Raw genomic sequence first — 57,671 nt, forward strand, 5'->3', positions numbered from 1 at the left:
AATTTATCGGTATGGATCACTTTGCTAAACCCACTGATGAACTGGCAATCGCGCAGCAGCAAAATAAATTGCACCGCAATTTTCAAGGTTATACCACGCAAGGTGATGCTGATTTATTGGGACTTGGTGTATCGGCAATTAGCATGCTGGGTGATAGTTATGCGCAAAATCAAAAAGATCTAAAAATTTATCAAAACCAAGTTGAACAAACTGGCAATGGTTTATGGAAAGGCTTTAATTTAAATAATGATGATATTATTCGGCGTGATGTGATTAAACAGCTTATTTGTCATTTTTATTTAGACAAAAAACAAATAGAGCAAAAATTTACTATTCAGTTCGATGATTATTTTGCGCAAGACTTATCGTTACTCAAACCATTACAACAAGATGGTCTGGTCATGATTAGTGATGATACCATTGTTGTACAACCCAAAGGACATTTATTAATTCGTAATATATGTATGTGTTTTGATAGTTATATGCGCCGTATGGCAAGACAGCAACAATTCTCACGCGTGATCTAGTTCACTTTACTCACGCATGAATATTCGATTATCATTACTTATTAATGACTGGCTAAATAGACTTTAAATTTTGTCGTTTGTGCTATCACTTCTACACTTTTAAACGTGTCATTTAAAATCGTTTGATAGGGTAAAAATGAGTTTGCTACTATACACAAATAACCATTCAATTTTAGATGTTTTTTGGCTTGGCTAATTAAAGCATTAACCGCAGTATAATCGGTCTGCTTGCCGTCATGAAAAGGCGGATTTGATATAATCAAATGGTATTTATCATTCAAATTAGAAAAAACATCACTGGCAACAACACTGGCTGATAAATGATTACTCGCTAACGTTGCTTTGCTTGATTCTAATGCCGCACTATTAACGTCAGACAGTGTTAACGTAATATCAGGATATAATTTAGCAAGCACTGTTGCCAAAATACCCGAGCCACATCCGACATCTAAAACATGTCCTTTAACAATGTCTGCATGTTCCATCAATGCATTTAATAGCAATTCACTACCCGCATCTAACCCTTTTTGGCTAAATACGCCTGGTAAACTTTTCACTTCAATGTCGTGATTATCGATTGTTAAATGATAGCTCAACCACCATTTTTCAAACTCAAAGGCCAAACGATGATCGGCTTGAAAATGATATAAACTGCAACGTCTGGCACTATCTATTTTTTGGATGGAACCAAACTCATTTAACAAAGCTTCAACACTTTTAATCCCTGAGCGGTTTTCACCAACAATAAAAATATCACTCCCTTTAGCCATGTTATGTAATAAGTAAGACAACTGAAACTGCGCTTCACTTTTTGTTTTTGGCCAATAGTAGATGACCGTATCCATGTTTGTGTAAAAGGTAGAATCAGGTAGCAAAGCAAAAAGCGTTTCGACCTTATGGGTGTAATTTTTTAGTCGTAAATAGGTATGAAACTGAGAACAATGAATTTTGATGTTATGCGCCGAAAAACTTGCCGGATAACTGTCTTGAATATCGCCAGCAAAGATAACATTTTTATTGTTAAAGATACTCTCGTGTCGTTCTATTACTTGACTTGCTGGTGTAAAAGCAGATGTTGCCATATTACCTCAATGAAAAAACCTTTATAAATTTAGCCGTTGATTATACAATTAACGTCCCTTAATCTCTAACAAAAAAACACTTTCTTAATCATGACTGAACAAGATTGGTATTTAAAGCAATGTAATATCACACAATATGTTTTGCGTGATGCAGCCGCGTTCAAAGGTGAATTTGCAACACATATTAGTGATGAAATCCGCTTAATTGTTGTTGCAGAACAAAAGCCAACACAAAAAATATATCAGGATATTTTAAATGCCATTAGTCTTAGCACTGAACACGTATTGGTGCTTACGCCATCGCAACTCATTATTCCTGCTAATGAAATAAATAAAGTGGTATGGTTTATTGATATTCAACCAGATGAATCGTGGCAAAATCAGTTAGTGATTCAAACAACGAATTTAGATGCCTTAGCCAATGCACCACAACAAAAACGCCAGCTTTGGCAACAATTATGTCAATATGAAAACTATTTCCATCCTAAACAAGCATGATTTATCAGAAGCTTATGCATTAGAACAACTTTGCCATCCTATTGCATGGTCTAAACAGACGTTCTTCTCTAACCAAGGCGATCATTATTTAAATTTGAAGCTCACGATTAATAACAAAATAATTGGATTTTGCATATGCCAATTAGTGGCCGATGAAGCAAACTTATTTAATATCGCGATACATCCTAAGTTTAGAAAACAAGGATTAGCAAAAGCGTTGCTCAACTGCCTTATTGACAAGTTAACGACAATCAACCCATCTAACCCTATCACCACGCTTTGGTTAGAAGTTCGACAATCAAATAAGGCCGCTATTTTGTTGTATCATTCACTTGGTTTTAATCAAATTACGATTAGAAAAAATTATTATCCAACTACAGATGGTAAACAAGAAGATGCAATCATTATGGCTTTGACATTAGCCTTATAAAACAGAGGAATATAAGAATGCAAAACCATACCGCATTACTATTTGTTAATGGGGAGCCGCCAAAGCACTACCCTAACACTAGCGATAATTATTGCTGTATAGCGGCAACTGACGGAGCATATCATAATTATTTATCATCAACCTCAATCATTCCCAATTATATTATTGGTGATTTAGATAGTTTTCACCGTGATCGCAACACACCAAACACGACTCAAGTGATTCACACGCCTGATCAAAATAAAACTGACTTTGAAAAAGCGATGTTATTTTTAGCCGATAAAGGAATAAAACGCTTTATTGTGTATGGTGCCTGCGGTCATGCTAGTGATCATTTTTTAGGTAACTTATCAGTTGCAAAACAATATCATCAACAATTTGATATCACTTTTTATGATAATTATTGCCATTTCTTTTTTGCTAAACACCAGCAAGTTCTCACCGGTATAAAAAATCGAATTATCTCATTGATGCCTTTTCCAAAAGTAATCAAATTATCTATTGATGGTGTTCAATATCCGCTGACTAATGCAACGTTGAAGTTAGGCGAATTAACGAGTTTACGAAATAAGGCAATCTGTGATTTAGTAAAAATATCATTTAAAAATGGTAGTTTACTTATCTTCATTGAAGATTTACATACAGATGATTGACAACATTATTTACATTACTTTACAATACTTTACACACATTGGCAGAAGAATTATTATAAAAGGATCCTCTCCATGCTTATAAAGAAACTTTCGGTTTTTATTTGCTCTTCATTACTTTCTTGCATGGTTATTGCACAAAATGCAGCAAAAGAGAATAACACAGATGAGATAATTGATTCATTTCTTCAATGCGATAGTCAATTTTTTGAACAGTTAGCTAAAAATAAGAAATATTTTAGCCAATATGCCGACTTAGATTCGTTTGAAAATATTGCCTATATTCCCGTTCAATCAATGGAATATGATAATAGCAATACAACAATGTTGAAAAAACCAATTAAATATAAAGGATTAACAATAGTTGGTTATCAAAACATCTATATTCCCACTACATTATCTGGCAAATTTTATTATTGGGGATTTATCTTTAATAATAATTTAGATGAAGTTAAAAATAATTTAAAAAACCTCAACTGGTTACCTTACAATAATCAAGTCTATATCGCTAATCCTAAAATTTATGATCAAAAAAATAAAGCCCTTCTTTGGCAGGATAACCCATACTCAATTGATATGGTTATTCCACGACTTTGGACGGTTGAAAAATCACTCTATTTAGAAAATATTGCCGATAATCAGAGCCGAATAGCTTGTTCAATTCAAGGCGATATAGAAAAAGATATTCTTTATTTAACTCGCCCAGACATGAAACCCTTAGATGCTAAAATTGAAGCTAAACGTCAAGAAAAAATTAAAGCTTATAAGCTAAAAAAACAAAAAGAGAATGAAGAAAATCTAAAATCTCAACAAAAGAAAGACATGAGTAAAACATCAACAGAAAATAAATCAAAAGGCGGGGATAAGATTTAAATGAAAAAATTATATTTATTATTGATTCTGTCTTCTTTTTCTGCGTTTGGTAATAGTGTCGATACTAAAATAGCACCAATCAATGATACTGTTGACGAAAAAACAACATCAGACGTAAATGAAATTTTACATAATGAACGCGTTGGTCAGCAATTTATTTCGATAAGTAAATCTAAAGACGACAAATCCACTGGTTATTCATTCATTGATAGAACATCTATTGCCCTCCACCCTTACAACAAACGAATTCGAGTATTTTCGCAAATTGTCAACTATACGCCAGCAATCGAACAAGATAATAGTGATGGTAATAAAATTTCATATCGCTCATTAGTCATTGAACAATTTGCAAATTGTGACAAAATGGAGATGGCTAAAGGAAATATACAGTTATTTGCAAATTACTTCGGCGAAGGTGATTTAATCGGTACTAATGATACTCCAAACCGCTGGGTCGCAATGACAAATAATGACGATGAACTACGCCGATTACTCATTGTTGCCTGCTCTTTACCTATTACTGAATAAATACAGATAACTATTTAACTGCCACTTGATTGTGGCAGGTTAATAGGGTTTATGTTAAACTCTTTTCATTGTCTATTTAGATTATTTTTCTATGAATATAACCGAATTTCATACTATTACCGATCAACTTTATAATCAGATCGAGCTTTTTTTAGATAAATTTGCTGACGAACAAGACATAGATATTGACTACGAAACTAATGGCAATGTTATTACGATCAGTTTTCCTAATCACAGTAAAATTATTGTCAATACTCAAGAGCCGCTTTTCCAAATTTGGTTAGCTACAGCTAAACAAGGATACCATTTTGATTATGTCAATAAGCAATGGATTTGTAATCGTACAGATCAATCTTTTGATAAAATTTTTACCGAATCAGTACAAGAACAAGCAAGGTTGTAAAGTGTAATTCAACAAGGCTAAATATTGCACTTTGTCCTTGTTGAATCAGAATTTTTAAACTTTTTATAGTAATGTAAGATTTGCCAGTTTAACCACTAACCATTTTATTCCTTCATTAATAAAAGCAATCTGCACTCGTCTATGATCGCCTTCACCATCTAAATTAATGATTGTACCTTCACCAAATCGTTGATGTTTAACCTTGCGACCTAATACATAACCATCACTTTCACGTTGCTTTTCAAGGTAAGACTTTTTACGTTCTTGATAAAATTGTGCATCATGACTTAAATCATCAGATTTAAATTCTGATGAAGTTATCATACCTCGATAACTGACCTCATTAAGATTTTCAACCGGTAATTCACTCAAAAAACGTGATGGTAAGTTACGTTCTTCACGCCCATAAAGTCGTCTTAATTCACATAACGTTAACGTTAAATGTTTTCTAGCTCGAGTAATACCAACGTATGCCAAACGGCGCTCTTCTTCCATTTTATCATTATCTTTAATAGAGCGTTGTGCTGGGAATATGCCTTCTTCTAAGCCAACGATAAACACATTATCAAACTCCAGTCCTTTAGCTGCGTGGAGTGTCATTAGTTGAACAGAATCTTGCTCTTTAATCACATCACGGCTTTCAAGTGAGGTAAAAGCTAAAAATGACTCTAATACTGTTAATGTTTTACCGGTTTGGCTATCTTCAATTACAGTATTTTCATTGATTTTAAAAAACTGTTCTGCTGCCGAAACCAGTTCTTCAAGGTTTTCTAATCTTGATTGACCTTTTATTCCTGGCTCTTGCTCATACATTTGCTGTAAACCAGATAAACGAATCATGACATCAAGCTGTTTATAAAAAGGTAACAAACCGACTTCATCATAGATTGAATCCATCAATTGTAAAAAGCGACTGAGTCCTGAACGCTGACGTTCAGTTAGCGAATTACTTTGGATTAACATTAAGCAAGCATCCCATAATGAAAGACTATGTTGCTTAGCTGTTAGCCTGACTTTATCAAGCGTGACATTGCCAATACCTCTTGTAGGGGTATTTATCGTAGTTTCAAAAGCCATGTCATTATTATGATCATGTAATAATCGTAAATAAGCTAAAGCCAATTTGACTTCTTGCCGCTCATAAAAGCGAATAGAACCATAAATTTGGTAAGGCACGCCTGATTGCAATAACGTATCTTCAAAAATTCGTGATTGCACGTTGTTTCGATATAATATGGCACAACTCGCGTAGTTTTCACCATTTTCATGGTGTTTTTTTATTTGACCAACTACAAATCGGGCTTCATCAATGTCATTAAAACCAACATAAAGTGAGATTTTTTCGCCATCACCACTATCTGTCCATAAATTTTTACCGAGTCTATTTTGGTTTTTAGCGATTAATATATTGGCTGCATCTAATATATTACTTGTTGAACGGTAATTTTGCTCTAAACGGATAATGTCAGAATCTGGATAATCATGAATAAATAATTGTAAATTGTCAGCATTCGCGCCTCGCCAGCTATAGATAGATTGATCGTCATCACCAACAATCATAACATTGGCAGTATGACCAGCCAGTTTTTGCACTAATCGGTATTGAATCAAATTAGTATCTTGAAATTCATCAATCAAAATATTGGAAAAACGGTGATGACAATAATTTAACACATCATCATTTTGGCAAAGTAATTCGTAAACTCTTAAAATTAATTCTGAAAAATCAACATATCCTACTCTATCACAAATAGCTTGATAATCGCGATAGATGGTTTGCCACATGATTTGTTTAGGATCTTCAGGCGTGATATCATTAGCACGAAAACCTTTTTCTTTTTGGTTTGATATAAACGCAGCGCACTCTTTTGCCGACCACTGTTTTTCATCAATTTTCAATTCTCGAAAAATGCGTTTGATAAGCCGAATTTGATCTTCAGAGTCAATCAATTGAAAATTCGATGGCAACTTAGCTTGCTGGGCAAACATACGTAATAATCGGTGTGTTAATCCATGAAAGGTACCAATCCACATACCACTAAAGTACCCTTCTCCAACTAATGCTTCGATACGCTCTTGCATTTCTGCGGCAGCTTTATTGGTAAAGGTAACGGCAAAAATTGAATTAGAGGGGTATTGTTTTTCCATGCAGAGCCAAGCAATACGATGAACCAAAACGCGAGTTTTCCCACTTCCCGCACCTGCTAACACAACGGTATATTGGTTATCAGTAGTCACTGCATTTTTTTGTTCGGTATTTAGGTCGTCTAATAATGATTGTCTAATTTCCATTATAAATTAACCCATTTTGATAATACAAACCGGTAACCGGTATCAATTTTATATACATTATTCATTCTTTCATTATTTTTTAGATGTCGTATGTAGACGATAAGCAAATAGGATAAAAGATAGGTTTTAAATCACAGTAATTTATAATTACTGTCAGCTTTACTGTCTATTTATACAGACTTTGCAAGAATTATATCAGATTCTCTAATTCAGGCAATTGTGTTATCTCAATATGAGGTAAACATCTTGCATCGGTAAGCTGCAAAATATCTTGATCAAAAATATTTAGCCAGCACCCTAAAAATCCATTATTAACCGCGCCATTAACATCAGTTATTAAATTATCACCAACATGTAAAATATTACCAGCCGGTAGCGCTAGCCTATCGGCGGCTAAATTGAAAATTTCAGGAAAAGGCTTAGAACGACCATTAGCACCACCACGAAGGGAAAATTGAAAATAGTCACCTAAACCGATTTTGTTAATATCAACGTTTCCATTAGTAATCACAGCTAAAGGAAATTTTGTTGCTAACAAAGCTAATAAAGTGTGTGTAGATTGAGGAACATTCATTGTATGGCGCCAAAAATTAAACGTTGTCATTGCATCATCAACTATCTGTGCAATCTTAGCGGTTGAAATTTTAGCTTTAATACAAAGCGATTTAATTGTCTCAATTCGCCAAATAATCACATCGTGATAAATTTCTGGATTGGCTGATAACACACCATTTTTTTCGACATGAAAATCAGTTAAAGTCACATTCTGTAATTGAGGACAAATATGCAGCGTTTTTATCATTTCTTGTTCAGATTTTTCAACAATTGTACTATTGTCATACAGTGTATCGTCAAGATCGAAAGTAATGGCTTTAATAGAATTAATTGAACGGTAAAAATGCATTATTTACTTCCTCTTTTCGCTCTGGGGTGTGCAGAATCATAAACTTCTGCCAAATGTGAAAAATCCAAATGCGTATAAACTTGTGTTGTTGACAAATCAGCGTGACCAAGCAATTCTTGTACAGCTCTTAAATCACCACTTGATTCTAACATATGAGTGGCAAATGAGTGACGTAATTTATGCGGGTGCACATGAACGCTTAAACCTTGTTTAACTCCCCATTGTGCAAATCGTTTTTCTACGTTGCGTGGGGATATGCGTTTACCTAATTTAGAAATGAACAGAGCATCATCTTGCGGTTCTAAAAAATCACGCATCGATAACCAATGCTTGATCCATTTTATCGACTCTCGACCTAATGGCAATTTACGCTCTTTGCTGCCCTTTCCCATCACTTTTATTTCAGCATCATTTAAATTTAACTGCCGGCAATTAAGATTAACGAGTTCAGAAAGTCGTAAACCCGAACCATACATAAGCTCAAGCATGGCTCGGTCTCGTACTGACAACGGATCGTTATATTCTATATCCAAGAGTTGATTAATCTCATCAATATCAATATTTTTAGGCAAATGTTGCCCTACTTTAGGATTTAACACACCGCGTGCAGGATTGGCGACAATAAGTTCATTTTTTACCATCCAATCACAAAAACTTCGTAAGGCAGATAATCTTAAAGATAAGCTTCTAGCCTGTAAACCAGTGCGTTTACTCCGGCTAATTAATAATCTTACTGCCGATGAATCTAAATCTTGCCATTTATTCAGTTCGATTTCTTGCGCTAATGAAATCAGTGCATAGAGTTGACGTTTATAATTAATTTGAGTATTTAAACTAAGTTGCTTTTCTGATTTGATATAATTTAAAAACTGTTCGACTGGCTGAGTTAATAAATCGACATTTTTTTGAGATGAAAGATTCATAATCTGCCTTATTTTTTTCGCATGACCCATTTTTCAATTAATATTGGTAATATTAGACTAATTCTTTCTAATAACAATGTTCCTTGCTCAGCTTGATAATGATGAGGATCGGCACTGGTAAACATGAGCAACCCTAAATCGCCAAATTGACCTAATAACGATAAAGCAACTGAACCGACATAACCATGTTCTGGCAATAGAAAATCTAGCTCAGTAGTATTTAAAGTGCCCAAATACTGATGACTATATTGTAAATGCCTAACTCTTATAAAATCAAAACGTAGGCAATTTAATGCATAGTGATGATGAATAGAAGGTGCATTGAGTAACCATTTATCATCAAAAAGATATAAATAAGCGCCGCTAAGACCTAAAGATTTGGCCCAACTTTTTAATATATTATCTAAATCATTAAGATCGTTTGCTTTAATTAATTGTCCCTGCAAATCCATAAATTGATTGAAAAGCAATTCATTATTACTGGCATATTCCATCAATAAGGTAATTTCGGACTCTAACTGACCAATTTTATTACGTTGCCTTGCCATTTGCCATTCAGGTAATGAAACACCACCACGAATGGGATGAGGGATCTGCATGCTTTGGAGATGATTAGCATTACGAATAAAAAAATCGGGATTATCCATCAAATATTGACTGACTATTTCATCATTCAAAGTAGGCTTGTCGGCAACTCGCCTTGTATATTTTGCTTTATGAGCGCGTGTTATTTTAGCAACCATGCTTAATCTCTGTTATCACTTATTTATAATATTTGTGTAAATAAAACTCAAAGAGAATCACTGCATCCATTTAAACTATTAACTTATTTAATGACGAATTTATGATTACAAAACGAATAATTTTATAGTTATATCGCAATAAATCCATCATAGACATGGGTTGCTGGCCCTGTCATATAAAGTGGTTGATTCATTCCCTGCCATTCAATTAAAAGCTTACCACCAGGCAAGTTTACATTGACTTTATTATTCAATAATCCTTGATTAATGCCGACTGCAACAGCAGCGCAAGCACCAGTTCCACAAGCTTGTGTTTCGCCAACACCACGCTCAAACACCCGTAAATCAATGTTGTTGCGATTAATGATATGCATAAATCCGACATTTGCTCGTTCAGGAAAACGTTCATGTTGTTCTAATAGCGGTCCAAGTGTGGCCACTTCAGCGGTGAGAATATTATCGACTTGTAGCACACAATGGGGATTTCCCATTGAAGCCACGCCACATAATACGGTGTTCTCTTGTGCTCGAATAATATAAGTTTTTTCTTCTTTTATTGCTTTAAACGGTACTTTACTTGGTTCAAAAATAGGTTGCCCCATATTAACTCTGACTGTTTCATCATCATTAACTGTTAGTACAATATTCCCTTTTACCGTGCTCACTTTTAAAACACGTTTTTTGGTTAAACCTTTTAAACGAACAAATCTAGCAAAACAGCGAGCGCCATTTCCACACTGCTGAACTTCACTTCCATCTGCATTGAAAATTCGGTAATGAAAATCAGTATCTGGCGCATAAGGAGGCTCTACAAGTAAAAGCTGATCGAAACCAACACCTGTGTATCTATCAGCAAGGCGTTTTATCATTTCTGTTGAAAGATGAACATTTTGCGTTACCGCATCAATGACCATAAAATCATTTCCAAGTCCATGCATTTTTGAAAAGTTCATCGTCACTTACCTTCTATTAAAAACATTGTTATCTATTTACTTATTTTCACTATCCATTAAAAAGTAGTCTAGGATAATTAACAAGGCGCTGGTTAAGATGTTGATTAACCATAAATAAGATTATAGGGTCTCTCCTCGCCATAAATCATCAAACGATTCACGTTGACGAATAAGTTTGTGATGTTGTTCATCGGTCAGCATAACTTCAGCTGGCCTTGGATGGCTATTATAATTTGAAGCCATACTAAATCCATAAGCACCAGCACTACAAATAATTAACAGATCGTCTTGTTGCACTGAAAGCTCTCGCTGATATGCCAATACATCACTCGATTCGCAAATCGGTCCAACAACATTATAGATAAAACGTTGATCGGATGGTTTCGGTTCTTTTTCAGGTAAAACTCGCATCCAAGCTTGATAAAGCGCGGGGCGAATCAAATCATTCATCCCTGCATCAACAATAGCAAAATGATTATCATCTTGATGTTTGGTATATTCAACTTTCGTAATCAATAATCCACTATTAGCAACAATTGATCGCCCAGGCTCTAATAAAAGCTCAAGATCACGATAATTAGCTAATTTTTTCTTCAATTCGCTAACAATCAACGATGCTGAAGGCGGTTGTTCTTGATCATAACGCACCCCTAATCCACCACCTAAATCAATATGTTTAATATGAATATTTTCAGATTTAAGTTTATCAACTATCGCTAATATGCGATCGGCAGCATCAAGAAATGGTGAGGTTTCAGTCAATTGTGAACCAATGTGGCAATCAATGCCAACAATATGAATATGATCTAACGATGTTGCTTTACGATAAATATCTAATGCGGATTGATGGCTGATACCAAATTTATTTTCACGCAAACCTGTTGAGATATAGGGGTGGGTTTTAGCATCAACATCGGGATTAATTCTAAAAGAGATGTTTGCAATTTTATTTAATTTTTTAGCCACATCATTAATGCGATAAAGCTCGGCTTCGGATTCAACATTAAAACATTTGATGCCAACTTCAAGCGCACGTTCGATTTCACTAATAGATTTTGCTACCCCAGAAAAAACAATTTTTTTAGGATCCGCTCCCGCTATCAGTGTGCGTTCTAACTCACCTTGCGACACAATATCAAATCCTGCGCCTAATTTAACAAGCAAGTTCAAAACAGCAAGAGAACTATTGGCTTTTACCGCATAACAGATTAAATGTTTCCTATCTGTCAACTCCTTTTGGTAATCCAAAAACTGCTGTGTAATATATTCGGCAGAATAGACATAAAGTGGCGTACCGTATTGCTTTGCGAGTTCTGAAATTGCGACCTTACCGGCTAGTAATTGACCCTTTTCGTAATGTAAAAAATCCATTATTAATTCCATTAAACTGTTTGATTAAGCAGATGAGTGTTAATTGAAGCATTTGATTTTTGTGCGGGCATATAAAGTGGCCCTTTCAACCCACAACCCAATAACGTTAATATGACGAGCACTAAGGAGAGTAATTTTATCGATGATTTCATACCAAGTTCACAATTTTTTCATTTTTGTAATGAGCACTATATTACACGATAGCCAAATTCGTGCAAAGCATAAATAAACATTACCTTATTTAAGGGATTAATCTCACTTAACAAGGCACAAACGACAAAGTGTAGTCAAAAATTATAATTAAGAAGGAAAAGAATAAATCAATATAACCAAGCGATTTATGAGATGACTCTTTTGAAATAAAAATGTGCAACTTGATCTTGTTGATAAAAGTTTTATCTCAATTTTATTAACTTAGTAAAAAACATGACAAGATTAATGCTTTTTAACCAATTAATTTTACAAGTTACAAGAGTAATAATATTAAGCATTGATATATTTTTGACGATCAGGTAGCCAACACGCTATAAGTTGCTCAGCCATCTGTGGAGAGTTTTGTAGTAAAGGCAAGGAAACCCTCTGTATTTCACTAATTAAATGTTGATCACGAATTAAATCAACCACTTTAAAATTTGCCATACCCATTTGGCGAGTCCCTAAAATCTCGCCACTTCCTCGAATTTCTAGATCTTTTTGGGCAATCACAAAACCATCATTGCTTTCACGCATCACCTTCATACGAGCTTGTGCAACCTTGCTCAACGGCGCTTGATACATTAATACGCAATGAGACACTGCACTCCCACGTCCAACTCGGCCACGTAATTGATGCAATTGTGCAAGCCCAAGCCGTTCAGCATTTTCAATAATCATTAAACTGGCATTGGGTACATCTACACCAACTTCAATAACGGTTGTCGCAACTAAAAGCTGAGTTTTACCGGCTTTAAAGTTTTGCATAACCGATTGCTTTTCATCAGATTTCATTTTGCCATGAACCAGTGCTATTGATAAATGTGGTAGTTTTTCACGTAATTCTTCAACTAACATTTCGGCAGCTTGTGCATCAAGCGTTTCAGATTCTTCCACTAACGTACACACCCAATAAACTTGACGATTATCCAAACAGGCTTGATTCACTTTTTCAATAATTTCTTCTCGTCGAGAATTAGGAATAACAACGGTTGTAATCGGCGTACGCCCAGGCGGTAATTCATCAATCACTGATACATCCAAGTCGGCATAAACAGTCATGGCTAACGTTCTTGGAATTGGCGTAGCGGTCATGATCAGTTGATGTGGGTAAATTTGATCTTTAATACCTTTTTGCCAAAGTGTTAGCCGTTGGTTTACGCCAAAACGATGTTGTTCATCAATAATCACGAGACCTAACTTAGCAAACTCCACTTTATCAACAAATACGGCATGTGTACCTATTAGCATAGTGATATCGCCGGCTTTGATACGTTCATACCGATCTTTTTTATTTTTTGCCGTTAAACGACCAGATAACCAATCAACGCTAATACCAAGCGGCTCAAACCATTGCTTAAAATTGTTATAATGTTGTTCAGCTAATATTTCGGTTGGCGCCATTAAAACGACTTGTTGATTATTTTCTATCGCATTTAATGCCGCTAAAGCTGCAACTAAAGTCTTTCCTGAACCGACATCACCTTGAATTAAACGCATCATTGGAATAGATTTTGCCATGTCTTGATATATATCTTGTACAACACGTTGCTGAGCATTGGTTGGTTTGAAAGGTAATGAGGCCAAAAACGGCTCAATATAGTGCTGATTTACCTGCATAGCATAAGCTTGTTGCTTTTGATTATCCGTTTTTAAGGTGAGCATACTTAAATGATAAGCAAGTAACTCTTCAAAAATAAATCGTTTAATAGCAGGGTGATTACCATTAGATAATTGAGCAATATCAGTATCAATAGGCGGATTATGAATAATATTCAATGAATCAAAAGCTGACAAAAATTGATTTGCTAGTGGCGCAGGTAAAATTTCTTCAGGTGGGTTGCGCTTTAGTAATAACAGTGCCGCTTGAATCAACTTACGAATCACATTTTGCGTTAAGCCATAAGTTGTGGGATAAATCGGCGTATATCTTTCTTGGGTTGGATCGGTAATTAATGCATTATCTTCTCGATTCGCTCTGACTTTATATTGTGGGTGGATAATTTCACGATAAGTTTTTCCATTTTTGATTTCGCCATAAGCACTCACCCATTTGCCGATAGCTAAACTGGCTTTCATACCTGCATTAAAATGCATAAATCGCAATATAGCGATTCCTGACTCATCTTGAATATGACAAACTAGCATTTGTTTACGCCGAAAAATCACTTCCGTTTTAATGATACAACCTTCGATAGTGGTATATTCACCAATGCTACTGCTACCAATTGCACAACAAGAGGTGCGATCTTCGTATCGCATCGGAAAATGTAATAATAAATCCTGAATGGTTTGAATGCCGAGTGTATGAAATTTTTTTTCTAAACTTTCGCCAATACCGGCTAATTTAATTAACGGAATATGGTTTAAAAAACGGTTAGCCATAATAACTAATTGACATTGCGAGTCACACTTACCACATCTTGCTGTAGCGATAACTTACGCATCAGTTCATTAAGTTGTTGAACATTTTTTACTTCAATTTGTAGAATAATCGTATAAATTTGTCGATCTTTTTCTTCAGTATTCAACCATTGAAGATGAGCTTGTTCATCATTAATGATAGACAAGACATGACCTAATGAGCCTTGATTATTGAGAATATCAACCCAAATTTCAGCAACAAAGAGCTGTTCAATATTTGGCGCCCACCTTAAGGGAATATATTTTTCAGGATTATTTTGATAGCCAGTAATATTACGACAAGATTCATGATGTACAGTTAATCCTTTTTCGGCACTAACATGCCCAATAATAGGATCATTTGGAATGGGATGGCAACATTTCGAAAATGTTACAAGTACACCTTCACTACCTGTGATGACTAATGTCTTATTCGCCTCTGAGTGATTATTCAGTAATGCCTTATGTTCTAAGCCTTTAACAATAAAGTGACTCATCACATTACCTAAACCAATTTCAGCCAGTACATCATCAAAAGTCGGTAATTTTGTTAATTCAACAATTCTTGCAATCTGTTTTTGCGAAAGCTCATCAATGCCACCGGTTTTAATCAAAGAGAGATTAAGCAAACGCCGACCTAATTCGATAGCATCTTCACGCTTTAATGTTTTTAAAGCTTGGCGAATACGAGATCGTGCTTTCGCACTGACAACAAAATTTAACCAATTCGCATTAGGACGACCTTCAGGAGAAGTAATAATTTCAACTGTTTGCCCATTACTTAATGGCTGAGAAAGCGGGAATGGCTTACGGTCAACAATCGCACCAATGCATTGATAACCTATATCGGAATGAACAGCATAGGCTAAATCAACTGCTGTTGAACCCTCTGGTAATTGAACAATACGACCTTTAGGCGTAAAGACATAGATTTCTTTAGGAAAAAGATCGGATTTAACGTTTTCTATGAATTCAAAAGAGTTACCCACGCTTTGTTGTAATTCTAATAAACTTTGCATCCAACGTTGAGCTTTAATTTGAGTAGTGGTGTGATTGAGCTCATCATTTTCGTTATATACCCAGTGCGCAGCGACCCCCATTTCGGCCATTTGATCCATATCCTCTGTGCGTATTTGCACTTCAACGGGAGTACCATGTGGACCAATTAATGATGAGTGTAAAGATTGATAGCCATTTGCTTTTGGAATAGCGATATAGTCTTTGAAGCGGTTAAGTCTTGGTTTATATAAATTGTGTACCAAACCGAGTGCACGGTAGCAAGCATCGACATCTTTAACCACAATCCGAAAGATATAAATATCCATGATAGAGTGAAAGTGTTGTTCACGCATTTGCATTTTTTGATAAATGACATAGATATTTTTTTCAAGTCCTTCAACTTCAGCTTCAATATTGGCTTCAGCCAAACGGCCTCTAATCTCTGATAAGATTTGTTGGATTAATTCTTTTCGAGTACCTCGCGCTGCTTTCACAACTTTTTCTAACACTTTCGCTCTATTGGGGTGCATAGCAGTAAAGCCTAGGATTTCCAACTCGGTCTTAATATGATGGATTCCCAATCGATGCGCTAAGGGTGCATAAATTTCTAATGTTTCTTTCGCAATTCGTCTGCGTTTGTCAGGTCTTAATGCACCTAATGTGCGCATGTTATGAGTACGATCGGCAAGTTTAATCAATATAACTCGCACATCTTCGGTCATGGCTAACACCATTTTGCGAAAATTTTCGGCTTGCGCTTCTTGCCTGTTACGAAATTTTAGCTTATCAAGTTTGGAAACACCTTCAACTAAAATAGCGACATGCTTGCCAAATTCTTTTGTTATATCTTGAAAAGTGACGGGGGTATCTTCGATGGTATCATGTAAAAGTGCGGCAATGATAGTTTCATAATCAAGCCGCATATCCGCTAAAATCGTTGCGACAGCAACTGGGTGAGTAATGTACGGTTCACCACTACATCGGAATTGCCCTTCATGCGCTTTTTGAGCAAAAAAATAAGCTTTTTGAATCACTTCAACTTGTTTAGCTGGAAGATAGGATGCAACAATCTCTTTTAAGCTATCAAAATATTGCATAGGCAATTCTCAAAAAAACTTATTCGTACGAGGGAGTATTTTCGAGCAGAATCGATTCATGAAGTGCAGAACGAACTTCCGCTTCTTCATCTTGTAAAGCTTGGAAATCAGCACTATCAAGAATTTGTTTATTGACAAGACCATCTTCTATTTCACGTAATGCTACAACGGTTTCCTTGTCGTTTTCTTCCGGAACTAATGGCGACTTATTTTCAACTTGTAATTGGCGAGCACGTCTTGCTGCAACTAAAACTAGATCAAAGCGATTACCAATTTTTTCTACTGCATCTTGAACAGTTACACGAGCCATTTTTACCTCTAATTTGTTTTACTAAATTACCTAATGTGAAAGATCGCTTATTGTACTTAATTTTAAGGGGAATTGTCCATATTTATATTATTTCACAATGTAAAATAAACACTCTTATAGTCAATGCCTAATAATATTAGGCGATAACTTCTAACCAGACATTTGGCCCAATTATTGGCATGTTTAGTAAGTAACGCCGTAAAGCATCTAAAGCAATCGCACAAAAAATTTTGCGCTCAGTTTGTCGATTTTGCAAACGACCAGTATATTTTAAATTACATTGCCAAACCTGTTTTGACGTTGCGATTAATAACGTAAATTCGCTATTTTTTTCACGAAAATTAACCAGTCCAAGCACAATATCTGCATGATTATGTTTTAAGATCTGTAAACAATACGATTTTGGATCTTCAAGTAACAAGGGTAGAATTTCTGATTTGACTAAAGGTGCAGCTGATTCAAACAATTGTGAGCCAACAATCCCAGCCGATTGCTGTTCAATAACAGCGATAGTCAAATTTTTATCAAGCAATAATCTAGAAACCAGTTGAGCTAAACCAAACGTATCTTGTTGGCTTAACACACCTTCAAATAAAAAATTGCTAGAAACAATAACTTTGATTTTAGACCATAATTCATCCATTTTATCTTTTTGAGACTCTGGTCCTGTTAGTTTTAATTCAATCATTGGCATTGCGGCACGATAGCCAATTATAATATCGTCTGGAATATCAATTTTAGCTTCAATTTCTGTGGCGAGATCACTTTCAGTTCGTCCCATTGTTGTTAATCGATAACACAATTTTTTATCAAAGGGTGGCAAGCGCTGCGTAATCTCGAGTAATATTGAGTTTTGTACCATTTCTTTAAATTCTGATGGTACACCGGGTGTAAAAAATAGCAAACAGTTGTTGATTTCCATTTTAAATCCACAAGCCGTGCCGATTGGGTTATCAATTAAAGAGGCACTTTCAGGCAACATTGCTTGCTTAATATTACTTGAAGGCATGGTTTTGCCACGACTAGTAAAATAATGTTCAATTTTAAGTAGCCAATCATGGTTTAATGTCAGTGATTCATTGTTAGCTTTAGCAGCAGCTTCGGCGGTTAAATCATCGCTTGTTGGTCCTAAACCACCATTAATAATAATAATGTCATTAACTAAGCTACGCTGCTTGAATGTATGAATCAATTGTTCTAAATTATCACCAACGGTATACCTTGATGTGATCGTAATACCTTCTTCAAATAGCAACTGCGACAACCATGTAGCATTAGTATCAATTATTTGACCATATAACACTTCGTCACCGGTGCTAATCATCTCAATTTTAGGCATTTTGCTAATTTGATTCATAATATTCCTTAACATGCTAATTAATGATTATAAGATGGTTTTATTATTACTGATTTAAAGCATCTTCATTATTTTCCATGTGCTCTTTACTTTGTACTAATCGAACTGAAAAATAGAGATCATAAGCAAATTCAATATACTGTTCATCTAACTTAATATTCATCTGTTTAAACCAGTTTTTTAATGTTTTTCGTCGACCTGATAGTATTAAAATCACATTTCTGACTTTCAACGATTTCACCAGCTCTTCAATACCCGACAAAACACTAACATCTTTATACGTAAAACAAGGAATAGCATCGACAATGACATAACTTATCGGTTGCGGTGCTTCGTCAATATAACTGATAATTCTGCGCTTAAAATAAGCGATGTTAAAGTAAGTAAGTGGAGAGTTAAATCGATAAATAATGGTATTATCTAGAGGTTTAACGTCTTTTCCTAAAGAATGAATACGACCACTTTCATCAACCCCAAGTAATTGATCTTTAGGCCTAAATACTCGCCTTAAAAATAAGAATAAACCTAATAACACCGCTAGCGCCATACCGGGAATAATACCAATGACTAACACCGAAACTAGCGTGGTTAAACTTAAATAAAACGCATCACGATCAAATTTAAAAAAGCGAATAATAGTCTGAAAGTTAATTAGCGAAATAGAAGAATAAATTAAAATTACCCCTAACACACAGGTTGGAATATATTTTAATGGGGATAATAAAAACAAGACAACAAAACCAATAATGATAGCTGCAATAATCGAAACTAACTGAGTTTTGCCACCATTAGCATCATTAACCGCCGTACGCGATGACGTACCACTAACCACAAATCCTTGCGATAATCCTGCCACAATATTTGCCATACCTAAGGCTTTAAATTCAACATCAGCGTTAGTTTCATAGTTATTTTTTGAGGCAAAACTCCGTACTGTTATCATCATACTGACAAAACAAATAATCGCGATATTCAGTGATGGCACAACTAAATCACGCATCAAGCCTTTATCAAAATCAAGCCATGATTCAACGGGGATAAAATCACCAGTCACTGCGCCAATAATTCGAATATTGTGAGATTCAAAATTAAATAACCAAGAGAAAAAAGTCATCACAACCACGGCAAAAAGCGGTGCGGGATAACGCGGTTTTATTTTTTTTAAACCGATCAATATCACCAAAGTAAACAGTGAGATTAATGCTGTGAAGAGATGAATTTGTGGAATTTTAAACGGTAAATAGACAACACGTTCAATTAAGTAAGAGTAATCATAAGAAAACCCTAATGTCTTGGCGAGTTGATCTACCATTATGGTGATTGAAATGCCATTAAGTAAACCAATCAATATCGGTTGACTCAGTAAATCAGCCAGTGCACCTAAGTGCAATTTGCCGGCAATGATACACCATATTCCAATCATAATTGTTAATATAACAACCAACTGCCAACGCAAAATAGGATCATTTGATGCTAGTGGTAAAACTACTGCTGCAACTACTGCACATGTTGCAGTATCAGGACCAACAATAAGTTGTCTGGAAGAACCAAAAAGTGCATAAACAATCAACGGTAATATTGTTGAATATAATCCAGCAATTGCACCAACACCAGTGAGTTCAGCATAAGCAATAGAGACGGGTAAAGAAACAGCTGCAACTGACAAACCCGCTTTAAGATCAAAACTAAAGTAATCACGCCTATAGTGTAATAAATTTTTTAAACCTGGCATCCATAAAGCAATTTTTTGCATTAGTGCGCTGTTTGTGACTCTTCCCATATATGTCTTTTATTTCCCTGCTATACTCATATTATCAATCAATATCGATCCACATTGGATATTGGTTCTTGTTTCAATATCATCACCAATGGCTACAATATTTTGATACATATCTTTAAGATTTCCGGCAATGGTAAATTCATTAATTGGATACTGTATTTGACCATTTTCAACCCAAAATCCAGTTGCGCCTCGAGAATAATCGCCGGTAATATTGTTGACACCTTGCCCCATCAATGATGTTACAACAACACCTTTATCTAATTTAGCCAACATAGCATTGAAATCACTGCGAGGCTGGCTAGAAGAGATTAACCAGTTATGAATTCCCCCTGCGTGCCCCGTTGATTTTAAACCTAATTTTCGGGCTGAATAATTCCCGAGTAAATACGTTTGCAATACGCCTTGCTCAATAATATTACGTTTGACCGTTTGGGTTCCCTCACTGTCAAAAGGAGAAGATCCGACACCTTTTAGAATGTGAGGATCTTCAAAAATAGTTAACCATGAAGGAAACACAGATTTGCCAATACTATCTAACAAAAATGAGGACTTACGATAAATTGCTCCCCCACTAATTGCACCAACTAAATGACCAATTAAGCCAACCGCCACCTCTGGACAAAATAGGACAGGTGCTTGCATTGTGGCTATCTGCTGGGCGCCTAAATGTGAAATAGTTCGTTGTGCTGATTGTTCGCCTACCCATGAAGGGGATCTCAGCTCACTAATATCACGTGACGAAGTATAAGCGTAATTACGCTCCATTTGACCATTTTGTTCTGCAATAACCGAACAAGATAGAGAATGCGAACTCGCACAATAGCCTTGTAACATTCCTAAACTATTGCCATACATGTAAATGCCATAACGACTACTAAAATAGCCACCATCACTACTTTTTATTTTTGGATTAGCAAGTGCCACTTGTTCCGCTTGCTTTGCTTGCTCAATAGCTCGATCCACATTCAAATCACTTGGGTAAAAAAGATCCAAATCAGGCGCATTAAATGCCATTAAAGAACGATCACCTAATCCTGAGTAGGGATCGGGTGAAGTGTATTGCATAATATTAACCGCCATATCAATAGTTTGAGCAATAGCCTTAGGGGATAAATCATTAGTAGAAGCGCTCCCCTTTTGCTGATTTTGATAGACAGTAATAGCTAACGCACCATCACTATTAAATTCGACCGTTTCAGGTTCACCTAAACGGGTACTAACATTAATACCGGTTGACTGATTAATTGACACTGCAACTGAATCAACACGCGATTTTGCTTTAGCAATAGTATCAGCCACTATAGCCGACAAGTTTGCTTGTTGATCTTTTGCCTCTTTTTTAATTTGTTCAATACTCATTTTATTATTTTCTACAATTCTGCTAGTGATACGTTATAATAAGCCAGAAATGCATTTTAGTTAACAAAAGAAATTATATGAATCAAAATCAAAAGACAACCGAAGAAGCAAACTTTAATGTCGATGATATCGAAGATGAAATTATCTACGTTAGTAAAAGTGAAATAAAAAGAGATGCTGAAGAACTTAAAAAACTCGGTATTGAACTCGTTAATTTAAGTAAAAATGAACTTGCTAAAATCCCCCTTGATGAAGATTTACTCTATGCCATCGAATTAGCTCAAAAAATCAAAAAAGAGGGTTACAGAAGGCAAATTCAATATATTGGTAAATTACTCAGAAATCGGGATATCGAACCAATTACACTTGCCTTGGATAAACTCAAAAACCGCCATAATCAACAAGTCGCGATGTTTCATAAACTTGAAATGTTACGCGATGAACTGATTGAAACCGGTGATGCTGAAATGATTATGGATTTATATCCAAATGCTGACAGGCAGCAGCTACGTACTTTCGCTCGTATAGCTAAAAAAGAGTTAGCGTCGAACAAGCCTCCGAAAACAGCCAGACAGATTTTTCAATATCTAAAAGAATTGAGCGACACGGAATAACTTTTATAATGTGTGCTTATGACTTATCACTAAACAATATTATTAACAAATAAATAATAGAGGATACAAAAATGGGACTTTTGAATGTACCAGCAGGTAAAGAATTACCAGATGATATTTATGTAGTAATTGAAATTCCAGCGAATGCTTCACCAATAAAATACGAAGTTGATAAAGATACGGGTGCTGTATTTGTCGATCGCTTTATGGCGACAGCAATGTTTTACCCATGTAATTATGGTTATATCAACCATACACTATCTTTAGATGGTGATCCTGTTGATGTGTTAGTCCCAACGCCTTACCCTTTACAACCCGGTGCCGTTATTCGTTGTCGCCCAGTTGGCGTTCTAAAAATGACAGATGAGTCAGGTGTTGATGCAAAATTAGTTGCGGTGCCTCATACCAAACTGACAAAAGAGTATGATCATATAAAAGATGTTGACGATTTACCGGAACTACTCAAGTCACAAATTAAACACTTTTTTGAACAATACAAAGCGTTAGAAAAAGGTAAATGGGTTAAAGTTGACGGTTGGGAAAATGTCGATTCTGCGCGTAAAGAGATTTTAGAATCTTTTGAAAGAGCAAAAAAGAAATAAAATTACTGTTAATTTCACAATTTGATGTAAAAAAGTAACCGTTAAACCAGAGTGATGAAATCTTTTTCTGATACTCTGGTTTTTTTTGTAAATTTCACTTTCGAAATAATTATAAAATTTTTAAGATTTAATAATTTGTTTTAGATCAAATTACATTTATTTAACTAAAAATTTATAAAAAACTGCACTCTAACATGAAAAAATTGTCATTAATATCTTGCTTTCGATTATAATTTGTGCGGTAATAGTAACAGACTTATAACAAAGCTATTCATTATGAAAACGATTAACTTTTTAATGTAAATTTATTTATATTTTTTAGTTATGAATTACATAATCTATACTAAGTTTAAGTCTATGCGAGCCGTAAAGGCAAATTATTAATTATTGTTAGGATGTCTAGTAAATGAATAAGAAAACAGGCCAAGTCAAATGGTTTAACGAGAGTAAAGGTTTTGGTTTTATTACCCCTACCGATGGAAGCAAAGACGTCTTTGTCCATTTCTCAGCTATTTCCGGTGACGGATTCAAAACTTTAGCTGAAGGACAACAAGTTGAATTTGCAATCCAAGATAGCCCTCGCGGACCAGCTGCAGCTGATGTTGTCGTTATTTAATAGCTAATTAATTCGTTAATTAGTCTAAGTAAAAAGCCCATTTGCGAAAATGGGCTTTTTTATTTATCGCGTAATCATCATTGACTATTTTAATTACAAAAAAAGGCAACCATATGGTTGCCTTTCTAATATGACACAAAAATGACTTATTTTTTAGAAACAACAGCAATTAAGTCTAATACTTTGTTTGAATAACCAACTTCATTATCATACCAAGAAACAAGTTTAACAAAAGTATCACTTAATTGAATACCTGCTTTAGCATCGAATACTGAAGTACAAACTTCACCTAAGAAGTCAGTTGAAACTACATCATCTTCTGTATAGCCAAGCACACCCTTCATTGGGCCTTCAGCAGCAGCTTTGATTGCTTTACAGATATCTTCGTATTTAGCAGGTTTTGCTAAACGCGCAGTTAAATCAACAACAGAAACATCTGGAGTTGGAACACGGAAAGCCATACCTGTTAATTTACCATTTAATTCAGGAATAACTTTACCTACAGCTTTAGCAGCACCAGTTGAAGATGGGATGATGTTTTGTGCAGCACCACGACCACCACGCCAATCTTTGTGAGATGGACCATCAACAGTTTTTTGAGTTGCTGTTGTTGCGTGAACAGTTGTCATTAATGCTTCAACAATACCGAAGTTATCATTAACAACTTTCGCTAAAGGTGCTAAACAGTTAGTTGTACATGAAGCATTAGATACGATATCTTGACCTGCATAATCTTTATCGTTAACACCCATTACAAACATAGGCGTACTATCTTTAGATGGACCAGTTAATACGACTTTTTTTGCTCCTGCTTGGATATGTTTACGCGCAGTTTCGTCAGTTAAGAATAAACCAGTTGCTTCAGCAACAACATCAACACCCACTTCATTCCATTTTAAGTTTGCTGGATCTTTTTCAGCAGTAACACGGATTGTTTTACCATTAACGATTAGTTTTCCGTCTTTAACTTCAACTTTACCATCAAAACGTCCATGAGTTGAATCATATTTAAGCATATAAGCCATATATTCAACATCTAATAAATCATTGATTGCAACGATTTCGATGTCAGAACGTTTTTGAGCAGCACGGAAAACAATACGACCAATACGGCCAAAACCATTAATACCTACTTTGATTGTCATAACAATTACCTTCTTTTGTGTTAAACGATAAAAATAACTGCAAGTAAACTATCAAATTTTAATAGGTTATTCAAGATCATTAAACACAATAAGGCACGATTTAATTAAATTGTTTATTAATCAATTTTTGGATATCACTAATCATAAATAAAATCAAAAGTGTGTAACAAACAGTCATACCCAACTTGATTATCAAAGTAGATAGATAAAAAATAAAACTTACATTTATTTCAACCTCTTAAAATAAATACTCCGACAAATCCTAATATTTCGCTATAATAAATTAATGTTGAATAAATAATGAGCTAATTTAGTAAGAATTAATACAATGACCGAACAAGAAAACTTTACTGAACACACACCAATGATGCGGCAGTACCTCAGACTAAAAGCGGAAAATCCGGATATTTTGCTATTTTATCGTATGGGTGATTTTTATGAGATGTTTTATAATGATGCTAAACGAGCTTCGCAATTACTTGATATATCGTTAACTAAACGTGGTTCGTCTAATGGCGAGCCGATTCCGATGGCCGGTGTACCTTATCATGCAGTTGAGAGTTATTTAGCAAAGTTAATTTCGCTTGGTGAATCGGTTGCGATTTGTGAACAAATCGGGGATCCTGCAACGAGTAAAGGTCCTGTCGAGCGCAAAATTGTTCGTATTGTAACACCGGGTACGGTCAGTGATGAATTATTATTAGAAGATCGTAAAGATAATTTATTAGCATCAATATGGCAATCAAAAAACCACTATGGTTATGCCACGCTCGATATAAGTTCTGGGCGGTTTTTTATCTTTGAAACTGATAGTTACGAATCAATACAAGCTGAATTACAACGCACCAATCCAGTTGAACTTCTTTATCCGGAAGAGTTTCAATCCATGTCATTAATTGAACATCGTCATGGGTTAAGACGTCGCCCATTGTGGGATTTTGATCTTGAAACCGCCAAACAGCAGCTTAACTTGCAATTTGGTACCAATGATTTAGTTGGATTTGGCGTGGAAGATTGCCTTTATGCACTTAGCGCAGCTGGCTGTTTACTGCAATATGTGAAAGATACGCAGCGCACCGCGCTACCACATATTCGTTCAATCATCAAACAATCAGCTTTCGACTTTGTGGTACTCGACGCGGCAACGCGGCGCAACCTAGAAATCACTGAAAATTTATCGGGTGGCACACAAAATACAGTGGCTGAAATTTTAGATAAAACCCAAACCCCAATGGGTAGCCGCATGTTAAAACGCTGGTTGCATGCCCCAATTCGTGACGTAAACGTATTACAACACCGTCAACAAGCAATCAGTGAATTACAAAATCATATTGATGATATTCAGCCATTATTAAAACTCATTGGCGACCTTGAGCGTATTTTAGCGCGGCTTGCACTACGAACAGCTCGCCCACGTGATTTTGCCCGTTTGCGTGATGCTTATAACTTACTGCCGCAAATGCAACAGTTATTAAGCCAAATGAATACGCCAGCTTTAATTGCTTTGCGAGCTAAAATCAATCAATTTGATCACATTGCATCTATTTTAACGCGAGCAATTGTCCAAACTCCACCTGTCATTATTCGTGATGGAGGCGTCATTGCCAGCGGTTACAATACCGAACTTGACGAACTACGCAATCTTGCAGATGGTGCAACAAATTATCTGGAACAACTGGAAATTCGCGAGCGTGAAACTTTAGGTATCGACACACTGAAAGTCGGATTTAATGCTGTACATGGCTACTATATTCAAATTAGTCGAGGACAAAGCCATTTAGCACCAATTCACTATACCCGACGCCAAACGCTCAAAAATGTTGAACGGTACATTATTCCTGAGCTTAAAGAGTATGAGGATAAAGTCCTCACCTCAAAAGGTCGTGCACTAGCCCTTGAAAAACAGTTATATGATCAATTGTTTGATTTACTTATGCCACAGCTTGCCGAAATGCAACTTAGTGCCGATGCTATCGCTGAACTTGATGTCTTAACGAATTTAGCTGAACGCGCTTTAACGCTTAATTATCAATGCCCTACATTTTCTGAAAAAGCAGGTATTGAAATTATCAATGGTCGCCATATCGTTATAGAACAAGTATTGCAAACGCCATTTATTGCTAATTCATTACGGCTTTCCCCTGATAGAAGATTGCTCATTATCACCGGTCCGAATATGGGTGGTAAAAGCACGTATATGCGCCAAGCTGCATTAATTGTTTTACTGAGCTACATAGGTAGTTTTGTGCCAGCATCAAAAACCATTATTGGACCGGTTGATCGCATCTTTACCCGAATTGGTGCATCGGATGATCTAGCGTCGGGGCGTTCAACATTTATGGTCGAAATGACTGAAACCGCTAACATAATGCATAACGCCACTGAACAAAGCCTTGTTCTAATGGACGAGATTGGACGTGGCACCTCAACTTATGACGGATTGTCCTTAGCTTGGGCATGTGCTGAAAACTTAGCAAACCAAATCAAAGCGATGACACTCTTTGCTACCCATTACTTTGAGTTAACGCAGTTGCCTGAGCATATGCAAGGCGTTTATAACATTCATTTTGATGCCATTGAACATGACAACACGGTTGCCTTTATCCACGAAGTATCTGAAGGTGCGGCCAGTAAAAGTTTTGGTATTGCGGTGGCCGGATTAGCTGGCGTACCGAAACAAGTATTAAAACGCGCCAAACAAAAGCTAAAAGAGCTCGAAGTCATTTCGAAGCAAGCGGCAAAGAGCCATGTTGACCAATCGCAGCTTAGCTTTGTGACGGAAAGTGAACCTTCTGAAATTGAACAAGCGCTGAAACACATCGATCCTGATGCCTTATCACCAAAACAAGCATTAGAGATGTTGTATCAATTAAAGAAAATGCTTTAACACTGGCGCTCTTAAATTAAAAAGGGCTAACTTGCCCTTTTTATTATCTATCTAGTTGTTTATATAGCTTCACTCATCACAGAATATAAAATAATTATTATCTGTTTGATCACCCCTAATATTGGTAATCTCACCTTGCCAACCGATTAAGTTAAAGCGACTAAAGTTGATCATTTTGCATTAAATTATCTTCATCTGAGCTTTGCCAGCTTATATCAGCTGGCAATTGCTTAGATTGGGTTACTTCCAATATTTTTTCTTAGAAGTTTTACCAATACCAGGATTGAGGCTATTAGTCGGATCAAGCTCTTGATAGAATTTTTTCAAATCGGCATTAGCATGATACAGGTGACCAACATTGTGCTCTGCTGGGTATTGTGCCCCTCGCTGATCAAGTAAAGCTAAAATTTGTTCCTTCACTTTATCACAATCTGTGCCTTTTTTAGCAATATAGTCTTGATGAAAGACATAACAGAAAAAATGCCCATAATACATTTTATAGATAAAGTTTTGATCAATGTCTTTTGGCAAAGTTTCAAACCAATCTGTATCATTACGACGCAAAGCAATATCTAACGCTACAATGTTTTCCACTGTTTTACTATGGACATTTCGATAAGATGTCGCTGCACCTGCCGCTGCAAAACGATGTAACATTGCTGCTTGAGCCTCTTTAGCATTACACAAAAAATAACTTCCGTTTTTATTTTGGAAATACGATTTCAAAAATGCTTCAGCTTCGGCTATCCCGTCATCTGCCATTTTTAAAATCAAATGATGTTCATAGCGATCACGGTAGTCTCGAATGGTTTTCGGTAAGTGATTAGGTAAAAATTTAGCAACAAAAATTGAAAAACGATCTGAAAAGTTTTTCGGAAAGAATGGAATTTTACCTGTAACACGATCAACAAAGTTTTTAAAAGCAAAAAGGCGAGGTATAGTATCAGTACCTAATTTTTGAATAGCTAAAAAAGTCGGTTTGCCATAAACCGCAGCAATATCAAATGCGACTCGATGCATATATTCGCCTGATACCGGTAATGTTTTAAACTGACTTAAAATATGACGACGGATATCATTTAACTCATTAATGTCATTAGTACCAATATAAAATACTTCTGATTTCTTCTCTAATGGAAATGTATCAAGACGCACGGCAAAAACCATTAAGCGACCTGCACTGCCCGAAGCTTCATAATGGCGAGCTGGATCGGCATTAAAACGTGCAGGTGTATCGGCATCAACTTCACGAACATGATCGCAATAATGATGATCATGACCTAAGCCCGCATCACGATTAATATCTTTTTCAGTATAGGTATGATTTTCTAGATTCCGTAAAATGGTTTCTGGCTCATCACCCAGTTCAATGCCCAAGTGGTTAACAAGATGTAATTGTCCTTGCGCATCCAATTGTGCAAACACAGCCATTTGGGTATAAGCAGGACCACGTTGAATCAGGGAACCACCAGAATTATTACATACCCCACCCATGACAGATGCACCAATACATGATGAACCAATAACTGAATGCGGTCCTCGATTATATTTTTTTAACTCTTTTTCCAAACGGAATAATGTACTTCCCGGTAAACAAACAACCTGTTCACCATTTTCAATAACTTGAATACCTTCTAAACGGCGAGTACTCACAATTACAACCGGTCTATCATAATCATTGCCATCTGGGGTTGACCCCCCTGTTAAGCCAGTATTGGCCGATTGCGTAATAACAATCACATCAGCGGCAACACATGCTTTTAATATTTGCCATTGCTCAACTAATGTGCCAGGTAATACAACTGCTAATGCATCACCTTCACCAAAACGAATACCTTGACGATAAGGCAACGTCCGATTAGGGTTTGTTAACGTATATTTTTTGCCAACAATAGTTTGCAGTTGTTCAATCAATGCTGTTTTTTCATTTCCGTTCATTTTATCTTCCCTACCTATATTTAATTTAACTTTAAATTAATCGCGATTATTTTATAATTACTAAATCGTGTAGAAAAGATACATAATGTGCTATTTAATCAGCGCCTTTAAGCTATATGTTTAGCGCTATGAATATTAAAATTATTTTTATAATTATTTTTTAAATTAAGGATTAACACAAACCATTTTACCTGCTGTAGAATCTGAATCGATATCACCCACATCAGAACCAACCGCATATTGTATGCTGGCATCATCGGATAATGCCCAATAGTAGGATTGCGTTGAAGTATGCCAATCACTTGTTGGATAATAAAGTTGATAAGAAGATCCCCATTCATTAAAAATGCCACCAATCCATTTACCACTTGCATCTTTATAGCTTATTTGCCGACGATAATTATTAATATTGCGACCATTAATTCCGCCATGCCAACCTTTGCCATTAGCGTTAGTTAAATCATTGACTTTCGGGAATCGATAACCATTACCCAAATTGTCACAAAAGCGCTGAACATCATCATTAGATGTTGCATCATTTGAACTGGCGATATACCATCTATCAATATTAAAACTGTATAATAATTGCTTTCGTTCACTGTCTGCATAAATCTTAAACAGAACAGGGCTAAATGAAGTATCAGTGGAATTTTCATTCGGACCATTTAAAACCACTTTTAATGCTAACACTTTGGGTGAATTATCCCAACCTGGTGTTTGTTCGGATTTTAATGAAATGGTGACTTTACTCCCACCATTGACAGGGTAAACAGTTTGACCATCTTGAGTATTTGCAGTGATGACTTGTTCAGGTGTAACCCCGCCTAATATCAAATAAAAATTTAGACCATTTAAACCTGTCGTGGGAAAATTTAAATCCGGATTACTGATATCTTGCACTTTAAATCCTCGGCTTCTGATCCAATCAGGACCATCTGCATCAGGATAATGACGTCCATCATACCAAACATTGGGTTGAACATAACATACATACGGCGTATCAATTTTACGATTAAAATAATAGGTATGCTTAGCACCACTAAAATCTGTCACATTAGGTATACCATATTGCGTGAATAATTGACCACCATTAGATGTAATCGTTAACTTATAAGGTGAATCGCATCCGGTTAATTGAGCATTGGGGTTATTTTTGACTTGCGTAGTAATATCGTTGTTATTGGCATCTAACCATTTAACCATCAAATTACCGGTTGCATTTGGTGATGCATCACCATCTTCATCTCCCCAATAATTATCAGAAGATGCAAGAAGATTACTCAATGAAATACTTGGATAACTACTATTATTGACTAACGGTACCAAGGTTTTAATGCTCAAAAATGTATCATCATCACTCAACAAATCAATGGGTGATTCTTGGCTTGAATCATCGATAATTGCATTGGGATACAAATCACTTTGTCCACCAGCGGCAATAAAACTACGACCGTCAGATAGCTGTAAACCCAGTAACCCTTCAACACTTACCACTTTAGTTTTTCCATTGTCAAACGTTAAATAAGGCGCATGACCATGAATAGCATTTTCAGTCGAAGCCGATAATGCATTGACAGGATTACTATACACAAATAACCAATAAACAACAATTGCTGAAACTGATTTAATAGTAATAGAAGAACAATAAAATTGATTAATGCGAATTAAAAAAAAAATTAAATAATGTTTGGTGTTAGCAAAAGACAGATAATTTTTACAGAAGACTACTTCAGACATATTGTATCTCCTTTGAAACCGCTTAATTTATTCGTGATAGTGACTATCTAAACAACAAAAAACTCAATTTCGATACAAAATATAAAAGCGTAACAAGTATAAATGACTATTCATCAAAAAAAAATAGATTACAGAATAATCAAACGTAAAAATAGTATTATTAATCAATTGGATGAAATTTTTTACATAAAAATTACAGTAAACGTGTCTGGCATTTTGTTACACGCTAAATGAATAAAAACCTCTATTTTATTGAAAAAAGTTGTTGCCTTTTAAAGGGAACATTGAAAATGGCAAATAACAACAAATAAATAATAAAAATCATCATTAAAAATAGGTAGTTAAGAAAAAGCTTTTTATTTTATACCTTCACTATTTTCATAATGGTTTTGGATAATCGCTTGCCTTTTATCTTGCTGGAAAAAACTCCATGCAATAAAACGACTACTCTTTTGTCCTTGCGCCATTGGAATAATTTTGACTTCAGCAGGTTTAACCGTCATTAATTGCTTATTAAGCACCTTGAGTGACTCTTTTTTAGAAACCAACGACGTAAACCATAAACATTGCTGTTTATATTGTGTACTTTCTTTGATCATATTGGTAATAAAAGCACTTTCACCCCCTTTGCACCATAATTCGGTCTGCTGACCACCAAAATTAAGCGCAGGATTAGATTTTGAATATTGCCATTTACCTAACTTTTTGAGCTTAGTTTGGTTACTCGCCAGTGCGGCTTGTGCCGAATCATGAAAAGGTGGATTACACATAGTTAACATAAAAAATTCTTTCGGCTTTATAATTTGCCTAAAAATTGCTGAGGTATCACGTTGTAATCGACAATCAATTAAACCATTTAATAATGGGTTAGATTGAATGATAAGCTTTGCAACCTTGATTGACATTGGGTTGATATCACTCCCCACAAATGACCAATTATATTCAGCCCGACCAATAATGGGATAAATTACATTTGCCCCTACACCAATATCAAGAACACGGATCTGTTTACCTAAAGGGATTTTATCGTCGTTATCATGAGCAAGTAAGTCGGCTAGATAATGAATATAATCTGCTCGCCCTGGAATGGGTGGGCAAAGATAATCATTGGGAATATCCCAATTGCTCAGTTGATAATAATGTAATAACAGTGCTTTATTTAGCAATTTGACTGCCATTGGATCAGCAAAATCGATCGATAAATTATTGTATTGATTGGGTTTAACGTACGGTGTGAAATCAGGTAACGTTTGGCATAGCGCTAAAAAGTCATAGCCATGGCGATGTTTATTTCGTTGATGTAAAGCAGTTTTGTTTGCTAAGTTCGACTGTTTTTGCATGTTCTATCCAACAATAAAAAGGCTGTCTATTATAAAGGTTTTGCACCTAATAAGGAAAAGTAAAAACACTTAACCTAGTTTACTTAGAATATTCATCTTCACTTACGTGGTCATTGCTACAAATATCAGCATAAAATAATTACCACCACAGCCTATATTTTTGTGTTATTAGCAAAAACGTTGCCCCTTCATCATGGTATTTCAAACAAATACAACTAGTCTAAAATGATTGAGTGGTATCTAATTGCCATTTTATTAACGCTAGTTATTTTGTTATCCAACAAATTATATTAAAAATTCTTAATTGTAAAACTGGCTGGTCTAACTCGTCATTCGATGGTTTAACTCTATCAGTATTGATAATGTTGCTTGTTTCACTATAAACAATACTATCTAATGTAACCTTTAGTAGATTCACCGTTTTGTCTATTAGTAACTTCTAACGCATACCTTTGTCTGTTTTGCTGCTACTGTACTTAACATTTGTGCAAAATTAATCATCAATATACTAAAGAACCCCACATTATGATTGCATTTAATCGTGATTAACTGCTATAGATTTAATGAAACCTTGTTATTATGAGATTCAATAATGACTTTACACATTCCATTCGAAAACGCATTGATATTTGTTATAATTTTCAACTTTTAATCCAAACGGACATGCCATGAGAATCCCATTCAAATTATTCTGTGTACCTTTTAGCTTATTGTTAGTTAGCTCTTTTGATCTCTATGCTTCCGAATTTAACGGTGAACAGTTAAGCTTGGTTTGGGCTGTACCTTTTATTGGTATTTTGCTTTCGATTGCTTTATGTCCACTATTTTTAGCGCGATTATGGCACTATCACTACGGCAAAATTATTATTTTTTGGACGACACTGTTTATAGTTGCTGCCATTTATTCATTCGGTATGCAAACTACCCTCAATCTAACTGCTCATGCAATATTAGAAGAGTATATTCCTTTTATCGTTTTACTACTTGCCCTGTTTACTGTATCGGGTGGGGTGTTGATTAAAAGTGATATGATTAGTACGCCTAAATTGAATGTTGTATTGTTAGCAATCGGCACGATATTAGCCTCAATTATGGGCACTACAGGTGCGGCAATGTTAATGATTCGTCCTTTAATTAGAGCTAATCGTTATCGTAATCAATCTGTTCATATTATTATCTTTTTCATCTTTCTTGTTGCTAACATTGGCGGAGGATTAACGCCATTAGGTGATCCACCGTTATTTATTGGTTTTTTAAAAGGGGTTGATTTTTTTTGGACTGTTAAACATATGTTTTGTCCGGTATTATTGACGACGATTTTATTATTGATAATTTTCTATATTATCGACAGTTATTACTTTCGCCAGCAATATGGTCAATCGTCAAACATAAAGACTAAACCTACTCAACCGTTTAAACTCTACGGTATAACAAACATTTTTTTATTGGTAGCCATAATTATTTGTGTATTGATGTCGGGGATTTGGCAGTCTTCAATCACTTTTACTATTTTAGCGACCTCAATTGCCCTACCTGATTTGGTGCGGGATCTGTTACTGTTAATCATTACAGTTACTTCTGTCATGATCACACCCAAGCAAGTTCGTGCGGGTAATGAATTTAATTGGGATCCCATTATTGAAGTGGGTAAATTGTTTATTGGTATCTTTATTACGATTGTACCGGTGTTAACTATTCTACGCGCGGGCAGTAATGGCGCATTGGCGGCAATTGTAACGCTCGTTAACAACGACCATCTACAGCCAATTAATAGTTTGTATTTTTGGTTTGCGGGATTACTCTCGGGCTTTTTAGACAATGCACCGACTTATTTGGTGTTTTTCAATCTAGCATCAGGCGATGCTATGACGTTAATGACCACCATGGCAAAAACACTATTAGCCATATCAATGGGATCGGTGTTTATGGGAGCGCTTAGCTACATAGGTAACGCACCTAACTTTATGGTCAAAAGTATAGCAACACAACAGCAAATTAATATGCCAAGCTTTTTTGGTTATATGAAATGGTCAATTAGCATATTGATTCCGGTGTTTATCATCAATAATTTGATATTTTTTCTCTAACATGACACAAAATATCGCTAATGTTGCTATTTTGCTAAACATAGCAAATTATAAAATGAAGGAATGATAGATTATGTATACTGGGTTATAACAATAACTAGCGTAATAGCATTAGGTTGTCATTGACAGAGTCAACACCAGATAATAAAAATTATCTGGTGTAATTCATCACTCAAGTTTAGAAAACTAGTCAAAGTATCATCTTGATCTATAACGGTTATTGTTACTGTTACCGTGTTTTTCATCGCGTTTTAACGGCAAGCAATAACCGTCTAAATAAAGGTAAAATTGTACATAACACCCATATTAGGAATCAAATAAGATGCATTAATGGGATGTCATTTTTATTTGCCTTTAGCATAAATTTTACTTTCTTCGTTATAATTTGCTGTAAAAAGTTTGGGGATATCGTTATCGGCGTAAATATAACCAATGCCAATATTATTCCAAATGCTTTTTATTGCTATTGTAATCAATGTTTACTTAATCAAGTTTGATTTTGACTAAACAGAGCTGCCACTTCACATAAGTTGTCGCCATATCAAACAGGCCTCAACCTTAACATCCAAACAGTATATTAAGCGTTTAAAATTATTATCTACAAAGCTAAAAATACAAGTCAGTGAGATGGCTATTAACGAAATTTTATTGTTATGTAGATTTGCCAACAATATACATTTCAAAAGTTTTATAAAAAAGTTTTAGTATTAAGCCATCAGGTGAACGTAAAAATGAAAAATAACAAGCTAGCTTTACCTAATACTCAGTAACAAAAAACGGTTATACAGTTAGTAAACTTTGCCCATTGAATTTGTCACATTCGCCGAGTAAAAATGTGAGTCTTCGCACAATTTTAATAAAAAGTCTTAAGTTACTATAAATTACAGCCAAAAAAAGATTTACCATGTCCGAATTTTGAAGGTCAGATACACTTTTCCTTTTTAGAATGAGGCTTGAGTGATTTGCAATAAAGTGAGGATCGCGCATGATACAGAAGTTACTCGATAAAGATTTTTTTGCTTCTAGTCAGCAAAATATCACTATAGAGCCTCGAGAGCCCCAACCTGTGTACCCTGAACATACACATAATTTTAATGAAATAGTCATTGTCACAAAAGGTAATGGCAAGCATATTTTAAACGGTCGATTATTCGATCTTTATCCGGGTATGATGTTTTATATTCACGCTAGTGATTGCCATTTATACGAAAACGTAAATAATTTACATTTAACGAATATTTTATTTAGAGATCCGGACAATTTTCATTTCATCAATGGCATTAATGAATTGATTCCGAATCAAGATTTGTGCCAATCTCACTTCTTTTTTGATAAAAATTGTGACAAAAATATACAAACCATTTTAGCGCAATTGAATCAAGTATCAGTGCAAAGCGATGCTTTGCAAGAAAGCCTTTTTTTACAATTATTACTATTATTCAAACAAAATCAATATGTAAATCAAGGCACGGGCAGCAGTGATAACCGAGTCAAACAGCTATTACGCTATTTACAAATCCATTTCAAAGAACCGATTGATTGGCATAAGGTAACCGAGCAATTTTCATTATCATTACGCTCTTTCCACCGCCATGTGAAAAATCAATTAGGCATAACTCCGCAAAAATACCTTATAAAATTACGTTTGGCTGATGCCTATACACAATTAATTCAGACCGACAAAACCATCACAGACATTGCGCAAGAATGTGGATTTAATGATAGTGCTTATTTTTCGACTTGTTTTAAACAGGAGTTTACTTTTGGACCACAAATATTACGTAATTATCCAGAGAAACGTTATCATTGATTGGTAAATCTATACGGCAGGAACAGCTTATGAATCACTATTTGCATTTATTTAGACAAGATTATTTTATTGCAGATATCAATACTGTGACTGTCGAAAAAAGAGATCATCAACACCCCTTTCCGTTGCATGACCATGACTTTCACGAAATTGTCATTGTCTGTTCGGGTAATGGATTACATCACTGGAATGATTATATTTACCCAATCACTAGTGGTGATATTTTATATATAAACCCTAAAGATGTTCATGGTTATGAGTCGGTAAATAATCTAAAACTCGACAATATTTTATATTTACGAGATGCCTTATTTTTATCATCAATCATTGAACAATATTTGCCAAAACAAAATGCCAAGCATACCGAGCGAGGCTGGCGTATTAAACCTTCTTTAATTAAAATGGTCTCCCCTTTAATTGAACAGCTCGCGATTGAATCAAAAAAAAATAATTTAGCTTCCGTGCATCTGGCCGAAGCACTATTTTTACAGTTAGTCATTTTATTAGATCGTATTAAGCAAATGCCTAATACTCAATCACCAACCGCAACTCATCAATTGGATTTATTATTTACCGTACTGCACAATAGCATAGCTACGCCATTTAATTTAGACATATTTTGTAAGCAAAATCATATTGCCGCAAGATCACTTAGCCGTTTATTTAAAAGTCAAACAGGCATGACAATTTATGAATATCTACAAAAGCGGCGCTTGTGTACAGCGATGTCATTACTGCGTAACACGCCATACTCAATTAGTATGATTTCGGCTGAATGTGGTTATGATGATAGTAACTATTTTTCAGTCGTATTTAAAAAAGAAACCAAGCAGACACCGTCACAATATCGAGCAAAATTTAGAAATAAAACCAATAAACGTTAATGAAGGTAAATACTCTCTTTTAATTTTATAAAAGAGAGTCCATTTTTATTCAAGATAAAACACAGGTAAAAGTGCTTCACTTATTGGGCTGTTATCAGCATTACTTGGCATGATATCTTGCATAAATGCCCACCATTTTTTGCAAGCAGCCGTATTGGCAATAGCATCCCAACGCTCTTCTGATTCAATTTCAACGTAAGCAAATAAAAGATTGCGCTTTGCATCGAGAAAAATCGAATAATTATGTGCGCCATGTGCTTTTAACTCTTTCACTAATTCCGGAAAAATTTCATCGTGCCGTTTTTTATATTCCGCATGTTTATCAGGATTAACCTGCATGATTGAAGCTTTTCTTAACATAGCCATTCCTTCTTATTAAGCATTACATATGAAATAGGTCGATATAATATTGACTAACCTATTTCATAATTTCAAATCGGCAACTTATCATTAATAAATAGCCTGATAGAGTTGTTCAATTTCGTGAACATTAGTTTCACGTGGATTACCACCGGTACACACATCATCAAAGGCAGCTTGTGCTAGTGCTGGAATGTCTTCGAGTTTAACGCCAATATCTTTCAATGTTTCTGGAATACCGACATCTTTGTTAAGCTGTTTTACTGCATCAACAGCAGCCTGCCTGGCCTGCGCTATTGTCATTTTTTCAGTGCCTGCGACCCCCATTGCTTTAGCAATATCACGATATTTATCGCCAGTAAATTCGGCATTGTAAGCCATGATATGCGGTAGCAATACGGCATTAGCAACGCCATGCGGGGTACTATAAAAAGCACCAAGCGGGTGTGCCATTCCATGGACTAAACCTAATCCCACATTTGAAAAACCCATACCAGCAATATATTGACCTAATGCCATATCTTCTGAACCTTTTGCAATCCCTTTTACTGAGTCACGTAATGAGCGTGCTATTACCTCAATGGCTTTTAAATGAAACATATCAGAAAGTTCCCAAGCCCCTTTAGTAATATAACCTTCAATGGCATGGGTGAGTGCATCTACCCCAGTCGCTGCTTTTAAACTTGCTGGCATGCTTGTCATCATATCTGAATCTATGATTGCAACAGCCGGAATATCATGAGGGTCAACGCAAACAAATTTACGTTTTTTCTCTTCATCGGTAATGACGTAGTTAATAGTCACTTCAGCAGCGGTACCGGCTGTTGTTGGTATGGCTATCGTTGGAACCGCAGGTTTTTTAGTTGGTGCAACGCCTTCTAAGCTTCGCACATCAGCAAATTCAGGATTATTAATAATGATACCAATGGCTTTGGCTGTATCTTGTGGAGATCCGCCACCGATAGCGATTAAATAATCAGCACCTGACTGTTTAAAAATGTCTACCCCTTTTTTAACAATTCCGATAGTTGGATTTGGCATGACTTCATCAAATATTTGATAAGCAAAACCATTGTCATCTAATAATTTTGTTACTTTTGTTGCTACTTTGAATTTGATTAGATCTTTGTCAGTAACCACCAATGCTTTTTTAAAACCACGTTTTTTAATCTCATCAACGATATGTTGGATTGACCCTGCACCAAAATAAGAGGTTTCATTTAAAATCATTCTATAAGCCATAATCTGTTTTCCTTTCAATTAATTTGCCATGCCTAAACCAACGATATTGGCAGCCAAAATAATAACTAAGCAACCTATACATAATACTTTTACTGGTTTCTTTCCTGTGCCAAACCACTCTTTTAAAACTAAACCAACAATACCACCACAGAGCACATAAAAGCTCATATGTAACATCCAACTCATAAAGCCATATTCTGCTGGAATATTGGCATGGCCCCATGCATAAAAGAAGAATTGAAAATACCACATTGCACCGCCCAAAATGGCAAACAATGCATTGCTAATGAGTAACGATTTAGCAACCGAGATATCTTGTTTGAATGACAGTTCTTTTTTAAAACAGAGGCGGGAAATACAAAAACCGAGATTAACTATCGCGCCACCACCCATGATGACTACATAACTAGGTAACGCAACATACAGATGAGAAACACCTAATTCAGCAGCCTTAGTATGCATAGGTACCGCGGCGCTCATGGCAAAAGACATACCGGCAGAAAAAATCCCACACATTACCGCTAATAATAGTCCTTTGCGTAGATTAAAATCCGCTACCTGTACGCCTAATGTTTTTTCTTTTAAAAGTCCCGCATAAGTAACAATGGCTACCCCAATAACAGCGACAACTACGCCTAGTAGTGTCATTTTGCCGCCGGTTGAAGCGATAAGTTCACCAAATTTACCTTGTAATATCGGCGTCATTAACGTACCAACAATTAAGGTAATGCCAATTGCAATACCTATTCCCATGGACATACCCAAATAGCGCATAGTCAGTCCATAGCCGACATTACCAATTCCCCACATTGCACCAAATAGAAAAACAGGAATTAATATATCTGAACTGAAACTACCATAATATCCCCAAAAATCAGGCAATAAACAGTAACTTATAGACCAAGGTAAAATAATCCATGAAAAAATACCCGCAATTGACCACATTGTTTCCCATGACCAATTTTTGACTTTTTTCAATGGTGCATAAAAGCAAGCGGCCGATGTAGCACCGACAAAGTGCCAAAAAATACCTAAAATAATTGAACTACCCATATATGTGTCCTTATATGTTTAGAATATAATTTAATATATTCTGAGCTAAACCTAACTAAGGTTTTAATGCTTCCTCAATTGGATTGACATCAAAGCGCTGTGCCAACAGTCTAAATTGCTCGGTTGTAATAGTTTGTCGTTTACCACCCATTGATAAAACTTTAACTAATACTTCTGCTGATTTTTCTGCTGTATCAATAAGGCCAAAGGCTTCATCCAATGTAGGGCCAGTACCGAAAACACCATGAAAAGCCCATAAAACCAATGTGTGTTTTGCCATTTGTTGTGCTGTTGCATAACCAATTTCATCTTTTCCTGGCACCATCCAAGGCACAACACCGACACCATCAGGAAAGACAACCAAGCATTCAGTGCTCATTTCCCATAGTAAACGGGTAATAACTGCGGTATCGAGCTCTAAAACATAGGTTAATGCAATTAAATTGGTTGCATGACAATGCATGATCACGCGATCTTTACCTTGGCTTTTTTCCATGCGAACAATGTGAGACTGTAAGTGAGCGGCTAGCTCAGAAGTGGGCAAACCACCATTAATCAACCCCCACATAATATAGTAGCCCTTACCCTGCTCATCGATTTTGACAATAGCTAAGGTATCAGCGGGATCTAAAATGACATTTCGGAAAAATTTTCCAGAGCCTGTCACAATAAAGTATTGATTGGCTAACTTAGTCACATCTTGTGTTAATGATACGTGCCTTGGATTAGCATAAAAGTCACCTTGAAATGAAACGACATCGGTGTCTAACAATCGTAAGCTTACGTTACCACCATTACGTTCATCCCAACCTTTTAACCACATGTCGTACGTTGCTTTGATCATGCCTTGCACAAACCAAGAAGATAGAATCTGTTGCATTGTTTTCACCTTTTATCGTTGAGTTAATACTTGTTGCTCATATTGACGAACTTCATCAAGCCAAGCACGTCCAACTGGTACGCCGTTTTGTTGGCAATATTTGTCCCAAACTGCTTGCCAAGGTAAAGATTTTTGTTCTTCGAGTAATGCTAGTCGGGAAGTAAAGTCTCGTTCACGTTCAAATTGTTTGAGTTGCGCTGTGGGTTCTAATAATGCTTTTAATAGGCATTTTTTCATATTGCGAGTACCAATTACCCAAGCGGCGATACGGTTGATTGATGCATCAAAAAAGTCCAAGCCGATATGAACTCGATCAAATAAATTATTACGAATGATTTCACTGGCAATATTTTGGGTTTCATCATCGAAAAGTACGACGTGATCACTATCCCAACGTACAGGGCGGCTTACATGCAGTAATAGGTGTTCAACAAATGGCATAACGGCAGAAATTTTGTCTGAAATGACTTCTGTTGGATGAAAATGCCCCGCATCTAAACAGAGTGCAGTTTTACGTGATGTAGCATAAGCGAGATAAAATTCATTTGAACCAGCAGTATAAGATTCAAGTCCAATACCAAATAATTTGCTTTCTACTGCATCAATATGATATTTGGGGTCGATTTTTTCACTGATAATTTCATCTAACGATTCTAATAAACGTTGTCTTGGCGCAAATTTATCGACGGTAATATCTTTCATGCCATCCGGTAACCAAATGTTCATGACCGATGGCGTACCAAGCTCTTTACCAAAATATTCAGAAACTTTACGACACGCTTTACCATGTTCAATCCAAAATTGGCGAATTTTTGCATCAACATGCGTTAACGTGCCTTCATTGCTTAATGGATGAGAAAAATAAGTTGGGTTGAAATCTAAACCAATGTGCTGCTTTTTAGCCCAGCTCACCCAATTTGCAAAGTGTTCCGGTTTTACTTCATTGCGATCGACTTTGTGATCGGCTTCTAAATATGACGCATGTAGATTTAATCGTTTTGGTCCCGGAATTAAGCTAAAGGCTTTATCTAAATCGGCTCTAAGTTCACTTGCATTACGTGCTTTGCCCGGATAATTACCTGTCGCTTGGATACCGCCCGTTAACTCACCTTCTTGTTTTTCAAACCCGGTAACATCATCACCTTGCCAGCAATGTATTGAAATTGGTAATTTAGCCATTTTAGCTAAAGCGGCATCGGTATCTACCCCTATTTCGGCAAATCTTGCTTTAGCACTTTGATAGGCATTTTCAACTGTACTCATTAGTAACTCCTTAATAAATTACGTAAATTTTAAATTAACTATTTTGTGGATAATAATATTGGGTATCAAAATTGTGCGAGATAATCTGTCTTAAGCGCTTAACATCATCGATAGCCCCTAACGAAATTAATTGGTATCCGACATTACCTAAGGCTGACGATTCAATAGGACCTGCGGTCACAGTGATATGACAAAGATCGGCACATAACTGATTGAGAAAAGTATTTTGGCAACCACCACCAACAATATGTAAGGTATTAATTGGTTGCTGAATAAGGGTGGATAATTCTGCAATCACATCACAATATAAAGTAGCTAAACTATCAAATATGCAGCGTACTAATTGTGATAAACGTTCAGGCGCGTGCGCATATTTTTCGAGGCAGGCCTGTTTTAGTGTTTCGGTCATGGACGCGGGATTTAAAAACCTATCATCATTAGGATTAATCACATAGGTAAAGGGTTGTTCTTGCTTTGCTGATTCAATAATGTGACTAATGTTATAGATGTTATGTTCTAGGCAAACACGCTGAAATAGCCACAAACCCATAATGTTTTTTAAGACGCGATAATGCCCATCAACTCCACCTTCATTGGTGATGTTAGCGCTTAAAGCTTGGGCATCAGTGTATGAATGATTTGACTCGATGCCCATTAAAGACCAAGTCCCCGAACACAAATAAGCGCTTTGTTTATCCGTTATGGGAGCGGCAATCACTGCACTTGCCGTATCATGACTGGCTATAGCAATAACCGGAATTTTATCGCCATTCGGACTTTGCCAATAACCGACTTTATTACCGGGCATGGTAATATCGCCAAACCATTTCCGCGGCACACCTAAGTAATCGAGCAATTGCTGATCCCAATCACGCGTTGTCACATTAACCAGTTGTGTTGTTGTTGCATTGGTATATTCACGGTTTAACTTGCCAGTTAAACGAAAAATTAAATAATCGGGTATCATCACCCAATCCGTGACTTGCGATAACCAAGTTGGATTGTCCCTCATCATCGCTTTAAGCTGATAAAGGGTATTGAAAGTTAAAAATTGAATACCGGTTTTTTGGTAGATGTTCTCAATTCCAAGCTCTGATTGAACTTGTGACATAATATTATCGGTACGATGATCGCGGTAAGCATAAGTCGGGCCAACAACTTGTCCATGTTTATCAAGCAATACATAATCCACGCCCCAAGTATCAATGCCGATACTATCAAGCTTAATACCTTGTTGAATAATTTTGTTCAAACCGGTAATGATTTCATGCTCTATATAATTAAGATCCCAACAAAAATTGGCATCCAGTGATTTAAAATCATTCTTGAATCGATGCACTTCTTGAAGGGTTAAATGTTGATTGTTCGCTTGATAACAAGACAACATGACCCGTCCACTTGAAGCACCTAAATCTATTGCGGCAATATATCTATCAGCCATTATCACTATCCCCATTATTGCTAACGGGCACAGTGTAAATAACGTATAACATAAATTCTTTCAATTGATTGCCACTGTTTTATTAGTGTTGGCAAAATTCTTAAACTCAGTGTGATCTACCGCACAAATTATCGATTTATGCTGGTTTTATACATTCTTAATAATTATTGGTATAATGGCGCATTTATAACATAATTTGAGAGTAACCTATGTTTAATCAGTTAAAAGCAATTATTCAATATTTACTACCTAAACAGCTATTAACCCTGATATTTGGTTGGCTTGCTAATAAGCATTTAGGAAAAGTGACAACATGGATGATTTTAGGCTTTAGTAAACTGTATAAAGTTGATTTAAGTGAAGCCAAAATTAGTGATGTAAAAGAATATAAAACTTTTAATGATTTTTTTGCTCGTGAGCTAAAAGACGAGGCCCGCCCTATCGATTCAGCGGCGAATTCTATTGTCATGCCTGCCGATGGTGTGATAAGCCAATTTGGTGTCATTCAAGATAATTTATTATTACAAGCTAAAGGGCATTTTTATTCTTTAGAATCATTATTGGCTTGTCATCCAGATATGATCAAGTTTTTTAAAGATGGCGCTTATGCTACAACTTACTTATCACCTCAAAATTACCATCGCTTTCACATGCCTTGTGATGGCATTTTACGTGAAATGATTTATGTACCAGGTTCGTTGTTTTCGGTCAGCAAAGCAACAACCGAAAGTATACCAAATATTTTTGCACGTAATGAGCGCGTTATTTGTCTATTTGAAACCGAATTTGGACCGATGGCGCAAATTTTAATTGGTGCAACGATTGTTGGTAGTATTGAAGTGGAATGGGAAGGCTGTATCACGCCTCCTCGCGAAGGCATTATGAAACGTTGGACCTATGCTGGCGAAGTGAAATTAACTAAAGGACAAGATATGGGCTGTTTTAAATTAGGCTCGACTGTCATCACCTTGTTTGCATCTAATGCTATTGCATTTGACAGTCATCTTAAAGTTGGTGACATAACGCGTGTTGGTCAAAAGCTAGCGGAAAGGATCTAACATTATGTGGATGCGTGGTTTTTGCTGTTTTGTATTATTGTTGTTATCTTCTTTAACTTCTGCTGAACAAGCAATTTTAACTATTGATAATGAAGAAGAGCTATCACAAGTTGTGAATCAATTAAGTGATAAAAACGATGAACTTCGTCAAAATATGGAGTTTCAAAAATCGCATTTAACCAGCATCATTAATGAACAAAATAACATTACCACGCAAATTTCACATGTACAAAATACGTTAGCGACACTGGCTGAACAAGGTGAATGGTTAAGTTTTTCAACCGCGCTTGGCGAAACCCTTCGCCAACAGCTACTGCGTTTACCCGAAAAACCCAAGTCTCAACCGCTTGATGCTGAAATCGCCGAAGCAAAAGTCCAACAGCTTAATTACTCCAATACGTTAACCGCATTAGACAACTATCCAACTTTAAGTAGCCCACTTAATAGTGTAAAACTCGCTACACAGTACCGACGCTTGTTACGCGAACAAAGCGAATTACTTAAAACATTAATTTCGGGTACTGATACCACTATTTTAGAGTTAACGAAATTAAAAATTTCAAATAAACAATTAACCAATGCAATTGACGAAGTCAATGACGCGGCACACCGCTATTTCTTCTGGGTGGCTGATGTTAATCCTATTTCACTTAAATTCCCAGTTAATTTGGCCAAAGATGTTGTTTATGTCATTTTTTCAATCGATACCTTAACTCAGCTATATAATGCCAGTTGTGAAGTATTAACAACACCTAAACCATTATTTTTATTGATTTTAGCAATGCTATTTGTGGTTACTCATTTTAAAATGCGCACAAAATATTATGCATTTTTAAACAAATCCGCCTCACGCGTGGGTAAAGTAACGCAAGATAGTTATTCTTTAACATTAAAAGTGATTATTTATTCGCTAATTATGGCGCTGCCTGTACCTATTTTATGGGCTGTTTTTGGTTATGCACTGCAAATTAACTGGGATTACCCTGTCGCAGTAGCGCTGGGTTATGGGGTAAATGCTGCTGCGCCTATTTTATGGGTCTTTATTATTACTGCACATTTTGCAGAACAAAATGGTCTATTTATTACCCACTTTGGCTGGTCCAAATCAAGTGTTCGAGAAGCAATGAAATACTATCAACTTTCGGTTTGGGTAGTGATTCCACTTGTTATGATTGTCATGAGTTTTGATCAGTTTAACAACCGCCAATTTGCCGCCACTATAGGACGAACAGCTTTCATTATTCTCTGCTTTGCTTTAGTATTTATGACTAACTCAATTCATCGAGCGGGCGTGCCTCTTTATATTGATAAAAAGGGATCGGGCGATAACTTATTAAGTCACATTCTTTGGTTTATTTTATTAAGTGCGCCTTGGTTAGCTATTATTGCGGCTTGCTTAGGTTATTTATCTACAGCGCAAGTTTTATTAGGTCGACTTGAAGCATCGGTTATTATCTGGTTTGGTTTATTAGTTATCTATTTTATGATTCGACGTTGGATGTGGATCCAAAAACGTCGTATTGAATTTGAACGAGACAAACAACGCCGATTGGAGCGCATGCAACGCGCGAAAGGACACGAAGAAGAGTTAACATCGGTGAATGAAGGTGTCGATGAGCCAGTTATCAACTTAGATGTCATTAGTGCACAATCGTTACAATTAGTTAGATCGATTATTATGCTGATTGCTTTAATTAGTATGATACTGCTCTGGTCTGAACTACATTCGGCATTTGCCTTCATGAATAATATTAAACTTTGGGGTACAAGCACCATTGTCAATGGCGTTGAAATCGAACAATATATTACCCTTGGTGCGGTATGTATTGCCATTTTAGTCATGACAATTACCGTGCAAGCCGTTAAAAACCTACCAGCATTACTCGAATTAGGCATTTTACAACATTTAGATTTAGCACCGGGCACCGGTTATGCTATCTCAACAATTTCTAAATATATTATTCTAATGATCGGTTGTATGATTGCATTTTCATTTATTGGGATTGATTGGTCAAAAATACAATGGCTTATTGCTGCATTAGGTGTTGGTTTAGGTTTTGGTCTACAAGAAATTTTTGCTAACTTTATTTCTGGCTTAATCATTTTGTTTGAAAAGCCGGTCAGAATTGGGGATACCGTCACCATTCGTGATTTAACCGGTAATATCACTAAAATTAACACGCGCGCAATTACTATTGTTGACTGGGACCGCAAAGAAATCGTCATGCCGAATAAAGCTTTTATCACTGAACAATTAGTTAACTGGTCGTTATCAGACTCAATTACCCGTATTGTGTTAACTATCCCTGCAACTATTGATGCTGATAGTGATTTGGTAATAAACCTATTACAACAAGCCTGTATCGAATGTGAATATGTGTTAAACGATCCCGAACCGCAAGTCTTTTTAGTCGATATTCAAGAAGGAATACAATTATTTGAACTGCGAGTGTTTGCAGCCGAAATGGGGCATCGAATGCTTTTACGAACAGCAATTCATAAATTAATCTTAGAAGCTTATCGTCAGCATGATTTAAAATTACCATTTCCACCATTACAAACCAATTTGGAAGCGCTTGGTCGTAAAAGTGGACGCCGTAGTTATACCGTTGGCACGCTTTAACCGAAAAGCGTTTCTAACCAAGGTACACCAAATGCACCTGGCGCTAATAACACAAATGCCCAAATTGGCGCAGAAGATATATTGGCTAAATTAAACTTAGTTGCTGGCATATGCATTGTGCCAGCAATCAACGGCACTATTGCTCGAAATGGTCCAAAAAATCGACCAACAAAAACCCCTAAAGCGCCATAGCGTTGAAAAAATTGTTCAGAACGATAAACCAATTTTGGATACTTACTTAATGGCCAAGAAGCGATTACTTGTTTGTGATAATGCTTACCTAACCAATAAGAGAGCCAATCACCAATCACAGCGCCTAGCGATGCAGCTATTAATACCGGAATAAATGAGATAACACCAGTACCAATTAAAGCGCCTGCACCCAATAAAATTGCTGTTGCTGGCACAATCAATGAAATAATGGCTAAAGATTCGCCAAATGCCAATAAAAAAATAATTGGCAATGCCCATATTTGATGAGCTTGAATAAACTGCATTATTGCAAAGGTAAATTCATGTATTGACATAGTTGAATTAGGTAAATTATTAATTGATTAGACTCAAGCATTTTACCATAATAATATAAGTTTAAGATTGTGTTAACCAAGTATTGGCAGAATCTTATTACGTAACTCAATTGCTTTACTGATTATTCACATTAGCAATGTAAAACTAAAACAACGTTCAATGCTTAAAAATAAACAGCCCGAGACCAGCCATGACTAGCGGTATTAACACAGTATTAGTAACAAAATTTAGTAATAGCACGCTAAATAATCCTCAATTTGATACAATTGCCATAGAAAAACCTATTGCATTAATTTATAACGGTATTTCTCATGTGGTTATGATGACGACGCCGAAAGATCTTGAGTATTTTGCGATTGGTTTTTCATTAACTGAAAATATTATTGAATCGGTTAATGACATTTATGGTATTGATATAATCGACTCATTAAAAGGAGTAGAAGTTCATATTGAATTATCTTCCAGACGCTTCAATCAATTAAAAGAAAAACGTCGCAATTTAACCGGCCGCACTGGTTGTGGTATCTGTGGAACAGAGCAACTTGATCAGGTATGCTCAATTATTCCTACTTTACCATCCAATGACAAAATTCAGTTACCAGATTTTGCGCATTCACTGGCCTATCTAAACCAAGTACAACAAGTTGGAGCGCAAACAGGCTGCACCCATGCAGCAGTTTGGCTTGATTTACATGGTAATTTTATTGCAGGTTTTGAGGATATCGGCAGACATGTAGCGTTAGATAAACTGTTAGGTTATCGCGCGAAATACCTAGCACAAAATAAAAAAAATATACCAGGCCTAATACTCGTCTCAAGTCGAGCTAGTTATGAAATGGTACAAAAAGCAGCTATCTGTGGCATCGAAATTCTCTGTGCGGTTTCAGCAGCTACATCAATGGCAGTTGAGCAAGCCAGAACAAATAACTTGACTTTGATTGGATTTTTTAGAGGTGATAAAGGGGTAATTTATACCGATAGCAATCGGATCATTGAGTAATAATAATTTTATAAGATAAACACGGTTGTCAAATTGAAGCTTAATGTATCATAAATAATGTTTATATTTTAATTTTTTAAATTAATTTTTAAGATAATTAATTGATTAATAAAGTTAAATATAGCAATTTAATTTTTAAAACTAAACCAAACCTAAAAAGTCCCTTTCATTATTGTCAGAACATCATCATAATATACCCTGAAAAATGACAACTACGTTGTTTTTATTATATATTCTTTTTATGTGATCGTTTTCTCGTTTTGAGAAAAAGTCAATTATTCACATCCTTTTCTATGACATACTAGATCGATGTGAACAATTGCGATACGTATTTTTATTCATGATAAAAATATAAACATGTTTTAAGTGATTATTTAATATCACTGCGTTTTATTTATCAAAAAACTACTTCAATTTGAAAGGATACACTCATGCATCAAACAGCAGATATTCAACAAGCAGTTAATTATATTCAACAGCAAACCGACAAAAAACCAACAATCGGAATTATACTTGGATCGGGTTTAGGTCCTTTTGCCGATACTCTTGAAGATGCCGTTCATATTCCTTATGACACTATTCCTCACTTTGCTAAATCAGCAGCTGTGGGGCATGCGAATGAATTAGTGATTGGTAAATGTGGTGATAAGACTGTTGTCGCGATGAAAGGTCGTTTTCATTATTATGAAGGTTTTTCATTAGATCAAGTTACCTTCCCTGTGCGTGTAATGAAAATGCTAGGCGTTGAAAAACTGATCATTACCAATGCCTGTGGTGCAGTCAACACTAGCTTTAAACCTGGTGATTTAATGATAATTACTGACCACATTAACTTAACTGCTAACAATCCATTAATGGGGCCAAATAATCCTGAATTAGGGGTTCGCTTTTTGGATGTAAGCGAAGTGTATAACAAGCAATTAAGAGCAACAGTTAGCGAAGTAGCTAAAGAGCTGAATATCACTTTACAACAAGGTGTTTATGCTTGGTGGACAGGACCAACCTACGAAACTCCAGCAGAGATTAGAATGATCCGTACATTAGGTGCTGATGCAGTGGGTATGTCTACCGTTCCTGAAGCAATTATTGCTCATCACTCTGGCATTAAAACTATCGGCATTTCATGTTTAACTAATATGGCTTGTGGCATTTTAGATCAACCACTCGGTCATGAAGAAGTGATTGAAACCGCTGAACGTGTAAAATCCACTTTTTTACAACTTATTACTAAAACCATTGCACGTTTTTAGTTCATAGTTTTTAATTTTATATAAGCAGTTCAATTTATTTAGGATTTAAATAATGAACATAAAAAATAGATTAAAAATAATGATGTTTTTCCAATATTTTATTTGGGGAAGCTGGCTAACGACTTTAGGTATTTATCTTTTTAATACACTAAAATTTTCTGGTGCCGAGATAGGTATGATCTTTAGTACTAAAGGCTTAGCCGCATTAATTATGCCTTGTATTATAGGGATTATTGCTGACAAATTTATACAAGCAAAATATTTGTACATGCTGTGCCACTCGATTTGTGCTGTTGCGCTTTTTTATGCTGCATCAGTGACAACATCAAGTTTACTATTTTGGTTGATGTTTGCTAATGCAATGGCTTTCATGCCAACTATTGCTTTATCTAACTCAATTAGTTACGCGTGTTTAGATAAAAATAACTTAAATACTGTCGAAGTGTTCCCTAAAATACGGGTGTTTGGTACAGTAGGTTTTATTATTGCTATGTGGATGATAAGTCTACTGAAGTTAGATTCCAGTAATGGACAACTTTATGTGGCATGTGTGGCTTCGGTCGTATTAGTGATCTACAGCGCAACGTTACCAAATATTGAAATCAAACAAAACCAACAACAATCTTGGGCTTCTCGTTTAGGGCTTGATGCATTTGTGTTATTTAAAAAACCCGTCATGGCAGTATTCTTTTTATTTGCGATGTTACTTGGCGCAATATTACAAATCACCAATACTTTCGGCGGGGCATTTTTAAAAGACTTTGGTAAAATTCCCGAATTTTCTGACAGTTTAATTGTACAGCATCCAGCAATTTTATTATCCGTATCACAAATGGCAGAAGTGGCATTTATTTTAACTATTCCGTTTTTTCTTAAAAAGTTTGGAATAAAAAAAGTGATCATGATAAGCCTAATAGCTTGGACGCTCCGATTTGGTTTATTTGCGTTTGGTGATCCAACACCATTTGGTTTTGTCTTACTGTTGTTATCCATGATAGTTTATGGTTGTGCTTTTGATTTCTTTAATATTTCGGGATCAATTTTTATAGAAAAAGAAGTTAATGCCAATATTCGAGCAAGTGCACAAGGGCTCTTTATGACAATGGTAAATGGAATTGGTGCATATTTGGGTTCAATTTTAAGTGGTATGGTAGTTGATAAATTTACCTATACAAGTGGCCGAGATTGGCAAACAATATGGTTAATCTTTGCATCTTATGCACTGGTGTTGGGAATTATTTTTTACTTTACCTTTAACTATGACCATAATAGAAGCGAAACAGTTAAGCAATAACTTACCACAATCAAACTAATGGGCTAAAATCACAAGCTTACATTCTGTTCTGATTCACTTAGTATTCGTTATTCTAATATGTTAAAAAATGAAGAGTGACACAGGGTCTTCACCCTGTGGTCTCTTATTGTGTTTGCTTTATTGTTAGCTACAAAATTAATTTATATAAATTATGAGATTTAACTATGAAAGAAAAATTTTTAGGTGGTTTATTAGTTTTTTTAGGAGCGTGCAGCTTTGGCGTGCTCTCCTCTATTGTGAAAACCGCTTATAAAGCTGGCTACTCCCTTGGTGAAGTTACGGGCGTACAATGTTTTTTGGGTATGCTAATATTATGGATTATTCACTTGATAGTTAAAACATTCATAAAACCCAAAAGTACAGCAACGACAACGCATAATCCCAAAACGAACAAATGGAAGGTATGTGCTGTGGGTATCTTCCCTGGGTTAGTTGGCATTTGCTATTATCAATGTGTTCAACTCGTTCCCGCATCAATTGCTATCATACTATTAATGCAGTATTTGTGGATTAGTATTATTATCGATTATGTTATTTTCAAAAATAGACCGACTACGACTCAAATTTTAACGGTGATTACCATCATAGCCGGTAGCTGCCTAGCCGCTGGACTATTTAATCAAGATATTCGTTTGAATTTAACGGGCTGTTTTTTTGGTTTTTTAGCGGCCTTAATGTATTCACTATTTATTAGTACAAGCAGTAATGTTGGTAATGCATTACCAAAACTTGAAAAAAGTGCCTTGATGATAACCGGAGCGTGCATAATAACTTTTATTATATTTCCACCTTTATTCTTCTTTAAATTAAATTTGAATGATCAACTCTATCAATTAGGATTTTTATTAGCACTACTGGGCACCGTATTACCTCCGTTTTTGTTTTCTGTTGGCATTCCCAAAATTGGTATTTCATTAAGTGCAATCTTATCCGCAGCTGAACTACCTGTTGCCGTCACCTGTTCATATTTTTATTTAAAAGAATCGGTCTATTTTAATCAATGGATTGGGGTCATTATTATTCTACTATCTATCGCATTATCCAATTTGAAACATTTAAAACGGAATAAATAATATGCTTAGACTAAAGGGAAGCCTAAACGCTGACCTTTAGCTTAGCATTACTTTATTAAACTAGGCTTTTTAGCCATTTTATAAAGATATCTGCTTTGGGATTGTATTTGGCTTGCGCTCGTAAGATGTAATAGCGCTGTTTACATAACATTTCCATTTCAGGAAAAGGTGTAATAAGCTCACCCGATTCAAGTAACTTGCCGATTAATCGTCTTCGCCCCATAGCAACACCACCATGATAAATAGCGGCAGTAGTTGCAAGATCAGAACGATCAAAATCGATTTTGGGTATATCATTAAAATCAAAGGGTAAAGAATAATGATTAGCCCACCCCATCCATTCATCACAATTAGAATCATATTCCCATGCTTGACTATCGTGCAATATTGTACAGTTAGATAGTCTTTCAACGTTATTATATAAGTTATGTTTTTTTGCATAAAAGTCACTACAAACAGGAATGATTGTTTCGGACATTAAAAAATCGTAATTGAGCTCTTCGTACAGTAATGCATCATAATAAATAGCAAGATCGATTCGATGACGACTAAAATTTGTAACTTCATTTCCAGATAAAATATTTAAAGTAATATAGGGATAGTGACGTGCAAAGTCAGGTAATTTTGGTACTAGCCAACCTTGTGCAAATGACGGTCTAGCATAAATTGTCAATATTCCAGAAATTTCTTGATTTGAAATTTCTAAAATTTCTTGATTCAAATTTCTTAGTGATTTTCGAACCACATCAAATAAATGTTTACCATCATGAGTAAGTTCAATTCTTCGGTGAAACCGTTTAAATAGCTTAAAACCAAGTTCTTGCTCTAATTTTTGAATTTGATGACTCACCGCGCTTGGACTGATACACAGCTCTTCAGCAGATAAAGAAAAGGAAAGATGACGAGCAGCCGATTCAAAAGTATATAATTTCGCTAACTGATAACGATTAATCAAGCGATTTTTTGTTAGAAAATTATCATACATCAGCGATTCTCCTTCACCTTGTTTTAAACAACGTAAATATCTATTTTATAAAATCAAACTTTGCAGCTTTATAGCAAAACTAACTTTAATATTAAACTTCGATTTAAATCACATTTTTGAATGAATTTAATTCATGTTAAGTTGTTTTTTTATCATTTGTCAAATACCTAATAAAAACATTTAATAGGTTAAATTTTAACTAACTTAAAAATCAAAACATGAACTCACAGCTTTGGGTTATGGCAGTATTAATGAGTAGTTTAATTGTCATTGTGATATCAATTGTAAAAGTTAAACTACATCCATTTTTAGCCTTGTTACTTGCAAGTTTTTATGTAGGGGTATTAATGGCTATGCCTCCACTTGAAATACTTAGTGCAATTGAAGCTGGAATGGGTAGTACCTTAGGTTTTTTAGCTATAGTAATTGGATTAGGATCCATTTTAGGTAAAATGATGGAAATTTCTGGTGCATCTGAAACTATAGGGTTGATGTTACACAAATGCCGGTTACTTCCGCCACAAATAATGATAGTGTTAATTGGACTAATTTGTGGCATTACCTTATTTGTTGAAGTCGGTGTAGTATTATTCATTCCATTTGCCTTTTCCATTGCTAAAAAAACAAATTCATCACTTTTAACAATTGTTATACCACTATGCTCTGCATTGATGGCCGTTCATTGTATTGTTCCCCCTCATCCGGCAGCATTGTTTGTGACCAATGCGCTTGGTGCAGATATTGGCAGTATAATTTTTTATGGTTTAGTAGTTGCTCTATTAGCATCACTAGTTAGTGGGCCTCTTTTTTTAAAAATCATTAAAAATAATATTCCATTTAAGCCTGTACCTGAAACATTTTCCCAACCAAACAATAAGAATGAAAATGAATTACCGTCATTATTGCCCACTTTGACTATTATTTTGTTACCTATCATTTTAATGTTAATAAAAACAGCCACAGAATTAACAATCGATAAAAATTCAATTTTTTATGCCGTGTTCGAATTTATTGGCACCCCAATTACAGCTATGCTTATAGGTATTTTTGTCGCCTATTATGTCTTAGGTATTCGCCAAAAAATGCGAATGTCAGATTTATTAATAAAAACAGAATGTGGCTTTTCTTCAATCGCTAATATCTTGTTGATTATTGGTGCGGGTGGCGCATTTAATGGCGTGTTAAAAAGTAGTGGTTTGAGTGATGGATTAGCGGGTATTTTATCACAGCTAAATATGCACCCTATTTTATTAGCGTGGTTAGTTGCCATTATATTACATGCTGCAGTGGGCTCTGCAACGGTTGCCATGATGGGAGCAACAGCCATTGTATCACCTATGTTGCCACTTTACCCTTATGTTAGCCCTGAGATCATAACGTTAGCGATCGGTTCGGGCGCTATTGGTTGTACAATTGTAACAGATTCACTTTTTTGGCTTGTAAAGCAATATTGTGGCGCTACATTAACTGAAATGTTCAAATATTATACATCCAGCTCTTTTATTGCTTCATTAGTCGCTTTAGGATGTACATTTTTATTATCGTATATTGTTTAATATACAACAACATGGATTGGATTTATGATTGCTAAAAGTCTCACAAATACATTGCAATACATTTTTTTACTGATTAAAATTGTAAAATTCCAAGTAAAAAAGTGGTTTCAGAAAAATATTACTAGCATAAAACAAATTTTAAGTTATAATAGTGAAACTTCGATTAGGAATCGACTTATTAAATATAAAGGATTAATTAACCATCTCTTAATTAATGTATTAAGAATTACTATTAAAGTTAAGCTTAATATTTACCCCAAATTTGTTGAAAAACATAAAGTCAAAGATTTATATAGTAATCAACACCAATCTAACATCATAAATAGTTTATTTAAAAAACAACTTGTTAAATTTACAGAATGTAATTTTCTCTTGCTTGATGACGATTATAAAATGAATTTTTTTGATCTTATCATGCTATCTCAATTCAATTGGTATTTATTCATAGTTCTACTTGATATAGAAAAATGGAACAACCACATTAAATTAACATTCTGTAAAAGAATACTATTTTACATTCTATACAACATTAATTTACTAGTGAGAATAAAAAGAGAAAACAAAATTTTAGTCTAAATCGAAATATCAAAAAGCATAAAACATGAAACATTAAAAGGAGATAAAAGTAATAATCAGCGCTTTTAGTTGTTTTTTATACTAAAACGTTATGTTTACCTCAAGTTTTTTTGCGATAGAGTAACAGTCGTTTTTTAATGTTCTACAGATCGTTATCTTATTGTCCTAAAAAAAGGAAGTTATAGAAATGAAGACACATAAAAAACCATTATTTACCTTAGTACAAAGTGATAAATTATTACCTCAAAAAAATACCTTAAGTGATTTAGATTCTAAATTAAATTATCCTGAAAACATAAATAAAATTATTGCATTACATGTTAAGGAGCTTAAGTTACACCATGGCGAATATAAAGATAATGAATACAATAGTAAAGCTAAGATCGAAAATAATCGAGAAATGCGTTTTATATTTCCTGAGATGTTCGAATCAGAGCATCATAAAAGACAAATAAGCCTTTTGAAAGAGGAATTAGCCTTTGCTAAAGAATCGAATAAAGTTAAAGAATTATTAAGCATGCGGTTAAAACAAATGGCAAAAATTTATCCACACGTGCAATTGGATTTAAATGATATTACTGTTATGCCTAATAAAATTAAAAAATACCTATTCGCGCCACCGTTAATCTTAACACAAGATAATGCAATTATGCTTTGGGAAGATGGGAATTACTCTGATTAAAAGTATTGATAAATGAATCAATAATAGAAATATGTCATCAATTTTTGCAAAAGAATTGATGACATTGAGTAAAACTATTTTTAGAATAAAAACAATAATTTTTTATTATTCAAGAATATAGGTTGTGAATTAATAAATGACATCGAATAAAAAACCGTTATTTACTTTAGCATCTTTTAATGAGTCAATTCCTGAAAAAAAGCAATTAACAGATAAAGATTCAGTTTTAGATTATCCGGATCAAAAAGATGAAATTATTGCGTTACGTTTTGAAGCATTGAAACAACGTCATTCAAAATATCAAAAGTATGTTTTAGAAGATGTTTTTAAGGATATCGATGCTTTCCAGTTTATTTATCGTGAAGCATTCAATGAACCTGATTTAGAAACGTTAAAAAATCAACAAGATTTAGAATGTGAGAGGATCAATCAAATATTATCAAGCAGATTAGCAGAACTTAGCCAATCAAATCCTGATCTTAAGCTTGATTTAAATGACTTAAATGCATTACCAGATACCATTAAAGAATATCTGTTTTCACCACCGTTAATCCTTACGCAAGATAATGCAATTATGCTTTGGGATGACTAAAAGACATTCACATAATTAATATAAGCAAAAAATCTACAGTGCTAATTTCACTGTAGATTTTTTTATATATTTACATTGGATAGATTTATTTAGGAATTAATTGTTAAATGCACTTTCACCATGGCTATTAATATCTAGACCTTCACGTTCATGTTCTTCTGACACACGTAAGCCAACACAAATATCTGCAATCTTATACGAGATAAAAGCAACAACAGCCGTCCAAATAATGCAGGTTATTACACTCATTAACTGTATACCAATTTGACTTGCCATGCTGGTACCTTCTGTATAACCAATGCCACCGAGTGATTCTGACGCAAAAATACCAGTCAATAGACAACCAACAATACCACAAACACCATGTACACCAAATACATCACAAGTATCGTCTATTTTAAGAATTCTTTTTAGCGAAGATACGCCCCAAACTCCGGCAAAACCACAAATCAAACCAATCAACAATGCACCACCAACACCAACAAAACCCGCTGCCGGTGTTATTCCAACTAATCCCGCGATGATGCCTGATGCGGCACCTAAACATGATGGTTTACCTCGTAAAACCCACTCAGCAATAGACCATGCTAAAACTGCTGCTGCCGTTGCTGCCACGGTATTAATAAAAGCAAGCCCAGCAATTTGGTCAGCGTGAGTTGAAGATCCAGCATTAAAGCCAAACCACCCAATATATAAAATAGCAGCACCGATATAAACATAAGGCAGATTGAAAGGTTTTAACGGTTCACGATTAAAGCCTATCCGATTTTTTAGTAAATACGCCCCCATTAAACCTGCAACGGCTGCATTGATGTGAACAACAGTTCCTCCGGCAAAATCTAACGCACCTTCATCAC

At 35.4% G+C, this 57,671-nt stretch carries 50 protein-coding genes (2 of these 50 cut by a window edge); 23 read left to right on the forward strand and 27 right to left on the reverse strand.

What is annotated here, in order from left to right; translation table 11 throughout:
• Positions 1-527, forward strand: the end of a protein-coding gene (gene hemN, locus J3U66_RS03280; RefSeq protein WP_267347971.1) for an oxygen-independent coproporphyrinogen III oxidase. Its footprint begins 877 nt before the window's first position; the window shows 527 of its 1,404 coding nt (coding positions 878-1,404); its start codon lies off the left edge, out of view; its stop codon occupies positions 525-527.
• 41 nt (positions 528-568) lie between these two features.
• Here the strand turns inward: hemN and rsmC are convergent, their stop codons facing one another.
• Positions 569-1,609: a 16S rRNA (guanine(1207)-N(2))-methyltransferase RsmC gene (gene rsmC, locus J3U66_RS03285; protein WP_267333105.1), complete on the reverse strand. Its 1,041-nt coding sequence runs from the start codon at positions 1,607-1,609 to the stop codon at positions 569-571.
• Positions 1,610-1,699: 90 nt separating this feature from the next.
• On the opposite strand from rsmC, the gene J3U66_RS03290 reads away from it, so the two are divergent.
• The 6 genes from J3U66_RS03290 to cyaY all read left to right on the forward strand — a co-directional run bounded on the left by J3U66_RS03290 (position 1,700) and on the right by cyaY (position 4,991).
• On the forward strand, positions 1,700-2,107 hold the full coding sequence (locus tag J3U66_RS03290; protein ID WP_267347972.1) for a DNA polymerase III subunit psi: 408 nt from the start codon (positions 1,700-1,702) through the stop codon (positions 2,105-2,107).
• Positions 2,076-2,537, forward strand: coding sequence for a ribosomal protein S18-alanine N-acetyltransferase (gene rimI / locus J3U66_RS03295; RefSeq protein WP_267333107.1), 462 nt, complete (start codon positions 2,076-2,078; stop codon positions 2,535-2,537). Before J3U66_RS03290 ends, rimI begins: the two co-directional genes overlap by 32 nt.
• Before the next feature lie 17 nt (positions 2,538-2,554).
• The gene (locus tag J3U66_RS03300) at positions 2,555-3,190 is read left to right on the forward strand and encodes a thiamine diphosphokinase (protein ID WP_267347974.1); all 636 of its coding nucleotides are present in this window, start codon (positions 2,555-2,557) and stop codon (positions 3,188-3,190) included.
• A 72-nt stretch (positions 3,191-3,262) separates the two neighbouring features.
• Positions 3,263-4,060: a hypothetical protein gene (locus tag J3U66_RS03305; RefSeq protein WP_267343825.1), complete on the forward strand. Its 798-nt coding sequence runs from the start codon at positions 3,263-3,265 to the stop codon at positions 4,058-4,060.
• Positions 4,061-4,588 (forward strand): surface-adhesin E family protein, encoded by a 528-nt coding sequence (locus J3U66_RS03310; protein WP_267333110.1) that lies wholly within the window; start codon positions 4,061-4,063, stop codon positions 4,586-4,588. It begins immediately after the preceding gene.
• A 91-nt stretch (positions 4,589-4,679) separates the two neighbouring features.
• Positions 4,680-4,991, forward strand: a complete 312-nt coding sequence (gene cyaY, locus J3U66_RS03315) for an iron donor protein CyaY (RefSeq protein WP_267333111.1) — start codon at positions 4,680-4,682, stop codon at positions 4,989-4,991.
• 63 nt (positions 4,992-5,054) lie between these two features.
• On the opposite strand, the gene uvrD is transcribed toward cyaY, so the two are convergent.
• The 13 genes from uvrD to pmbA form a co-directional block, all read right to left on the reverse strand.
• Positions 5,055-7,283 (reverse strand): DNA helicase II, encoded by a 2,229-nt coding sequence (gene uvrD, locus J3U66_RS03320; protein ID WP_267347975.1) that lies wholly within the window; start codon positions 7,281-7,283, stop codon positions 5,055-5,057.
• A gap of 190 nt (positions 7,284-7,473) precedes the next feature.
• Positions 7,474-8,187, reverse strand: coding sequence for a 5-amino-6-(5-phospho-D-ribitylamino)uracil phosphatase YigB (yigB, locus tag J3U66_RS03325; RefSeq protein WP_267347976.1), 714 nt, complete (start codon positions 8,185-8,187; stop codon positions 7,474-7,476).
• A complete protein-coding gene (xerC, locus tag J3U66_RS03330) occupies positions 8,187-9,110 on the reverse strand; it encodes a tyrosine recombinase XerC (RefSeq protein WP_267343822.1) in 924 nt (307 codons plus the stop codon). The genes yigB and xerC overlap by 1 nt, the downstream gene beginning before the upstream one ends.
• A gap of 8 nt (positions 9,111-9,118) precedes the next feature.
• The gene (locus J3U66_RS03335; protein WP_267343821.1) at positions 9,119-9,853 is read right to left on the reverse strand and encodes a DUF484 family protein; all 735 of its coding nucleotides are present in this window, start codon (positions 9,851-9,853) and stop codon (positions 9,119-9,121) included.
• Between the two features lie 128 nt (positions 9,854-9,981).
• Positions 9,982-10,806, reverse strand: a complete 825-nt coding sequence (gene dapF / locus J3U66_RS03340; protein WP_267333115.1) for a diaminopimelate epimerase — start codon at positions 10,804-10,806, stop codon at positions 9,982-9,984.
• A gap of 120 nt (positions 10,807-10,926) precedes the next feature.
• Positions 10,927-12,177, reverse strand: coding sequence for a diaminopimelate decarboxylase (lysA, locus tag J3U66_RS03345; protein ID WP_267333116.1), 1,251 nt, complete (start codon positions 12,175-12,177; stop codon positions 10,927-10,929).
• Positions 12,178-12,188: 11 nt separating this feature from the next.
• Positions 12,189-12,329, reverse strand: a complete 141-nt coding sequence (lptM, locus tag J3U66_RS03350) for an LPS translocon maturation chaperone LptM (protein ID WP_267343819.1) — start codon at positions 12,327-12,329, stop codon at positions 12,189-12,191.
• Positions 12,330-12,660: 331 nt separating this feature from the next.
• A complete protein-coding gene (gene recG, locus J3U66_RS03355) occupies positions 12,661-14,754 on the reverse strand; it encodes an ATP-dependent DNA helicase RecG (RefSeq protein WP_267343818.1) in 2,094 nt (697 codons plus the stop codon).
• A gap of 5 nt (positions 14,755-14,759) precedes the next feature.
• Positions 14,760-16,868, reverse strand: coding sequence for a bifunctional GTP diphosphokinase/guanosine-3',5'-bis pyrophosphate 3'-pyrophosphohydrolase (spoT, locus tag J3U66_RS03360; protein WP_267333118.1), 2,109 nt, complete (start codon positions 16,866-16,868; stop codon positions 14,760-14,762).
• Positions 16,869-16,887: 19 nt separating this feature from the next.
• Complete coding sequence (rpoZ, locus tag J3U66_RS03365) at positions 16,888-17,178, reverse strand: DNA-directed RNA polymerase subunit omega (RefSeq protein ID WP_065633529.1); 291 nt, start codon at positions 17,176-17,178, stop codon at positions 16,888-16,890.
• Positions 17,179-17,314: 136 nt separating this feature from the next.
• A complete protein-coding gene (locus J3U66_RS03370; RefSeq protein ID WP_267347977.1) occupies positions 17,315-18,535 on the reverse strand; it encodes a CinA family nicotinamide mononucleotide deamidase-related protein in 1,221 nt (406 codons plus the stop codon).
• Positions 18,536-18,581: 46 nt separating this feature from the next.
• A complete protein-coding gene (locus tag J3U66_RS03375) occupies positions 18,582-20,315 on the reverse strand; it encodes a SulP family inorganic anion transporter (RefSeq protein WP_267347978.1) in 1,734 nt (577 codons plus the stop codon).
• 9 nt (positions 20,316-20,324) lie between these two features.
• Positions 20,325-21,677: a metalloprotease PmbA gene (gene pmbA, locus J3U66_RS03380; RefSeq protein WP_267333121.1), complete on the reverse strand. Its 1,353-nt coding sequence runs from the start codon at positions 21,675-21,677 to the stop codon at positions 20,325-20,327.
• A 77-nt stretch (positions 21,678-21,754) separates the two neighbouring features.
• On the opposite strand from pmbA, the gene yjgA reads away from it, so the two are divergent.
• From yjgA to J3U66_RS03395, 3 genes are all read left to right on the forward strand, one after another.
• The gene (gene yjgA / locus J3U66_RS03385; RefSeq protein WP_267333122.1) at positions 21,755-22,291 is read left to right on the forward strand and encodes a ribosome biogenesis factor YjgA; all 537 of its coding nucleotides are present in this window, start codon (positions 21,755-21,757) and stop codon (positions 22,289-22,291) included.
• Between the two features lie 71 nt (positions 22,292-22,362).
• Positions 22,363-22,893, forward strand: coding sequence for an inorganic diphosphatase (gene ppa / locus J3U66_RS03390; RefSeq protein WP_065633526.1), 531 nt, complete (start codon positions 22,363-22,365; stop codon positions 22,891-22,893).
• 406 nt (positions 22,894-23,299) lie between these two features.
• Entirely contained in the window at positions 23,300-23,509 is a 210-nt protein-coding gene (locus J3U66_RS03395; protein ID WP_065633525.1) for a cold shock domain-containing protein, read from the forward strand.
• A gap of 146 nt (positions 23,510-23,655) precedes the next feature.
• Here the strand turns inward: J3U66_RS03395 and gapA are convergent, their stop codons facing one another.
• Complete coding sequence (gene gapA, locus J3U66_RS03400; RefSeq protein ID WP_065633524.1) at positions 23,656-24,654, reverse strand: glyceraldehyde-3-phosphate dehydrogenase; 999 nt, start codon at positions 24,652-24,654, stop codon at positions 23,656-23,658.
• Positions 24,655-24,982: 328 nt separating this feature from the next.
• On the opposite strand from gapA, the gene mutS reads away from it, so the two are divergent.
• A complete protein-coding gene (mutS, locus tag J3U66_RS03405) occupies positions 24,983-27,541 on the forward strand; it encodes a DNA mismatch repair protein MutS (RefSeq protein WP_267347980.1) in 2,559 nt (852 codons plus the stop codon).
• Between the two features lie 240 nt (positions 27,542-27,781).
• On the opposite strand, the gene dld is transcribed toward mutS, so the two are convergent.
• From dld to rlmF, 3 genes are all read right to left on the reverse strand, one after another.
• On the reverse strand, positions 27,782-29,479 hold the full coding sequence (gene dld, locus J3U66_RS03410) for a D-lactate dehydrogenase (RefSeq protein ID WP_267333124.1): 1,698 nt from the start codon (positions 29,477-29,479) through the stop codon (positions 27,782-27,784).
• Positions 29,480-29,644: 165 nt separating this feature from the next.
• Entirely contained in the window at positions 29,645-31,216 is a 1,572-nt protein-coding gene (locus J3U66_RS03415; protein WP_267347982.1) for a hypothetical protein, read from the reverse strand.
• 356 nt (positions 31,217-31,572) lie between these two features.
• On the reverse strand, positions 31,573-32,556 hold the full coding sequence (gene rlmF / locus J3U66_RS03420) for a 23S rRNA (adenine(1618)-N(6))-methyltransferase RlmF (RefSeq protein ID WP_267347983.1): 984 nt from the start codon (positions 32,554-32,556) through the stop codon (positions 31,573-31,575).
• Positions 32,557-33,224: 668 nt separating this feature from the next.
• On the opposite strand from rlmF, the gene J3U66_RS03425 reads away from it, so the two are divergent.
• The 3 genes from J3U66_RS03425 (at position 33,225) to J3U66_RS03435 (ending at position 37,337) form a co-directional block, all read left to right on the forward strand.
• Positions 33,225-34,643 carry a sodium:proton antiporter gene (locus tag J3U66_RS03425; protein WP_267347984.1) on the forward strand — a complete coding sequence of 473 codons (1,419 nt, stop codon included), beginning with the start codon at positions 33,225-33,227 and terminating at the stop codon, positions 34,641-34,643.
• Positions 34,644-35,628: 985 nt separating this feature from the next.
• Complete coding sequence (gene rhaS, locus J3U66_RS03430) at positions 35,629-36,453, forward strand: HTH-type transcriptional activator RhaS (RefSeq protein WP_267333128.1); 825 nt, start codon at positions 35,629-35,631, stop codon at positions 36,451-36,453.
• 29 nt (positions 36,454-36,482) lie between these two features.
• Positions 36,483-37,337: a helix-turn-helix domain-containing protein gene (locus tag J3U66_RS03435; protein WP_267333129.1), complete on the forward strand. Its 855-nt coding sequence runs from the start codon at positions 36,483-36,485 to the stop codon at positions 37,335-37,337.
• Between the two features lie 45 nt (positions 37,338-37,382).
• Here J3U66_RS03435 and rhaM read toward each other — a convergent pair whose 3' ends face one another.
• The 6 genes from rhaM to rhaB form a co-directional block, all read right to left on the reverse strand.
• On the reverse strand, positions 37,383-37,697 hold the full coding sequence (gene rhaM, locus J3U66_RS03440; RefSeq protein WP_267333130.1) for an L-rhamnose mutarotase: 315 nt from the start codon (positions 37,695-37,697) through the stop codon (positions 37,383-37,385).
• Positions 37,698-37,787: 90 nt separating this feature from the next.
• Complete coding sequence (fucO, locus tag J3U66_RS03445; RefSeq protein WP_267347985.1) at positions 37,788-38,939, reverse strand: lactaldehyde reductase; 1,152 nt, start codon at positions 38,937-38,939, stop codon at positions 37,788-37,790.
• Between the two features lie 18 nt (positions 38,940-38,957).
• Positions 38,958-39,992 (reverse strand): L-rhamnose/proton symporter RhaT, encoded by a 1,035-nt coding sequence (rhaT, locus tag J3U66_RS03450; protein WP_267347986.1) that lies wholly within the window; start codon positions 39,990-39,992, stop codon positions 38,958-38,960.
• 55 nt (positions 39,993-40,047) lie between these two features.
• Positions 40,048-40,872 carry a rhamnulose-1-phosphate aldolase gene (rhaD, locus tag J3U66_RS03455; RefSeq protein ID WP_267347987.1) on the reverse strand — a complete coding sequence of 275 codons (825 nt, stop codon included), beginning with the start codon at positions 40,870-40,872 and terminating at the stop codon, positions 40,048-40,050.
• A 12-nt stretch (positions 40,873-40,884) separates the two neighbouring features.
• Positions 40,885-42,135, reverse strand: coding sequence for an L-rhamnose isomerase (locus J3U66_RS03460; protein ID WP_267347989.1), 1,251 nt, complete (start codon positions 42,133-42,135; stop codon positions 40,885-40,887).
• 34 nt (positions 42,136-42,169) lie between these two features.
• Positions 42,170-43,576, reverse strand: coding sequence for a rhamnulokinase (gene rhaB, locus J3U66_RS03465; protein WP_267347991.1), 1,407 nt, complete (start codon positions 43,574-43,576; stop codon positions 42,170-42,172).
• A gap of 209 nt (positions 43,577-43,785) precedes the next feature.
• On the opposite strand from rhaB, the gene asd reads away from it, so the two are divergent.
• Positions 43,786-44,634: an archaetidylserine decarboxylase gene (gene asd / locus J3U66_RS03470; RefSeq protein ID WP_267333136.1), complete on the forward strand. Its 849-nt coding sequence runs from the start codon at positions 43,786-43,788 to the stop codon at positions 44,632-44,634.
• 4 nt (positions 44,635-44,638) lie between these two features.
• Complete coding sequence (mscM, locus tag J3U66_RS03475) at positions 44,639-47,257, forward strand: miniconductance mechanosensitive channel MscM (RefSeq protein ID WP_267343810.1); 2,619 nt, start codon at positions 44,639-44,641, stop codon at positions 47,255-47,257.
• Here mscM and J3U66_RS03480 read toward each other — a convergent pair.
• A complete protein-coding gene (locus J3U66_RS03480) occupies positions 47,254-47,784 on the reverse strand; it encodes a DedA family protein (protein ID WP_267343809.1) in 531 nt (176 codons plus the stop codon). The genes mscM and J3U66_RS03480 overlap by 4 nt on opposite strands.
• Positions 47,785-47,975: 191 nt before the next feature.
• Between J3U66_RS03480 and fdhD the strand changes: the two genes are divergently transcribed.
• From fdhD to J3U66_RS03500, 4 genes are all read left to right on the forward strand, one after another.
• Positions 47,976-48,785, forward strand: a complete 810-nt coding sequence (gene fdhD / locus J3U66_RS03485) for a formate dehydrogenase accessory sulfurtransferase FdhD (RefSeq protein ID WP_267343808.1) — start codon at positions 47,976-47,978, stop codon at positions 48,783-48,785.
• Positions 48,786-49,216: 431 nt separating this feature from the next.
• Positions 49,217-50,035 (forward strand): purine-nucleoside phosphorylase, encoded by an 819-nt coding sequence (locus J3U66_RS03490; protein ID WP_065632918.1) that lies wholly within the window; start codon positions 49,217-49,219, stop codon positions 50,033-50,035.
• A gap of 52 nt (positions 50,036-50,087) precedes the next feature.
• Positions 50,088-51,329: a nucleoside permease gene (locus J3U66_RS03495; RefSeq protein WP_267347993.1), complete on the forward strand. Its 1,242-nt coding sequence runs from the start codon at positions 50,088-50,090 to the stop codon at positions 51,327-51,329.
• Between the two features lie 185 nt (positions 51,330-51,514).
• The gene (locus tag J3U66_RS03500; RefSeq protein WP_267333141.1) at positions 51,515-52,423 is read left to right on the forward strand and encodes an EamA family transporter; all 909 of its coding nucleotides are present in this window, start codon (positions 51,515-51,517) and stop codon (positions 52,421-52,423) included.
• Positions 52,424-52,478: 55 nt separating this feature from the next.
• Here the strand turns inward: J3U66_RS03500 and dsdC are convergent, their stop codons facing one another.
• A complete protein-coding gene (gene dsdC / locus J3U66_RS03505) occupies positions 52,479-53,408 on the reverse strand; it encodes a DNA-binding transcriptional regulator DsdC (protein WP_267343806.1) in 930 nt (309 codons plus the stop codon).
• Positions 53,409-53,626: 218 nt separating this feature from the next.
• Between dsdC and dsdX the strand changes: the two genes are divergently transcribed.
• The 3 genes from dsdX to J3U66_RS03520 all read left to right on the forward strand — a co-directional run bounded on the left by dsdX (position 53,627) and on the right by J3U66_RS03520 (position 56,814).
• Positions 53,627-54,964 carry a D-serine transporter DsdX gene (gene dsdX, locus J3U66_RS03510; protein ID WP_267347995.1) on the forward strand — a complete coding sequence of 446 codons (1,338 nt, stop codon included), beginning with the start codon at positions 53,627-53,629 and terminating at the stop codon, positions 54,962-54,964.
• A gap of 763 nt (positions 54,965-55,727) precedes the next feature.
• Positions 55,728-56,222: a hypothetical protein gene (locus J3U66_RS03515; protein ID WP_267333144.1), complete on the forward strand. Its 495-nt coding sequence runs from the start codon at positions 55,728-55,730 to the stop codon at positions 56,220-56,222.
• Positions 56,223-56,358: 136 nt separating this feature from the next.
• The gene (locus J3U66_RS03520; RefSeq protein WP_267333145.1) at positions 56,359-56,814 is read left to right on the forward strand and encodes a hypothetical protein; all 456 of its coding nucleotides are present in this window, start codon (positions 56,359-56,361) and stop codon (positions 56,812-56,814) included.
• A 96-nt stretch (positions 56,815-56,910) separates the two neighbouring features.
• Here the strand turns inward: J3U66_RS03520 and amtB are convergent, their stop codons facing one another.
• On the reverse strand, positions 56,911-57,671 hold the 3' portion of the coding sequence (amtB, locus tag J3U66_RS03525) for an ammonium transporter AmtB (RefSeq protein WP_065798592.1). Its footprint extends 520 nt past the window's final position; only the last 761 of its 1,281 coding nucleotides appear in the window; its start codon lies beyond the right edge, outside the window; it ends in the stop codon at positions 56,911-56,913.

It is taken from the genome of Gilliamella sp. B2969, from assembly GCF_026536195.1.
Classification (GTDB): Bacteria; Pseudomonadota; Gammaproteobacteria; order Enterobacterales; family Orbaceae; genus Gilliamella.

Excerpts from the sequence above, each read along its gene's own strand:
- rsmC (WP_267333105.1), bottom strand. The coding sequence starts at position 1,609 with ATGGCAACATCTGCTTTTACACCAGCAAGTCAAGTAATAGAACGACAC.
- J3U66_RS03290 (WP_267347972.1), top strand. The coding sequence starts at position 1,700 with ATGACTGAACAAGATTGGTATTTAAAGCAATGTAATATCACACAATAT.
- rimI (WP_267333107.1), top strand. The coding sequence starts at position 2,076 with ATGAAAACTATTTCCATCCTAAACAAGCATGATTTATCAGAAGCTTAT.
- J3U66_RS03300 (WP_267347974.1), top strand. The coding sequence starts at position 2,555 with ATGCAAAACCATACCGCATTACTATTTGTTAATGGGGAGCCGCCAAAG.
- J3U66_RS03305 (WP_267343825.1), top strand. The coding sequence starts at position 3,263 with ATGCTTATAAAGAAACTTTCGGTTTTTATTTGCTCTTCATTACTTTCT.
- J3U66_RS03310 (WP_267333110.1), top strand. The coding sequence starts at position 4,061 with ATGAAAAAATTATATTTATTATTGATTCTGTCTTCTTTTTCTGCGTTT.
- cyaY (WP_267333111.1), top strand. The coding sequence starts at position 4,680 with ATGAATATAACCGAATTTCATACTATTACCGATCAACTTTATAATCAG.
- uvrD (WP_267347975.1), bottom strand. The coding sequence starts at position 7,283 with ATGGAAATTAGACAATCATTATTAGACGACCTAAATACCGAACAAAAA.
- yigB (WP_267347976.1), bottom strand. The coding sequence starts at position 8,187 with ATGCATTTTTACCGTTCAATTAATTCTATTAAAGCCATTACTTTCGAT.
- xerC (WP_267343822.1), bottom strand. The coding sequence starts at position 9,110 with ATGAATCTTTCATCTCAAAAAAATGTCGATTTATTAACTCAGCCAGTC.
- J3U66_RS03335 (WP_267343821.1), bottom strand. The coding sequence starts at position 9,853 with ATGGTTGCTAAAATAACACGCGCTCATAAAGCAAAATATACAAGGCGA.
- dapF (WP_267333115.1), bottom strand. The coding sequence starts at position 10,806 with ATGAACTTTTCAAAAATGCATGGACTTGGAAATGATTTTATGGTCATT.
- lysA (WP_267333116.1), bottom strand. The coding sequence starts at position 12,177 with ATGGATTTTTTACATTACGAAAAGGGTCAATTACTAGCCGGTAAGGTC.
- lptM (WP_267343819.1), bottom strand. The coding sequence starts at position 12,329 with ATGAAATCATCGATAAAATTACTCTCCTTAGTGCTCGTCATATTAACG.
- recG (WP_267343818.1), bottom strand. The coding sequence starts at position 14,754 with ATGGCTAACCGTTTTTTAAACCATATTCCGTTAATTAAATTAGCCGGT.
- spoT (WP_267333118.1), bottom strand. The coding sequence starts at position 16,868 with ATGCAATATTTTGATAGCTTAAAAGAGATTGTTGCATCCTATCTTCCA.
- rpoZ (WP_065633529.1), bottom strand. The coding sequence starts at position 17,178 with ATGGCTCGTGTAACTGTTCAAGATGCAGTAGAAAAAATTGGTAATCGC.
- J3U66_RS03370 (WP_267347977.1), bottom strand. The coding sequence starts at position 18,535 with ATGAATCAAATTAGCAAAATGCCTAAAATTGAGATGATTAGCACCGGT.
- J3U66_RS03375 (WP_267347978.1), bottom strand. The coding sequence starts at position 20,315 with ATGGGAAGAGTCACAAACAGCGCACTAATGCAAAAAATTGCTTTATGG.
- pmbA (WP_267333121.1), bottom strand. The coding sequence starts at position 21,677 with ATGAGTATTGAACAAATTAAAAAAGAGGCAAAAGATCAACAAGCAAAC.
- yjgA (WP_267333122.1), top strand. The coding sequence starts at position 21,755 with ATGAATCAAAATCAAAAGACAACCGAAGAAGCAAACTTTAATGTCGAT.
- ppa (WP_065633526.1), top strand. The coding sequence starts at position 22,363 with ATGGGACTTTTGAATGTACCAGCAGGTAAAGAATTACCAGATGATATT.
- J3U66_RS03395 (WP_065633525.1), top strand. The coding sequence starts at position 23,300 with ATGAATAAGAAAACAGGCCAAGTCAAATGGTTTAACGAGAGTAAAGGT.
- gapA (WP_065633524.1), bottom strand. The coding sequence starts at position 24,654 with ATGACAATCAAAGTAGGTATTAATGGTTTTGGCCGTATTGGTCGTATT.
- mutS (WP_267347980.1), top strand. The coding sequence starts at position 24,983 with ATGACCGAACAAGAAAACTTTACTGAACACACACCAATGATGCGGCAG.
- dld (WP_267333124.1), bottom strand. The coding sequence starts at position 29,479 with ATGAACGGAAATGAAAAAACAGCATTGATTGAACAACTGCAAACTATT.
- J3U66_RS03415 (WP_267347982.1), bottom strand. The coding sequence starts at position 31,216 with ATGTCTGAAGTAGTCTTCTGTAAAAATTATCTGTCTTTTGCTAACACC.
- rlmF (WP_267347983.1), bottom strand. The coding sequence starts at position 32,556 with ATGCAAAAACAGTCGAACTTAGCAAACAAAACTGCTTTACATCAACGA.
- J3U66_RS03425 (WP_267347984.1), top strand. The coding sequence starts at position 33,225 with ATGAGAATCCCATTCAAATTATTCTGTGTACCTTTTAGCTTATTGTTA.
- rhaS (WP_267333128.1), top strand. The coding sequence starts at position 35,629 with ATGATACAGAAGTTACTCGATAAAGATTTTTTTGCTTCTAGTCAGCAA.
- J3U66_RS03435 (WP_267333129.1), top strand. The coding sequence starts at position 36,483 with ATGAATCACTATTTGCATTTATTTAGACAAGATTATTTTATTGCAGAT.
- rhaM (WP_267333130.1), bottom strand. The coding sequence starts at position 37,697 with ATGTTAAGAAAAGCTTCAATCATGCAGGTTAATCCTGATAAACATGCG.
- fucO (WP_267347985.1), bottom strand. The coding sequence starts at position 38,939 with ATGGCTTATAGAATGATTTTAAATGAAACCTCTTATTTTGGTGCAGGG.
- rhaT (WP_267347986.1), bottom strand. The coding sequence starts at position 39,992 with ATGGGTAGTTCAATTATTTTAGGTATTTTTTGGCACTTTGTCGGTGCT.
- rhaD (WP_267347987.1), bottom strand. The coding sequence starts at position 40,872 with ATGCAACAGATTCTATCTTCTTGGTTTGTGCAAGGCATGATCAAAGCA.
- J3U66_RS03460 (WP_267347989.1), bottom strand. The coding sequence starts at position 42,135 with ATGAGTACAGTTGAAAATGCCTATCAAAGTGCTAAAGCAAGATTTGCC.
- rhaB (WP_267347991.1), bottom strand. The coding sequence starts at position 43,576 with ATGGCTGATAGATATATTGCCGCAATAGATTTAGGTGCTTCAAGTGGA.
- asd (WP_267333136.1), top strand. The coding sequence starts at position 43,786 with ATGTTTAATCAGTTAAAAGCAATTATTCAATATTTACTACCTAAACAG.
- mscM (WP_267343810.1), top strand. The coding sequence starts at position 44,639 with ATGTGGATGCGTGGTTTTTGCTGTTTTGTATTATTGTTGTTATCTTCT.
- J3U66_RS03480 (WP_267343809.1), bottom strand. The coding sequence starts at position 47,784 with ATGTCAATACATGAATTTACCTTTGCAATAATGCAGTTTATTCAAGCT.
- fdhD (WP_267343808.1), top strand. The coding sequence starts at position 47,976 with ATGACTAGCGGTATTAACACAGTATTAGTAACAAAATTTAGTAATAGC.
- J3U66_RS03490 (WP_065632918.1), top strand. The coding sequence starts at position 49,217 with ATGCATCAAACAGCAGATATTCAACAAGCAGTTAATTATATTCAACAG.
- J3U66_RS03495 (WP_267347993.1), top strand. The coding sequence starts at position 50,088 with ATGAACATAAAAAATAGATTAAAAATAATGATGTTTTTCCAATATTTT.
- J3U66_RS03500 (WP_267333141.1), top strand. The coding sequence starts at position 51,515 with ATGAAAGAAAAATTTTTAGGTGGTTTATTAGTTTTTTTAGGAGCGTGC.
- dsdC (WP_267343806.1), bottom strand. The coding sequence starts at position 53,408 with ATGTATGATAATTTTCTAACAAAAAATCGCTTGATTAATCGTTATCAG.
- dsdX (WP_267347995.1), top strand. The coding sequence starts at position 53,627 with ATGAACTCACAGCTTTGGGTTATGGCAGTATTAATGAGTAGTTTAATT.
- J3U66_RS03515 (WP_267333144.1), top strand. The coding sequence starts at position 55,728 with ATGAAGACACATAAAAAACCATTATTTACCTTAGTACAAAGTGATAAA.
- J3U66_RS03520 (WP_267333145.1), top strand. The coding sequence starts at position 56,359 with ATGACATCGAATAAAAAACCGTTATTTACTTTAGCATCTTTTAATGAG.